The sequence below is a fragment of the Paenibacillus sp. MT124 genome (genome assembly GCF_058792755.1).
Map to the genome: position 1 here is coordinate 1,033,460 of NZ_CM179500.1, position 57,671 is coordinate 1,091,130.

Annotated in this window: 49 protein-coding genes (2 of these 49 running past the window's edge); 38 read left to right on the forward strand and 11 right to left on the reverse strand. The window is 48.2% G+C overall.

Going from position 1 to position 57,671, the window contains the following annotated elements; translation table 11 throughout:
- From AC3RCI_RS04755 to AC3RCI_RS04765, 3 genes are all read left to right on the forward strand, one after another.
- Positions 1-711: the end of an ABC transporter ATP-binding protein gene (locus AC3RCI_RS04755; RefSeq protein WP_492527712.1), read on the forward strand. Its footprint begins 1,131 nt before the window's first position; only the last 711 of its 1,842 coding nucleotides appear in the window; its start codon lies off the left edge, out of view; its stop codon occupies positions 709-711.
- Positions 712-977: 266 nt separating this feature from the next.
- Positions 978-1,292 carry a hypothetical protein gene (locus tag AC3RCI_RS04760; protein WP_492527714.1) on the forward strand — a complete coding sequence of 105 codons (315 nt, stop codon included), beginning with the start codon at positions 978-980 and terminating at the stop codon, positions 1,290-1,292.
- A gap of 53 nt (positions 1,293-1,345) precedes the next feature.
- Entirely contained in the window at positions 1,346-1,654 is a 309-nt protein-coding gene (locus AC3RCI_RS04765) for a hypothetical protein (protein WP_492527716.1), read from the forward strand.
- 208 nt (positions 1,655-1,862) lie between these two features.
- Here the strand turns inward: AC3RCI_RS04765 and AC3RCI_RS04770 are convergent, their stop codons facing one another.
- Both AC3RCI_RS04770 and AC3RCI_RS04775 read right to left on the reverse strand, forming a co-directional pair.
- Complete coding sequence (locus tag AC3RCI_RS04770; RefSeq protein ID WP_492527718.1) at positions 1,863-2,009, reverse strand: hypothetical protein; 147 nt, start codon at positions 2,007-2,009, stop codon at positions 1,863-1,865.
- 513 nt (positions 2,010-2,522) lie between these two features.
- Entirely contained in the window at positions 2,523-4,514 is a 1,992-nt protein-coding gene (locus tag AC3RCI_RS04775; protein WP_492527720.1) for a DUF4832 domain-containing protein, read from the reverse strand.
- Between the two features lie 642 nt (positions 4,515-5,156).
- Here AC3RCI_RS04775 and AC3RCI_RS04780 point away from each other — a divergent pair.
- The 5 genes from AC3RCI_RS04780 (at position 5,157) to AC3RCI_RS04800 (ending at position 10,699) form a co-directional block, all read left to right on the forward strand.
- Positions 5,157-6,257: a Gfo/Idh/MocA family protein gene (locus AC3RCI_RS04780; protein ID WP_492527722.1), complete on the forward strand. Its 1,101-nt coding sequence runs from the start codon at positions 5,157-5,159 to the stop codon at positions 6,255-6,257.
- 11 nt (positions 6,258-6,268) lie between these two features.
- Complete coding sequence (locus tag AC3RCI_RS04785; protein WP_492527724.1) at positions 6,269-7,159, forward strand: carbohydrate ABC transporter permease; 891 nt, start codon at positions 6,269-6,271, stop codon at positions 7,157-7,159.
- Between the two features lie 12 nt (positions 7,160-7,171).
- Positions 7,172-8,005 carry a carbohydrate ABC transporter permease gene (locus AC3RCI_RS04790; RefSeq protein WP_430198158.1) on the forward strand — a complete coding sequence of 278 codons (834 nt, stop codon included), beginning with the start codon at positions 7,172-7,174 and terminating at the stop codon, positions 8,003-8,005.
- A gap of 68 nt (positions 8,006-8,073) precedes the next feature.
- Positions 8,074-9,417 carry an ABC transporter substrate-binding protein gene (locus AC3RCI_RS04795; protein WP_492527726.1) on the forward strand — a complete coding sequence of 448 codons (1,344 nt, stop codon included), beginning with the start codon at positions 8,074-8,076 and terminating at the stop codon, positions 9,415-9,417.
- Positions 9,418-9,667: 250 nt separating this feature from the next.
- On the forward strand, positions 9,668-10,699 hold the full coding sequence (locus tag AC3RCI_RS04800; protein WP_492527728.1) for a LacI family DNA-binding transcriptional regulator: 1,032 nt from the start codon (positions 9,668-9,670) through the stop codon (positions 10,697-10,699).
- Between the two features lie 164 nt (positions 10,700-10,863).
- Here AC3RCI_RS04800 and AC3RCI_RS04805 read toward each other — a convergent pair whose 3' ends face one another.
- On the reverse strand, positions 10,864-11,769 hold the full coding sequence (locus tag AC3RCI_RS04805) for an AraC family transcriptional regulator (protein ID WP_492527730.1): 906 nt from the start codon (positions 11,767-11,769) through the stop codon (positions 10,864-10,866).
- A 295-nt stretch (positions 11,770-12,064) separates the two neighbouring features.
- On the opposite strand from AC3RCI_RS04805, the gene AC3RCI_RS04810 reads away from it, so the two are divergent.
- From AC3RCI_RS04810 to AC3RCI_RS04820, 3 genes are all read left to right on the forward strand, one after another.
- On the forward strand, positions 12,065-12,598 hold the full coding sequence (locus AC3RCI_RS04810) for a carbohydrate-binding family 9-like protein (RefSeq protein WP_492527732.1): 534 nt from the start codon (positions 12,065-12,067) through the stop codon (positions 12,596-12,598).
- A gap of 50 nt (positions 12,599-12,648) precedes the next feature.
- A complete protein-coding gene (locus tag AC3RCI_RS04815; RefSeq protein WP_492527734.1) occupies positions 12,649-13,494 on the forward strand; it encodes a sugar phosphate isomerase/epimerase family protein in 846 nt (281 codons plus the stop codon).
- 61 nt (positions 13,495-13,555) lie between these two features.
- Entirely contained in the window at positions 13,556-14,566 is a 1,011-nt protein-coding gene (locus AC3RCI_RS04820; RefSeq protein ID WP_492527736.1) for a Gfo/Idh/MocA family protein, read from the forward strand.
- Positions 14,567-15,030: 464 nt separating this feature from the next.
- Here the strand turns inward: AC3RCI_RS04820 and AC3RCI_RS04825 are convergent, their stop codons facing one another.
- Positions 15,031-16,635 (reverse strand): bifunctional metallophosphatase/5'-nucleotidase, encoded by a 1,605-nt coding sequence (locus AC3RCI_RS04825; RefSeq protein ID WP_492527738.1) that lies wholly within the window; start codon positions 16,633-16,635, stop codon positions 15,031-15,033.
- 251 nt (positions 16,636-16,886) lie between these two features.
- Here AC3RCI_RS04825 and AC3RCI_RS04830 point away from each other — a divergent pair, with 251 nt between their 5' ends.
- From AC3RCI_RS04830 to phnE (AC3RCI_RS04845), 4 genes are all read left to right on the forward strand, one after another.
- Complete coding sequence (locus AC3RCI_RS04830) at positions 16,887-17,873, forward strand: phosphate/phosphite/phosphonate ABC transporter substrate-binding protein (protein ID WP_183522456.1); 987 nt, start codon at positions 16,887-16,889, stop codon at positions 17,871-17,873.
- 176 nt (positions 17,874-18,049) lie between these two features.
- The gene (gene phnC, locus AC3RCI_RS04835; protein WP_492472204.1) at positions 18,050-18,847 is read left to right on the forward strand and encodes a phosphonate ABC transporter ATP-binding protein; all 798 of its coding nucleotides are present in this window, start codon (positions 18,050-18,052) and stop codon (positions 18,845-18,847) included.
- The gene (gene phnE, locus AC3RCI_RS04840; RefSeq protein ID WP_336781302.1) at positions 18,844-19,698 is read left to right on the forward strand and encodes a phosphonate ABC transporter, permease protein PhnE; all 855 of its coding nucleotides are present in this window, start codon (positions 18,844-18,846) and stop codon (positions 19,696-19,698) included. The genes phnC and phnE (AC3RCI_RS04840) overlap by 4 nt, the downstream gene beginning before the upstream one ends.
- Positions 19,695-20,501 (forward strand): phosphonate ABC transporter, permease protein PhnE, encoded by an 807-nt coding sequence (phnE, locus tag AC3RCI_RS04845; protein ID WP_127538513.1) that lies wholly within the window; start codon positions 19,695-19,697, stop codon positions 20,499-20,501. The genes phnE (AC3RCI_RS04840) and phnE (AC3RCI_RS04845) overlap by 4 nt, the downstream gene beginning before the upstream one ends.
- Positions 20,502-21,226: 725 nt before the next feature.
- Here the strand turns inward: phnE (AC3RCI_RS04845) and AC3RCI_RS04850 are convergent.
- Complete coding sequence (locus AC3RCI_RS04850; protein WP_492529798.1) at positions 21,227-23,974, reverse strand: chitinase N-terminal domain-containing protein; 2,748 nt, start codon at positions 23,972-23,974, stop codon at positions 21,227-21,229.
- 261 nt (positions 23,975-24,235) lie between these two features.
- Positions 24,236-24,712 carry an RNA polymerase sigma factor gene (locus AC3RCI_RS04855; protein ID WP_492527740.1) on the reverse strand — a complete coding sequence of 159 codons (477 nt, stop codon included), beginning with the start codon at positions 24,710-24,712 and terminating at the stop codon, positions 24,236-24,238.
- A 573-nt stretch (positions 24,713-25,285) separates the two neighbouring features.
- Here AC3RCI_RS04855 and AC3RCI_RS04860 point away from each other — a divergent pair.
- Positions 25,286-27,628, forward strand: coding sequence for a rhamnogalacturonan lyase (locus AC3RCI_RS04860; RefSeq protein ID WP_492529800.1), 2,343 nt, complete (start codon positions 25,286-25,288; stop codon positions 27,626-27,628).
- Positions 27,629-27,803: 175 nt separating this feature from the next.
- On the opposite strand, the gene AC3RCI_RS04865 is transcribed toward AC3RCI_RS04860, so the two are convergent.
- A complete protein-coding gene (locus AC3RCI_RS04865; protein WP_492527742.1) occupies positions 27,804-28,415 on the reverse strand; it encodes a histidine phosphatase family protein in 612 nt (203 codons plus the stop codon).
- Positions 28,416-28,590: 175 nt separating this feature from the next.
- Between AC3RCI_RS04865 and AC3RCI_RS04870 the strand changes: the two genes are divergently transcribed.
- A complete protein-coding gene (locus AC3RCI_RS04870) occupies positions 28,591-29,601 on the forward strand; it encodes a helix-turn-helix domain-containing protein (RefSeq protein ID WP_492527744.1) in 1,011 nt (336 codons plus the stop codon).
- Between the two features lie 189 nt (positions 29,602-29,790).
- Positions 29,791-31,296, forward strand: coding sequence for an alpha-glucosidase/alpha-galactosidase (locus tag AC3RCI_RS04875; RefSeq protein WP_492527746.1), 1,506 nt, complete (start codon positions 29,791-29,793; stop codon positions 31,294-31,296).
- Positions 31,297-31,380: 84 nt separating this feature from the next.
- Here the strand turns inward: AC3RCI_RS04875 and AC3RCI_RS04880 are convergent, their stop codons facing one another.
- On the reverse strand, positions 31,381-31,875 hold the full coding sequence (locus AC3RCI_RS04880) for a hypothetical protein (RefSeq protein WP_492527748.1): 495 nt from the start codon (positions 31,873-31,875) through the stop codon (positions 31,381-31,383).
- Positions 31,876-32,069: 194 nt separating this feature from the next.
- Between AC3RCI_RS04880 and AC3RCI_RS04885 the strand changes: the two genes are divergently transcribed.
- The 15 genes from AC3RCI_RS04885 to AC3RCI_RS04955 all read left to right on the forward strand — a co-directional run bounded on the left by AC3RCI_RS04885 (position 32,070) and on the right by AC3RCI_RS04955 (position 49,345).
- The gene (locus AC3RCI_RS04885) at positions 32,070-32,429 is read left to right on the forward strand and encodes a PadR family transcriptional regulator (protein ID WP_336781532.1); all 360 of its coding nucleotides are present in this window, start codon (positions 32,070-32,072) and stop codon (positions 32,427-32,429) included.
- Positions 32,426-33,118, forward strand: a complete 693-nt coding sequence (locus AC3RCI_RS04890) for a permease prefix domain 1-containing protein (RefSeq protein ID WP_336781295.1) — start codon at positions 32,426-32,428, stop codon at positions 33,116-33,118. The genes AC3RCI_RS04885 and AC3RCI_RS04890 overlap by 4 nt, the downstream gene beginning before the upstream one ends.
- A complete protein-coding gene (locus AC3RCI_RS04895) occupies positions 33,115-33,672 on the forward strand; it encodes a DUF4825 domain-containing protein (RefSeq protein WP_336781294.1) in 558 nt (185 codons plus the stop codon). The genes AC3RCI_RS04890 and AC3RCI_RS04895 overlap by 4 nt, the downstream gene beginning before the upstream one ends.
- 132 nt (positions 33,673-33,804) lie before the next feature.
- Positions 33,805-34,575 carry an amino acid ABC transporter substrate-binding protein gene (locus tag AC3RCI_RS04900; RefSeq protein ID WP_492472198.1) on the forward strand — a complete coding sequence of 257 codons (771 nt, stop codon included), beginning with the start codon at positions 33,805-33,807 and terminating at the stop codon, positions 34,573-34,575.
- Between the two features lie 109 nt (positions 34,576-34,684).
- Positions 34,685-35,344 carry an amino acid ABC transporter permease gene (locus tag AC3RCI_RS04905; RefSeq protein WP_095288749.1) on the forward strand — a complete coding sequence of 220 codons (660 nt, stop codon included), beginning with the start codon at positions 34,685-34,687 and terminating at the stop codon, positions 35,342-35,344.
- Positions 35,345-35,377: 33 nt separating this feature from the next.
- Positions 35,378-36,133, forward strand: a complete 756-nt coding sequence (locus AC3RCI_RS04910) for an amino acid ABC transporter ATP-binding protein (protein WP_492472197.1) — start codon at positions 35,378-35,380, stop codon at positions 36,131-36,133.
- Between the two features lie 438 nt (positions 36,134-36,571).
- Positions 36,572-38,680, forward strand: coding sequence for an RICIN domain-containing protein (locus AC3RCI_RS04915; RefSeq protein ID WP_492527750.1), 2,109 nt, complete (start codon positions 36,572-36,574; stop codon positions 38,678-38,680).
- Between the two features lie 114 nt (positions 38,681-38,794).
- A complete protein-coding gene (locus tag AC3RCI_RS04920) occupies positions 38,795-40,813 on the forward strand; it encodes a CotH kinase family protein (protein ID WP_492527752.1) in 2,019 nt (672 codons plus the stop codon).
- Between the two features lie 373 nt (positions 40,814-41,186).
- On the forward strand, positions 41,187-42,875 hold the full coding sequence (locus AC3RCI_RS04925; RefSeq protein WP_492527754.1) for a methyl-accepting chemotaxis protein: 1,689 nt from the start codon (positions 41,187-41,189) through the stop codon (positions 42,873-42,875).
- A gap of 35 nt (positions 42,876-42,910) precedes the next feature.
- Positions 42,911-43,555, forward strand: coding sequence for a Vat family streptogramin A O-acetyltransferase (locus tag AC3RCI_RS04930; protein ID WP_492527756.1), 645 nt, complete (start codon positions 42,911-42,913; stop codon positions 43,553-43,555).
- A 214-nt stretch (positions 43,556-43,769) separates the two neighbouring features.
- Complete coding sequence (locus tag AC3RCI_RS04935) at positions 43,770-45,581, forward strand: ABC transporter substrate-binding protein (protein WP_492527758.1); 1,812 nt, start codon at positions 43,770-43,772, stop codon at positions 45,579-45,581.
- Positions 45,582-45,652: 71 nt separating this feature from the next.
- Entirely contained in the window at positions 45,653-46,663 is a 1,011-nt protein-coding gene (locus tag AC3RCI_RS04940) for an ABC transporter permease (RefSeq protein WP_095288759.1), read from the forward strand.
- A gap of 1 nt (position 46,664) precedes the next feature.
- Positions 46,665-47,501: an ABC transporter permease gene (locus tag AC3RCI_RS04945; protein ID WP_095288760.1), complete on the forward strand. Its 837-nt coding sequence runs from the start codon at positions 46,665-46,667 to the stop codon at positions 47,499-47,501.
- A gap of 4 nt (positions 47,502-47,505) precedes the next feature.
- Positions 47,506-48,522 carry an ABC transporter ATP-binding protein gene (locus AC3RCI_RS04950; RefSeq protein ID WP_095288761.1) on the forward strand — a complete coding sequence of 339 codons (1,017 nt, stop codon included), beginning with the start codon at positions 47,506-47,508 and terminating at the stop codon, positions 48,520-48,522.
- Positions 48,523-48,544: 22 nt separating this feature from the next.
- Positions 48,545-49,345 carry an ABC transporter ATP-binding protein gene (locus AC3RCI_RS04955; protein ID WP_336781284.1) on the forward strand — a complete coding sequence of 267 codons (801 nt, stop codon included), beginning with the start codon at positions 48,545-48,547 and terminating at the stop codon, positions 49,343-49,345.
- Positions 49,346-49,619: 274 nt separating this feature from the next.
- On the opposite strand, the gene AC3RCI_RS04960 is transcribed toward AC3RCI_RS04955, so the two are convergent.
- Together AC3RCI_RS04960 and AC3RCI_RS04965 are read right to left on the reverse strand one after the other, a co-directional pair.
- Positions 49,620-49,892 (reverse strand): HU family DNA-binding protein, encoded by a 273-nt coding sequence (locus AC3RCI_RS04960; protein WP_127538529.1) that lies wholly within the window; start codon positions 49,890-49,892, stop codon positions 49,620-49,622.
- A gap of 108 nt (positions 49,893-50,000) precedes the next feature.
- The gene (locus AC3RCI_RS04965; protein ID WP_095288763.1) at positions 50,001-50,201 is read right to left on the reverse strand and encodes a cold-shock protein; all 201 of its coding nucleotides are present in this window, start codon (positions 50,199-50,201) and stop codon (positions 50,001-50,003) included.
- Between the two features lie 169 nt (positions 50,202-50,370).
- Between AC3RCI_RS04965 and AC3RCI_RS04970 the strand changes: the two genes are divergently transcribed.
- Complete coding sequence (locus AC3RCI_RS04970; RefSeq protein ID WP_492527760.1) at positions 50,371-51,288, forward strand: tyrosine-type recombinase/integrase; 918 nt, start codon at positions 50,371-50,373, stop codon at positions 51,286-51,288.
- A gap of 95 nt (positions 51,289-51,383) precedes the next feature.
- Here AC3RCI_RS04970 and AC3RCI_RS04975 read toward each other — a convergent pair whose 3' ends face one another.
- Positions 51,384-51,896, reverse strand: a complete 513-nt coding sequence (locus AC3RCI_RS04975) for a hypothetical protein (protein WP_492527762.1) — start codon at positions 51,894-51,896, stop codon at positions 51,384-51,386.
- Positions 51,897-52,118: 222 nt separating this feature from the next.
- Here AC3RCI_RS04975 and AC3RCI_RS04980 point away from each other — a divergent pair, with 222 nt between their 5' ends.
- The 4 genes from AC3RCI_RS04980 to AC3RCI_RS04995 form a co-directional block, all read left to right on the forward strand.
- Entirely contained in the window at positions 52,119-53,843 is a 1,725-nt protein-coding gene (locus tag AC3RCI_RS04980; protein ID WP_492527764.1) for a response regulator transcription factor, read from the forward strand.
- Entirely contained in the window at positions 53,840-55,657 is a 1,818-nt protein-coding gene (locus tag AC3RCI_RS04985; protein ID WP_492527766.1) for a cache domain-containing sensor histidine kinase, read from the forward strand. The genes AC3RCI_RS04980 and AC3RCI_RS04985 overlap by 4 nt, the downstream gene beginning before the upstream one ends.
- Positions 55,644-56,801 (forward strand): sugar ABC transporter substrate-binding protein, encoded by a 1,158-nt coding sequence (locus tag AC3RCI_RS04990; RefSeq protein WP_492527768.1) that lies wholly within the window; start codon positions 55,644-55,646, stop codon positions 56,799-56,801. Before AC3RCI_RS04985 ends, AC3RCI_RS04990 begins: the two co-directional genes overlap by 14 nt.
- A gap of 134 nt (positions 56,802-56,935) precedes the next feature.
- Positions 56,936-57,671, forward strand: the 5' portion of a protein-coding gene (locus tag AC3RCI_RS04995) for a galactose ABC transporter substrate-binding protein (RefSeq protein ID WP_183522481.1). It continues 326 nt past the right edge of the window; the window shows 736 of its 1,062 coding nt (coding positions 1-736); the start codon lies at positions 56,936-56,938; its stop codon lies beyond the right edge, outside the window.

Consider the following 57,671-nt stretch of genomic DNA (forward strand, 5'->3'; position numbering starts at 1 on the left):
TCCTTCGGATATGATGAGGGACGCAACATTTTGCATGAAATCAGCTTTGAGGCGAAGCCGGGTGAGATGATTGCCCTCGTGGGGCCGACGGGAGCCGGGAAAACAACCTTGATTCAGCTGTTGTCCCGCTTCTATGATCCGACAGCGGGAATGTTGACGGTTGATGGACGGGACATTACGACCATTCGGCGTGAAAACTTGCGCTCCCACATGGCTTTTGTTCTTCAGGATTCATTTCTGTTCCAAGGGACCATACGGGAGAATATCCGTTTTGGCCGTCTGGATGCTACAGATGAAGAAGTGGAAGAAGCTTCAAGACTGGCCAATGCTCACTCATTCATTATGCGCATGAAGGATGGGTATGACAAAGTGCTTCAGGCAGATGGGAGCGGCATTAGTCAGGGGCAGAAGCAGCTGCTTGCCATTGCCCGGGCAATTCTGGCTGACCCGTCCATCCTGGTATTGGATGAGGCGACCAGCAGCATTGATACCGTTACAGAGATCAAAATTCAGGAAGGTCTACAGAGGCTGATGCAGGGACGTACCAGCTTCGTCATTGCTCACAGGCTGAACACCATACGGCAGGCAGACCGCATTCTGGTGCTGAAGGATGGGCAGCTGCTGGAACAAGGTTCACATGATGTGCTGCTGGAGCAGGGCGGCTTCTACAGTGAACTGTATTACAGCCAGCTGCGCAAGAAAGCGCAATAGTAGTCTGAGTCAGAGCAGGGGATCCATTCATATTAGAATTTTATTATTACAGCAAAGGAGCAAGGATGAGGGCAGGAAGCCCTTGATTCCCTGCTCTTTGCCGATTTGTCGAAGGTGTGGAAAAGCGTGGCGCCGAGCCTGGCTAAGGCAGAAGATAGGAAATATAGACAGAAGATCGTATTGAATTTTCTGGAAAATACAACCGTGACGATATGTCAACTTCAGGATATACTGGAACGAGATATTTTTCAGGAGGTACTTGTTGGATGAAGAATGCAAAAGTTGCTTACTCGCTCTTCTTTTTCAATGCGGTCTATCTGATCACTTTGCTTGGATACCCTGTGGTGCTCATGCTTTGTGTGTTTATGTTTGATGCGCCGACTTCACATGACTATGTATCCAACTATATAACCGTCTATATTATGGGCTCATATCCTGTTGCTGTTCTCTTGTCACTCAGCTGTTGGATTTTTTATCATGTACGCAAATTCAAATGGGCCCTGGTTATCGGTAATTTATTGTTGTTCTGGGTTGCGGCAATCATATTAGTCGGCATTGCCTCCAGTATTGTTTCGTTTTAGGTCATAGCTAGAATCCAATGAAATGAGATTGTGTTTCCGGGAGGTCGCTAATTGTGAAAAATCGTACCGTAGCATACTGGCTTTTATCCATCAACGCAATCAATTTGATTACTCTCGTAGCCTATCCTTATATGTTAATTATCAGTTTCTATATGTTCGCCAGCAGCAATACAGATGATTACATACTGGAGTACATTGCCGCAGGGGTGCTGGCTACGTATCCGGTTCCCGTCCTTGCATCATTCACTTGCTGGGCATTCTATAAGAATTATAAGTTCAAAGCTGCATTAATAATGGCGAATTTGATACTGGTTTGGGTGGCGGTCCTGCTGCTGGCTGCGCTTGCTTCCACCCTGATATAGGTTAAAAGCAAATTGCAAAGGCAGAACCTTCATACGCGAAGGGGGCATAGCCCCGTCAAGTAGACAATAAAAAAATAGAAATCTCATAGCGGCATACCTTTTTGTGATTCACCACGAGACATTCCTTACCACTGCAACTACTAAAATGCTTCTTTGTCCAACGTCCACGGTAATCCTCAAAGCTCTCTCCGTTTTGGCTTTTACGAACCTATGTGATAATCTGACTCTCGCTCTTAATCCCAAACTTCTCTATGATCTGACTGTATTTCCAGCCTTCTTCCGTTCGAAGACAAATAGCCTGTTTCTTCGTCTCTTCGCTATATCGATTAAAGGTTTGACCTTTCTTTGCTGGCATAACAAAAATCCCCTCCGGTATCCAGTGTTTGAGTTCATTGTAACATGTCCTCTTTTTTCACTGTCTACCATGAGGGGATAATACCAACCCCGGACGGGGCCCAATCCTTTTTTTATATGTGCGATATGAAGTGGAGATCGTTCGCGGATGTCATATAGACAACTTGCCCGATGTTATTGCAATGAAGGCAAAGCAAGGGGAAAGCATATTGTAACGAACATGATGGACGCTATTTGCCGAAATACATAGGTTATGAGATTCTAACGAACCCCAGAGATGTTATTGACCCTGAATGAGTGTATTTTAAGTTGACTCTGTCCTGGAAATTTGAATATAAGGCTTCTGAAGTTCGTTAAATTTTGAGATTATGCCAAAACCCTCGAATAACGTGCCTGATGTTCGTTAGCGTTCGAGCAGGAATGAGGGCATGGGAAGTTATGCCTTCTTTCCTGCTCTTGTAATTTACACGTACAATAATGAGTGTATTACATCATACAACGGAACATCTGACATTTACTTCGTTACACTGCTCAGTTTGAACGATCCGTCGGTCAGCTTGTTTGTGTTGGCAAAGTCTACGCCAGGTTTATTTGTTTCCGGGTCGATGATCGCAATCGCGATATCATAGGTTCCGGCAGCAAGACCGGAGACCGGAATGGAATCAGTCAGGGTATAGGTACCTGTTTTCCACGTGGTCAGATTAACAGTTGTTGTTTTCTTGGCGACCACGGTATTGCCGCTGCGCAGTTGAATTTCAACTGGCCAGGCAAACGGGAAGTGCTGTACGCCTTTATTCTCCACTTTAATCGTTGTTGTAAACGTGCTTCCGTTAATGGTGGATGGATGCGAAATTTCCTTCACGACAAAGTGGTAACCCATTCGTTTCTTAAGTGCATCCATATTGGCCTGTAATGCATGATTCAGAGGAAGCGAGGCAGGGGAATTTGGCCCCAACCAGCTGGGTTTGCTTAGCTCCGTCTGACGCAATGTTTCCGTAAATCCACTACCGGTGGTTAATGCTGCAAGCATGCCGGAAGCGCCCCCATAAAATTCACCCCCGGAGATTCGCGTCTCCCAGAAGTTCGGATGTCCTGGCTGCTGCTGACCGATGTCATCCCAATAGCCATTCTGGGTGCCTGTGTACCAGCCCCAATCCGCATCAAAGCTGTCTTTATGTCCAAACACATCGTTAAACATGCCCATGACCATGCCTTTGTTATTGGTTTTGGCGAGGGCGATACTGCGCCGGATCAGAACCTGCATTTTATCTTCTTTGCCGGCAAAGGCATCAATATAATGCTGAACATACTTGTTCGAGATGTCATTGGTCGGGAAAGCACCTGTGTAATTGGTTTCACCATTAGGTCCGACATAAGGCCACGTATGGAACTCGCCCCAGTGTCCGATAGAACCGATCTGGACAAAGGCGACCGGACGATCATTCGTGTTGTATCTTGCTGCAATGGCTTCGATGGCTAATTTGTGCCGTTCTTGCAGATAGGTGGAGTTGTAATTGGGAGAGAAGCCCATGTTGTTGCCCGTACCCATGCCTCCGGTTGTATCGTTGTATACGGTTCCTGGCGATTCTCCGCGGGCAACCATGTCATTGTAGAGCCAGTCGGGAATATCCCGGTGAGCCTGTCCTGTCGGGCTGTCGAGAATGAAGCGAAACACCACTTTGACGCCTTTGCTTTTCCAATAGGCAAAATTGTTGGCGGCTTCAATTGCACTAAAATCATATGTGCCTTTGGTAGATTCAAGCTCCTTCCAGGTCACTCCGGCATATACGAGCCTGTGTGGCTGTGGATATGTCGTGCTCTTGGCCGAAGGCGCCCAGCCTTTGAATGGATTGTTGAGTGGGCTGTCCAGTTCTACGGGATTCACCACTGTATTGTTGCCCGTACCACCACCCGATCCAGCTGAGGTCAGAAGGTAAGCGGGCAATGATTGTCCAGCCGCAGGCAATCTCGACGTATCCGAGCTGTTGTCGATATAGCCGACTCGCACTGTGCTGCCTGCACTGATCTGCAGTGTGGAGAGAGGAATAGCGACCTCAATGACGGTGGAGCTGCGGTAGAATTGGGAGCTGGTCAACGTGCTGTTGAAATTCCAGCTCCAATCGGTTCCGCTGCCGCCGTAGCGATATAACCCCGTATTTTCAAGCAGCCACTCCACACCTGTAGCTCCCCAGCCGGCAGCCTGGTAACCAGTTGAAGTATTGTTATCCGTATTGATCCAGAAGTTGCCCATCGTTGTACTCAGACCAGAGCCTTGAATAAGCAGATAGAGGTTGGTTCCATCATGGGTTACTTTGAGCGTCTGGGCAGTGCCGCTATTGGTGCTGAGAGAGCTAACGCTGCTCCAGTCGCTGACATTGCCATCAATGGTGATGGTTGCAGCAGAGGCTTTGGGTAAGGCTCCCACAGGCAATAGCAGGGTAATCATGAGGATAAAAGCCAAAAACAGTCCAAAGCTCCGCTTGCTTTGATCAAATAATCTTGTCATGGTATACCTCCTGAATAATGGATTTGAATGATAATTCGTTCGGCCCACCTCGTGTTTCTTTGTGAGGGGGAGTTAGGAGAGTTCAACTCCTTTCTGATCCACATAAAGTGGAGGAATAGTGACGTTTTATGTGAGAATCATGGTAGTTAGAAGGAGATAAACAAGTGGAAAGGTGGAATTTTGGTTTGCGGCAAATATAAAATGTGTTTTCAGCTCTTATATTCTATGTCTAAACTGCATTATAGGGGATGAATACAGGAGATTCAACAAGTATTTTTCTGAAATTTATTGTGATTTCCTATTGGAAATAAGAGTGTTTCATTGAATTTTGAATATAATTATTCATAAATTAATCATAGTATTTGCCGCAAATAAAAATGAATACAAATTAAAGTATATGATAATACAGTAAAAATGTAAACGCTTAATTTACGATAAATAAAGAGATATATAGTTTAGAGGTATGTGAAATAAACAGCGAATATGTTGCCGCAAAATATTTTAAAATTTAGCCAAAATCAATTGACAAGGGATTAAAACTATTTTACTATCGATACATAGTCACAGTCCTGTTAGATTTCTTGACATTGAACTAGCTTTAAGGCATTTGCCGCAAATTAACGAGCAACGGAGAGTGTAAGCATGGAGAAGATAAAAATGGCTTTTATTGGTGTAGGAGACATGGGGTCACATCATTGCATTGGTTTTGATTTGCTCGAGGATAGTGAGGTTCGTTACATCTGTGATATGAATGAAGCCAATGTGGCACGTACGCTGGGTGAACTCAAGAATAGCAGCCCCACCATCGTTAGCGATTATCGTGAGCTGCTTGCCAAGGAAGATTTGGATGCGGTGGTCATCAGTGTACCGAACTATTTGCATCGCGAAGTGGCAGTCGCCTTTCTGGAAGCGGGCAAGCATGTATTTCTAGAGAAACCGGTCGCTCATACCATTGAGGACTGTGATGCCATTATAGAAGCGGCGGAAGCCTCTGGACGGGTATTGCAGATCGGATTGGTTTATCGGTATTCGAATCTGTATCGCCGAATGGAGAAGGAATTGGAGAACGGACGTCTGGGCGATGTGAAATTGATGTGGTGTAAGGAATTCCGTGACCCGTTCCCGCCTGCAGATTGGTTCTATGACAAGACCAAATCGGGGGGAGCCATTGTAGAGAAGGATTGTCATCACTTCGATATTTTCAACTGGATGATCCAGGCGAAGCCTGTCCGTGTATTTGCCTCTGGAGGCCAGCATGTCATGAGGCAAGGAGAGCCTAATCAGATTCAGAATTCATACAGTCACTATCCAACGAAAGAAATTTCAGATACCTCCATCGTCGACCATGCTTTTATCACCATTGATTATGATAATGGCAGCAAGGCCAATCTGGGTCTGTGCATGTATTTGAAACCACGCAATCTGATGGGAGAAGGGCTTGAGATTGGCCTGATCGGAGAGAACGGCGGCCAGATGGTGGCTCGTAATGACAAGACGATTGATATCGTTGGAGGGCAGGACTGGACGAAGGACCATTTGGAGATTGATGTGGTATCGGATTCCATCATGGGTGGACATACCGGGGGACAGACCCAGCGCATTGATTTTCTGAAATGTGTACAGGAAGGCAGACAGCCTTTCGCGAGCGCACAAGTTGGTCGCAACGCGCTGCTTATTGCCCTGGCGGCAGAGAAATCCATTTTGGAAGAACGGTACGTCTATTTAGAAGAAATTTCAGGCTGAGGGGTGTCATCATGAACAGGTTGAGAAAGTATGACACACTGCTGTTTTTTCTCTTCATTTTGCCTTGGATTATCGGATTTACTACCTTTTTTCTGTTCCCTTTCGGGACTTCGGTCTTCTACGCCTTTACGGATGCGAGACTTCCGGGAGCGACCAATTTCAACTTTGTCGGCATTGATAATTTTACGCACATGATGGATGATCCCATCTTCTTGAAAAGCTTGATGAACACGATGTTCTTCGTTGTATTCGGTGTTCCGATCGTTACGGCGGGCATGCTCGGTCTGGCGATGCTGCTTAATTTTAATGTCAAAGGCATTGCCTTGTTCCGCACTTTCTTCTATTTACCGACCCTGGTGCCCATTGTGGCAACGGTCATTATCTGGCGACTGGTTTTCAATTCCGAATTTGGCATCCTGAACGCCGGACTTGGCGCACTGGGTATAGGTAAAGTGGACTGGATTGGCGGGGAGCATACGATTAAGCCGGTCATCATCATGCTTCAGGTCTGGATCTCCGGCAGTGGCGTGTTAATCTTCCTGGCTGCACTGAAAAATGTACCCAGACATCTGTACGAAGCTGCTGCCATTGACGGGGCAAGCGGGATTCGCCGATTTTTCCAGATTACACTGCCGATGATCAGTCCTTCCATCCTGTTTGTCATCATTATTCAGACGATGTATAACTTTCAGATGTTTACGGAAGCACTGCTGCTATCTAAGGGTGGTCCAAACTACTCTGCTTATACGTTTGTCTACAATATTTACAAGTCGGCCTTTACCGATCTGAAATTCAGCATGGCGATGACGCAGTCCATTTTCCTGTTCGCCGTGATCGCGCTTGTCACCCTGATCCTGATGAAAGTATCGAACCGCTTTGTGTATTACGAGGGAGAACGATAGGAGGAGAGTTACATGAACAGCCGAAAAATAGCGGTAAAAACGTCCCAATATACCATGCTGATCGTAGCTTTAATGCTGTTCGCAGGGCCTCTGGTATGGATGCTCTCGACCATGCTGAAAACCAAAGCGGAAACCTACAAGGTGCCTCCAACCATCCTGCCAGATACATTCAGTCTGGAAGCCTTTGAACGATTGTTTGCTGTGCAGCCGATGATGTGGCAGTGGATTCAGAACTCCTTTATCATTTCCTTTTTTGTTGCAGCGGGAGCAGTGGTGTCCAGCTCGCTTGTCGCTTACGGTTTTTCCCGTTTTGCAAACAGGTACCGAAATATTCTGTTCCCGGTTGTGCTTGTTACCTTAATGATTCCTCCATCCATTATGATGATTCCCTCGTATGTTCTTTTTTCCAAGCTGAACTGGATTGATACCTGGTTGCCACTCATTGTGCCAGCCTGGCTCGGAGGCGCCTATTATATCTTCCTGTTCCGACAGTTTTTCATGACCATTCCCCAGGAGCTGGACGAGGCTACATATCTCGACGGCGGCAATCGCTGGACGGTATATGCACGGGTCATTATGCCGCTGTCCAAACCCATTATTATGACAACCATTATTTTTGCTTTTGTGAACTCCTGGCTCGATTTTCTGGGGCCGTTCCTGTATATCAAAAATGCAGAAATGTTCACGCTTAGCGTAGGCTTGCAGCTGCTGATTGGTCAAACCAGCCAAGATCTGCCGGCACTTGCTGCGGGTGCATTCATCAGTATTGTTCCGATCGGTCTGCTGTATCTCTTTGCACAACGTTATATCGTTGAGGGGGTGGTGCTTACGGGCACCAAAGGATAAGTGGTGACTGCTTTCCGGTTTTCAGGTGAACAGGATTTATTGAAATGACTTAAAGGGGAGCTGTGTATATGAGAGCGAAGAGTAGACGGCTATTCAATGTATGGGCAATTGTACTTGCGACAATGGTGGTTATCAGTGGATGTGGAAGTAGGGGATCATCCGAAAACGCCGACTCTTCCGGTTCCGGCAGCAGCCAGAGCGAACCTGTAACGATCACATACTCCCAGTGGGGGACGGCAGAAGAGCTTCAACGTACCCAGGAACTGCTGGATCAGTTCATGAAGGCCAATACCGATATTAAGGTCAAACTCGAAGGCAAGGATTGGGGCAGTTATTGGGACGGACTAACAGCGAATGCAGCTGGGGGCACACTTCCGGACGTGTTCAAAACGAGTTATGCATACGTGGAGAAATACGCCGAGCTCGGCATTTTCAAGGAATTGGACGGCTTGCTGGCAGAAAATCAGTTTGATCTGAACAATGTAGACAAAAGTCTGCTGGGACTTCACCAGTATCAGGGCAAACAAGTATCCTTGCCGATCGATGCCAATGTCATCGTATGGTATTACAACAAAGCACTCTTTGAGAATGAAGCGACCAATCCTCATAAAGCTCCCGTTCCATCGCTTGAGCCAACGTGGGATGAAATTACAGATATTGCAACCAAGCTGACACTGGATAAGAACGGGAAAAGTGCAGATGAAGCGGGTTTTGATGCCGGTAACATTGTACAGTGGGGCTTGTCCATTTCACCAGGGTCAACGATGGATTGGTTCCTGGAGCCGGAGCTGTGGTCCAATGGTGCGAAGCTGGTGAATGACGATGGTTCCCTTGCGCTTGAAACGCCTGAAGCGATGGAAGTGCTGAACTACTTTATCGACTTGACCAAAACTAAAAAGATTAACACCACCCCTGCACAGATTGAAGGTATGGGTGGTCAGGTGAACCTTGCGATTACGACATCCAAAGTAGCCATGAATCCGGGCGGCAGCTGGAATACAACCAACTACAAGGAGGCTGGTGTGGATTACGGCATTTCCTATTTGCCAAAATTCAAAACCAACCAAACCGTTGTTCAGCCAGCAGGTCTTGCAATCAGCTCCAATACCAAGCATGAAGAGGCGGCTTATAAGCTGCTCGCTTGGCTGGCCGGTCCGGAAGGACAGACAGAACTGGCGAAACAGGGATACTCGATTCCGGCTAACAAGGCTGCAGGGGATGCTTATATTGCCACTGTAGGTGAAGATAATAAAATCTTCCTGGATGCGCAGCAGTATGGCATTGTATCTCCCTTTACAACCAAGAAAACCGATCTGGTCTGGACGTATGGTGAGCAATCACTCAAACTTCCACTTGCCGGAGATGGTGATCTGAACGCAGCGCTTAAGGATTTGGCCTCCAAGATGCAATAAGCAGGTAAAGAGGTGTAAAGGCTTCATACGTGTTCCTAAAAGAATTAAAATTGCGGCAGTTATGGGGGACAGCAAGCTCCCTGACTGCCGCTATTCTTTTATAGAAGACTGTGCCCACGCACCATTTCATTGACTTCTGGCCAGTAGAAATATAGAATTATATTTGCCGCAAATTTGTGTTGATAGTGATAAAATTGCCCCAATACGAATGGGGTTTAAATACATAGTTAGGGAGAGGTGGGGACTTCACATGGCAAAATTGAAGGATATTGCAGACCGCGTTGGTGTATCGATCTCTACCGTTTCACGTGTGATGAAGAACGATGTCAATCGATCGGTCAGCGATGAAACCCGCAAAAAAATATGGGACACCGCTGAGGAGCTGGGCTACCGTTCACAGCGCCCGGCCAAGAAGAAAAAGGTTCAGCCGAAAACCGCATATGCAATCGGCTGTGTGGTTGCCATCCCCCAAAATAAATACAATAGTCCTTATTTTTCAGTCATTATGGAAGGCATTGAGAAGCAGCTTGCTGAAGCAGGCATGCGTCTGGAATTTGTGTACAGCATCGAAAACGATGGGGATATTGTGCAGCTGCAGTCTCTGGTAAAGGAACATCAGATTGATGGCATGATTGTGGTGGAACGAATTGATCCGGAAGCCTATCGGTGGCTCAAGGCCAATGTGCGAACTGTTGTGGGTGTGGATATTACGGACCCGGACATTCCGGTCGTTGGTTATGATCGAGAAGAAGCTGCCAGAGAGGCAACGAATCATCTGATTGACCAAGGGCATCGGATCATTGCCTACATTGGTGGAGCTGAGTTCAAGAATGATTTTCTGGAGGAAAAACGGTTTCTTGGTTATCGGCGTGCCATGACTGATGCGGGATTATCTATTGATCGTGATTGGGTGATCGATGTGAAATGGGATGTTTCGCTGAGTTATGAATTGACCAAGCGGGCATTTACCAACAATGCGAACAGACCTACTGCCATTTTTGCGGCCAGTGATATGATGGCGATTGCTGCCATGCGTGCTGCAACTGAGCAGGGACTCCGCATTCCGGAGGATATCGCCTTCTTTGGGGTAGATAATATTGAAATCTCCGAATTCACTTCTCCGCCGTTGTCGACCATTCATGTGCCCAAGCTGGAGATGGGCATGTTCGCGGTTAAACAGCTGCTCGATTATCTGGATCATTCATATGAAGTGGCTGTCAAAATGATCGTACCGTACCGCTGTATACTCCGCCAGTCTTCCAATGGTAGGCGAGAAGTCTGATCACTGTGCCTGAGCGAGCGAAACAGACCATTATTCTGTACATGTAACAGGCTAATCCTGTGCTTGAATACATCGTTCTCAAGAAAGAGTTCCCTTGTCCTGGTTTGGAAGGAGGGAACTCTTTTTTTGCTGAGACGGCAGCATACGGCCGAATAGAAAGATTTTCAAAGCATTCTGGACAACTTCCGATATTCCCGGGGTGAAATGCCCTCATATTTGCTGAACATGCGGCTGAAATAATGAATGTCAGGGTAACCGCTTTGTACACCCACAGCCTCGATGGAATAATCCGTTTCCCGCAGCAGTTTGCGTGCCTCGCTTAGGCGGATGGATTGAATATATTCGTTGGGCGGCATGCCTGCCATCTGTTTGAACAATTTGGCCATGTGATCCACACTCAGGTTCAATTGTTTGGCGATGCTCGAATTGGTCCACGGGTCGGATGGAGCGACCTCTATACGTTTCATGAGTTCAAGCAGTTTATCTCCGTGTACCGAATCATGACGCGGCGAACTTCGCCTGGATGAGCGCAGCAGATGGGTCAATAGTTGCAGCATTAAGGCTTTGCATACCAGTTCATATCCCGATTGGCGCATCGTAAATTCATGAACCAATTGCTCCATAAGCTGCACGGCAGCTGGAGAGGGGGTATATACCGGATTGGAAGATAGCGGCTTCATGCCCTCTGCGCAAGCTTCCACACCGAATTTATGATGCTGAACCGTCTCCTCGTTCACAACCATGTCTGCCTCGGTCAGAATGGTCAATTCGTTGAAAAAATCAAAGTGAATGCCAATGAAACGTGCTTCTGGGCTCGAAACCACCTCATTTTGATGATAAACCCCGGCAGGTAGCATGATGAGCTGACCAGCCTTCAATATATGGTGTCTATCGTTCATATAAGTTGCAGCTTCACCTTGAGAGACGTACAGAAGTTCAAAATCATACAGACGCCGCTTGACCAGTTTGCCAGGAGGAAGACTCTGGAACTGAGCGTAATGTACGCTCGGGGACCATTCTTTGTAATTTGTGGTTCGTTGCAGAGGATATACCGCCCGTTGGAGAGACATAAATTCCATCTCCTTTTTTGATGAGATTTGCCTAAATAGATTTATTTAAAACTAAACGGAATTGTGCAAATAATATCTTGATCACCTAAATAAATAATCGTGTAATTTATTTATAATATATGTATTATTACATGTTCTTACGAATGAAACAACATCACGGATTAAGCTAAAAAAGGAGAGAATTACGATGCACTCTCTCCCGGTCGAACGGAGCACGAGTTATTGCTGCGAACCCCTCAGGTCAGTTTCACAGTGTGGCTTCCCCTCGGCTTCGGATTGGGAACGATGTGTTCCAGTGGAATTGGTGGATACAGTAACCGGCAGACCGCCTCATCAATCCACAGAAGTCCGTTTTGGCTGGAGTCCCGAATACTTGCATATTCGCTTTGTATGCCAGGATGATCATGTCGTATCTGATTTCACGGAAAGGGATCAGCCATTGTATGAGCAGGATGTGGTTGAACTGTTCATTGATGAACAGGGCGATGGCAGGAATTACATCGAACTGGAGGTCAGCCCGCACAACGTAATATTTGATGCACTCATCCACAATAACGGCGAAGGTTCGGAATTGAAAACCGATGTAACCTGGCAGCTGGAGGGTTTGCAAACGGCTGTAGAAGTGGAACGTCAGGGCCATCGGGTGTATGTGATCCATATTCCAGCGAGTAACTTCAAGTTGCCCCTGACTAAAGGCTTATGCTGGAGGGTCAACGTTTACCGTATTGATGAGAATGTGCAGGGAGATCGGGAGTATCAGGCATGGCAGCCCACAGGGGCTGTAAACTTTCATATACCTGCCCGGTTTGGTCATTTTCAATTGGGATAGTCATGCGATGCTGAAGAACAGGTTTTTATATTTTGAAGGAGGGTATTCGGATGAAAAAAGGGATTAACATCTGGTCGTTTCCAGGAGATGCCTCTATTGCGGATTGTATTCAGACGGCGAAGCAGGCTGGCTTTGAGGGGATTGAACTATCTCTTAATGGAGAAGGAGAGTTGAGCTTGTCTGCCACGGATCAGGAGGTTCGTGATATTCAGGGACGTCTGGAAGAAGCTGGACTCGAAATCGCGGGACTTGCAACCGGGTTGTACTGGGATTACCCGATGACGAGCGCCCGTCCGGAGATTCGCAGGAAAGCACTGGATGTGTGTAAAAAACAGTTGGAGCTTGCCGCAGCATTTGGTGTGGATACCATTCTGGTCATTCCGGGTGCCGTTGGTGTGGATTTCATTCCAGACAGCGAAGTGACCGATTATGAAGTCGCCTACGAGCGGGCGCAGGAAGCGATTGCGCACCTGCTGCCTTATGCGGAAAGTACCGGCGTATCCATTGGTATTGAGAATGTATGGAACAAATTCCTGGTGTCACCGCTAGAACTGCGTACCTTTGTTGATTCTTTTGGCTCAGAATATATAGGTTCGTATTTCGATGTGGGCAATGTCGTGCAGAATGGTTACCCGGAGCAGTGGGTTCGCATTCTGGCTCATCGGATCAAGAAGGTGCACTTCAAGGATTACCGCCGTCAAGCGGGAGGACTTCATGGATTTGTGGATCTGCTGGCAGGTGATGTGAATTATCCAGCGGTGATGCAAGCACTACAGGCCATTGGTTACGACAACTATGTGACAGCCGAGATGATTCCGCCTTACACTCATCATTCGGAGCAGATCATATTCAATACATCCAAAGCGATGGATGCCATTCTTGGACGTTCTCAGTAATAAATTCGGATAACAACGTTTATTAGAATGTTAATTCTATTTTGATATGGGAGGTAGAAATATGTTAAAAGTGGGATTGATCGGTTTTGGGTTTATGGGACGTATGCATTTTGACAACTATGTACGCCTCACCTCAGAAGGGGAACCCGTGGAATTGGTAGCCATCTGCGATCTGAGAATAGAGGAACTGAAGCACAGTAAAGCAGCTGGAAATATGGCAACAGAGCAAGAGGTATATGATCTCACACCGTATCGTTTGTACGACAATATCGACGCGATGCTGGAGCAAGAGGAACTGGATATCATTGATATTACGCTGCCTACACCACTGCATGCTGAACTAACGTGTTCCTTGCTAGAGAGAGGCTATCATGTGCTGTGTGAGAAACCGGTTGCGCGTCATTCGGCGGAAGGCTGGAAGATGGCACAGACGGCCAAGGAGACAGGAAAAACACTGATGATTGGTCAATGTTTACGCTTCTGGCCAGCCTATGCTTATCTGAAATCTGTTGTGGAAGACGGCCGCTATGGAGCGGTAAACGCAGGTTACTTCTTCCGGGGTTCAGGTCTGCCACAAGAGTGGTTCCTGGATGGCGAGAAAAGCGGTGGCTGCATATTAGATATGCACATTCATGATGCGGATATTATTCACTGGGTGTTTGGCAAACCAGATCAAGTATCCACGCTGGCTCGCAACGTTATTCCGGGAAGCGGCTATGATACGGTCTCCACCAACTATGTATACGCTGATGGAAAAGTGCTGAATGCCCAAGCCGACTGGACGCTGGGGGGAGACTACGGTTTCTCCATGACGTATCGCGTTAATTTGGAGCAGGGCAATCTGGTCTTTGAGAATGGTGAGCTAAAAGTGAATCCGAATAATGCTCCCGGTTACGTCGCTGAGCTGTCACCCGACTCGGGATATTATCACCAACTGAAATATTTTATCCAGTCTGTTCAAGCTGGTACGCCTGTATCTGTATGTACACCGGAAAGTGCAACAGGCACGCTTGAGTTAATTGAAGCCGAGATGCGCTCGGCGGATGAGCGTGGGGCATTGGTTACATTATAATAGGAGCAGGTTTGACGAATGTAACAACTTAACCGTACAGGCGAATATGGATTGAATAATGAAGAGGGGCTGTCTCGTGGTCATGAATATGACGGGACGTCCCTTTTGAGCATCCATGTCATGGCTCATCCCACCCGCTTACGATTACGGTTTTGAGCAGAGGGTTGAGCTCTAACGAATCGAAGACACGTTATACAGGAGTTTAAAGCAATTACGGTAATCTAAGGAACCTGAGACACGCTACTATAAGATGTTGAACCGTATATCGCGTTAATCGTCACATTTTTAGGAAATAGCGTGTCTGGTGTTCCTTACAATTATAAAAGAGGGTCGGGGGGACAAATAAGACGTCCTAGGTTCCTAAGAACAAGAAACAAGCATACAACCAAGCATGCATGCTCGCTTGTATGCTAAAGCCTCCTAAATCCCTGCCCGAGTCCACCGACATAAGCAGTAATTCCCCCTTACGACCCAACAACCCGCCAGTTATTCGCCTGCTCCACGGTTAGTGGTTGATGTCTGCGAATATAATCCTCAACCAGTGCCGCCATATCTGTGGCACCTTCATGCAATACCTTTTTGCCAGGATACATGGCGTAATCTCCACCACCTGCCGCACGGTAACTGTTCATCACGACAGAGTACGTCCCCTCCATATTAAGCGGTTTACCTTCACGTTCCAGTCCAACCACTCGGCTCCCCACAGGCTTTGATATATCCAGCTCATATTCGATGCCTGCCCACATATCGTAGTTGTAATGCTGTGGTTTCGGGGTCATATAGGCTGGGTTGACCACCACTTCACCGGAAGCGTTTAATTCAAAATAGCGTGCTGTTTGCTCCAGCGCATCCCGAATGTCCTGACCGCTTAACTCCAATACCGTCAATGTATTGGGGTATATAAAGTTGGATAACACATCCCTCACCGTAATGCGACGTCCGAAGCCGCGGGCTTCTTCACTGAGCAGTGCCGTATTGGAAATTTCGGCCCCGGTTGCTTCCATCTGTACCTGATGTACGAAGGCAATAAAGGGATGGGACGAGAGACGCAGAGCAGTGACATCGTTGATGGACAAGTCCTCGGCTACTTCGCCAATCGGCTGGTCGAGCCATGCCTGAGCTGCGGCTTCCAAGTCTTCCGTGAGCTCCATGACAACAGCATCCGGCTGTACATGGCTGTTCTCATCCAGAAGCAGCAAACGAGCTTCTTTTCCCGTAATCTTCCACGTACCATCTGAATGCTGTGCTAACTGAACGGATACCTGTCCTGCACCGCTGCCGCTGAAACCCGGCTGAATGACGGTCACGCCATGAATCTCGGCGGTAAGCTGACGATGCTGATGCCCTGTAAGAAGTACATCAATGCCTTCGATGTCACGGCAGATGGCATAACCCTGGTTTTCTCCGGTTAACCGCTCAGCAGGCTCACCCGTCTCCAGATCACACTCAAACCCGCCATGATAGCTGACGACCATTACGTCCGGCCGTTCATGCTCGCGAATGTAGGCAACCCATTTCTGAATGGTCTCCAATGCGTCAAGGAACTGCAAGCCTTCGATATTCTTAGGATGCTCCCAGTTCGGGATATAGTGAGTGGTTGCACCAAGCAGAGCTACTTTCACACCCGAAGATAATGTCTTGATGAGATAAGGAGGACCATACGCGGGTACATCCGGCTGTTCGCTGCTTACAATATTGGCGGATAACCATGGGAATTTGGAGGCTTCAACGGCTCCGCGCAGCAACTCCTGACCATAGTTAAATTCATGATTGCCCATCACGGCAGCATCATAGCCCAGTTCATTCAGAACCGTGATGAAGGGATGAGACTGGCTATCCGCATCCAAGGAAGCCGCATAGGAGGCCAAGGGAGAGCCTTGAAGCAAATCCCCGTTATCCACCAGCATGAGTTCGGGTGATCGTTCACGCTCCTTGCGAATCAGCGAAGCGAGCAGGGCCAGTCCTGCCGGGCGATAGGCATTGGTATTGTAATGAATGGGACGGATGGCCCCGTGAAGGTCACTGGTGAACAGGATGTCGAAACTGGACGTATGTGATATGGATGTCATTTTACAATCTCCTCTAATATATAAATATGGATATATGGAATCACAGGCTGTTTTGCCAATGATAACGAGTGAAGATCAGCCTCTGTACCTATATCTTCAACCATAATGAGCCTATTCTAACAGATGAAAGTTCGTCTGACAGCCTGACAGGAAACTTTACAAAACTCCAAATTTCGTTTCACATCGCGCAAATATTTGCCAATTATAGTAGACAAGTATTGAAAAATAGAAACTCTTTGGAGGGTGTTCGCTTGAAGAAGTCCGCTTTATTTTTACCATTGTTGATTTTGGTTCTGTTTCTAAGTGCTTGTGGGTCTAGCAGTACAACGGGTTCGGCTAACGAGACGAATTCGAGTTCCAATGCTTCCGGTGCATCTACCGAAACGGCAGAAACAGACAAAGAAGCCGAAGGGTATGTACCAACCGAGTTGACTGTACAGTTCGTTCCATCCCAGAATGCAGACACGCTTGAAGCCAAAGCAAAACCGCTTGAGAAATTGCTGGGCGACAAACTGGGCATTCCGGTAAAAGTCAGCGTATCCACTGACTACAACACAATCATCGAAGCGATGGCCTCCAATAAAGTAGACGTGGGCTTCCTGCCACCAACGGCTTATGTACTGGCAAAAGAAAAAGGTGCAGCACAGGTCATTCTCCAGGCACAACGTTTTGGCGTAAATGATGAGACAGGTGCTCCAACGGAAGAACTGGCTGATTCCTATAAATCCATGTTTATCGTGAAAAAAGATTCGCCGATTCAATCCATTGAAGAGCTGAAAGGCAAAAAGATCGCTTACCAAAACGTAACTTCTTCCGCAGGTTATGTATGGCCTGCAGGTTTGCTGCTCGATAGAGGCATTGACCCATTGAAAGATGTAACTCCTGTAACGGTAAAAGGTCATGACCAAGGTGTTATTGCTGTACTGAACGGTGACGTTGATGCAGCTGCCATTTTCCAAGATGCACGTAACACGGTTTCCAAAGACTACCCAACGGTATTCGAAGATACACGTGTACTGGCGTTCACAGAGCCGATTCCTAACGATACGATCGCTGTACGTACAGACATGAATGCGGATTGGACAAGCAAAATTAAACAGGCGTTCATTGACATCGGTACAGATCCGGAAGGTCATGAAATCATCAAGGAAATCTATACGCATGAAGGTTATGTAGAGTCTGATGACAGCAAGTTTGAAATCGTTCGTCAATACGGCGAAAAAGTAAAAACCGAGTAGTCTTTGACACAAGTAGACATTTGAAATATGTAGATAGTGTCATTCGTTTCTAATGGATGTTACAGATGTATTCGCAGTGCGGACAGGCCAGTTCAGCGTGATATACGCTGCGCTGGCTTGTCCCGTTACTGCATGCAACGAAATAGAACTCTATTAATGAAAGAAGGATTAATGTCATGATTGAGCTTCGCAACGTAACCAAAACGTACGCCAACGGCACCAAAGGCCTGAATAATATCAATCTTACCTTTAAGCAGGGTGAATTCATTGCGGTTGTAGGCTTGTCCGGTGCGGGTAAATCCACGCTGCTGCGTTCCATCAATCGTCTCCATGATATCAGTGAAGGAGAGATTTTGATTAACGGCAGTTCTATCACGAAGGCACAGGGCAAGAGATTGCGCATGATTCGCCGGGATATCGGGATGATCTTCCAGAGCTTTAACCTGGTTAAACGCTCGAGTGTCCTTCGTAACGTTCTGGCGGGCCGCGTCGGTTATCATTCCACGATGCGTACCATTATAGGGCGTTTTCCCAAAGAAGATACGGAACTTGCATTCGAAGCGCTCGAACGCGTGAACATTGCAGAGAAGGCTTATTCCCGTGCAGATCAGCTGTCCGGCGGACAGCAGCAGCGGGTGGCCATTGCCCGCGTACTCGCACAGGAAGCGAAAATCATTTTGGCAGATGAACCGGTTGCCTCACTAGACCCGCTCACCACGAAGCAAGTGATGGATGACTTGAAACGCATTAATCAGGATCTCGGCATTACGACCATCGTTAACCTTCACTTTATTGATTTGGCAAGGGAGTATGCGACACGTATTGTCGGTTTGCGTGCAGGTGAAGTGGTGTTTGACGGTCCTGTGGAAGAGGCGACAGATGAGCGTTTTGCGGAGATCTATGGCAGACCGATTCTCGCAGATGAATTGTTGGACAAACAGGCTGTACCCGAGCAGGGAGAAGTACTGGTATGAAGGGGCAGTCTGGCGCTTCACTTCATACACCACTAACGGGAGCGGGGAAGGAGCCCGGTTCTGGGCCTGGACAGGTCGTCAATCGTCCCAAACCACCCGGCCGCACCAAACATCTGCTTACGCTAGTTATCATCTTGCTGCTGCTGTGGGCCAGTGCCAAACAGACTGATGCGAGCTTCAGCGAGCTGATCGAAGGATTCCCTAACATGTGGGATCTGCTGAAGGACATGTTTCCACCGAGATGGACCTATTTCGATAACATTGTTCAGGGCATGCTGGAGACCATTCGTATGGCTCTGATTGGCACCACCATCGGCGCAATTATTGCCATTCCGGTTTCAATAATTTGTGCAGGCAACCTGATGCCAAGCCGCTGGATCTACTATCCAGCCCGGTTTGTACTGAACCTGATTCGTACCGTGCCCGATCTGCTGCTCGCTGCACTGTTTGTTGCTGTATTCGGTCTCGGCCCAATCCCGGGTATTCTGGCACTTGCCGTATTTTCTGTCGGGCTGATTGCCAAGCTGACCTATGAAACGCTGGAAACGATTGACCAGGGGCCGCTGGAAGCGATGACCGCTGTCGGCATGAACCGGATTCAGCTGATCGTTTATGGCGTGGTGCCACAGCTGGCTGCTCAGTTTACTTCCTATGTCCTGTATGCCTTTGAGATCAATGTGCGCGCGGCTGCCATACTTGGATTGGTCGGTGCGGGAGGTATCGGGCTTTATTATGAAGCAACACTTGGATTCCTGGAGTATGACAAAACGAGCGTGATCATTCTCTTTACCCTTGCGATCGTCCTGATCATCGATTATGTAAGTACTAAGCTGCGGGAGAAATTGTTATGATGAAAAATGAAACGAGCGTCATCCGGCGCAAACCTCGAAAGAACCCGCTTCGCTGGGTCATTGTGTTGCTGCTCATCCTTGTATATGCCTGGGCACTGGCAGGCGTACCGTTTACCGGCTTCAAGGAAACAGCCGGACAGATTATGAAGGCGATCATCGCCGGGATTTTCTCGCCTGACTGGGACTTTGTCTATTTGCCGGAAGGGGAAGATTTGCTGCGAGGATTGCTGGACACGCTGGCGATCTCGATCCTGGGAACTGTTATTTCAGCTGTGCTGTGTATTCCGTTTGCTTTCTGGTCTGCCAGAAACATGAGCCGTTTCCGCGGCATATCGGGTGCAGGGAAAATGGTGCTGAGCTTCATCCGTACCTTTCCCGAGATCATTATGGCTTTGCTGTTTATCAAGGCTGTAGGGCCGGGTTCCTTTGCGGGTGTACTTGCACTTGGACTGCATTCCATCGGGATGCTGGGTAAACTATTTGCTGATGAAGTGGAAAATATCGATTATGGCCCTTCAGAAGCATTGCTCGCTTCGGGAGCGACTCGTATGCAGCAGCTGTGGTTTGCCGTGCTGCCGCAAGTATTGCCTGGATTCCTCAACTACACGTTGTATCGCTTCGAGATTAACGTACGTTCTGCAACCATTCTGGGTGTTATTGGGGCAGGGGGAATTGGTACACCACTGATCTTTGCACTCAGCACGCGGAACTGGCCGCGAGTAGGGATTATTCTGCTGGGGATCATCGTGATGATCACGATCATTGACCTGATCTCGGGGTATATCCGGAAGAAGCTGGTGTAAAGGGGCTAGAATAGGAATAAGAAGAAGATAAAGCATATTAAATAGAATAGAGACTGAATATAGGATTGGATAAAAGAATGAAGCAATATGGAAAAGGGCTATCTTGTGCCGGATGTAGTGGCAAGAGGTAGTCTTTTTCTGTTGGTTTTAAATTCACTGGCCCTAAATGAGAAGAAAAGAAATAAAGCCATTTATTAGTACTCTATAAAGGCCGCGAACCTGAGAAGCCTTACTTTGCCTCATAAGGAATCCATGGAATTCTAACGAATCGTGGTGACGCTATTTATTCAATTTAGTCTGTTTTAACTCTCGTACAATCGAAATCCAGCTAGATAGCGACGTTGAGGTTCGTTAGATTTTGTAATTAGGCAAAAAGGGCCGAATAAGGTCTGTCAGGTTCATTAGCGTCGAGAGAATAAAGTAATTTGCGGGTGCGCAGTATCATTAGTCTCATAAGTATCTAAGTACGTAAGCGTCAAAAGTATTAAAGCGTCATGTGTACATACTTACCGTAACTGTCAGAGTATCATAGGTGCATAACTGTTTAATGCATACGTTTATGTTCTTGGTGCACTAGGGTAGCGGGCGTATTTACTTTGGATTAAAGTCTTATGTTTCGCCGGAGTCTAATTTACTTTCCAAAGTCCAACTTGGCTCATCAAAAAAACCGAAACCATGTTGCCCGGCATTGAGGCAGCGGTTGGTTTCGGTTTTTTTGTAATCTCTTAGCTAGCCAAAGGCAGTGCTTTGGTAACTTGAACCGTAATCGTTTCGGTGCTTGTCACACCGGCTGCATTCACCAGCTCAGCACGGTACGTGTACGTTCCGTTGGCACGACCGGACAGGTCTGTTGCCGCACTTTGAGCAGATGGTGTTGCAGCTTTCAAGGCTTGAGTATCAATCAATACATCATTCTCATAGAGGCGATACTCGGTTGCATTTGTACCCCACCAGAGGTTCATCGTTACTTTGTAGCTGCCATCTCCATCCCAGTTGTCCTGGGAGAGGACTGCTTTGCCTGGAGCAGCATTGGCAACTTGAACCATCAGCACTTCACTGCGAGTGGAACCGCTGGAGTTCGTCAACTCAGCCACATACGTATAGGTACCGTTGGCTTTGCCTGTAATTGTCGTTTTGGCCGATTGTGCTTGCGGAGAAGCACTGGTCAGCGTTTGCGAATCGATCAACACACCGTCTTCGTACAATTTGTAGCTTGTTGCGTTTTCACCCCACCAGAGGTTCATGCTAACAGTATAGGATCCTTCAAGAAGACCATTGGTATGGCCATTATTGGAGGAAAGCACGGGTTTACCCGGTACACCCGCCGAAGGAATCGAAGGCTCTTCACCGCCGCCTTCTTCCTCGGCAGCAGCAAAATCATTCAGGTTTCTCGGTTTCAATTGATATACATCCTTGAAGATGGCAGCTACACCGGTAACATTGATTTTGTCGCCTGCTGCGTAAGGGAAGCTCGATTCAGTTACCCCTGTGCGTGTATCGACACGTACATGAGTGCTTGTCCCGTCGGCTGCAACTGCGTCGAATTCAAACGATCCAACAGGTGTTGCGCTGACCATGTTTTCAACCGTTACGTCTTTCAGTTGGATCAATTGTCCCTGATTGTTATCCGTTACTGTCGATGCTTCAACAGGAGCAGGGATATCAGCTGTTCCTGTTTTCTCGATGGCAACAATATCAGTCAGTTCGAATTCGGAGTTATACAGCGCCGTAGCTGCAGTAACCTTAACCTTGTCTCCGGCATGGAAACCACTTGTGCTCTGGAAGACATACAGTCCACCCGTTTCATCCTGCAAGTAGAAGGATTGTCCGCCAAATGCGCCTGGTTCGGTAGTTACAATGCCTTCAACAGTTACGGTTGTTCCAGCTGTTTTGGCACGTGCTTCAGCAATGGTAATGGCTGCAGGAATCGGGCCTTCCTCTTCAGGAAGCTGCTCGGCTGGAACGTTGCCGATGGTCACGGCATTGGTGATCAGGTTGCTGCCGTTCAGGCGAAGACGCAAGTTCGCGGCACCGGATGTTCCTGGCTTGATGCGAACGTTCAGATCCTTGATTGCCCGGCCTTTGCTGTCGGAAGTTACGCTGAATGTGGAGCTGTAGCCATAGGAAGTCGGCCAAGTGCCGCTCTCATTCTGAATCATCGCTACTTGAGTTCCGCCAGTCAGATAAATTCCTGCACTGTATCCGGATACCGTTGTGTTGGCAGGCATGTTTTCCACGACAACGCGAATCTGGAAGTCCTCTGCGTTAGGCAGTGTATCCTGTTTCACGAAGCTGTAGGAGGCATTAGCGCTGGAAGCAGGTCCGCCATAGGAACCTGGTTTGAAGGTGGAGCTGTCATACCATTTGTAACCTGCAGCTGGTGCAGCCCAAGGTTCAGCCTGTGGCTCGGTGGAAGCTGCTGGTTCTTCGAATGCCAGCAATGCAGTTGGATTATCCAGTTCCAATCCGTTTACCTGGGTAAAATCGGTATAGTTTTCTTGCGTAGTGAGCCAGTTCACTGTGTTAACGAGCAGCGCAGCATCGTCAGCTTCTTTGAAACCATCATAGGTTGTTTTGCGCGCGCCCGTTTCTTCACGCAAATATTTAGGTGATGCATCTTCTACTGGGGAGGAGTCTCCGATGAAGGCTGCTTTACCTGCACCCAGCTTGGATACGGCTACGTATGGACCTTCTTCGATCCCGCCGCCGTTGTAAACGCCTTGATCCACCGCGTTATTCCATTTTGCATTGGTTTTTGGCAGGTAGACGATACCTTTTGCTTTTTCCGGATCAGTAATAGCGAGAGTAGAACCGGCATGCATGGCTACAGCCGATACTCCTTCCGTGATCCCGAAGGCTTGATCTGCCGGGACAATGATGTTTGCGTCGATATCGCCAAGTGCGTTATAGCGGAATCGTACGCCAAAATTATCGGACAACCAGTCTGTACTGGCTACATTTTGCATGGCTTCAGAGTTACGCTCATCAGTGCTCATGCCCTTGGCCGGATCTTCAAATGCACCGCGGCGATAGCCGTTGAACGCTTCCGAACCGTCCCAACGGTTTTTGTTACGGTCGGCATTGTAGTGATCTCCTATGAAGAAGATGCTGCCGCCATTTTCCACATATTCTTTCATCGCTGCCTGCTCTGACGTTTTGAATGGAACGTTAGGTTCAGCGATAACAAATACGTTATACTCCTTGAGATCGTCGTAGGTAAAAGGGGTGGTCTTGCGCAGTTCTTTTACATAATACCCGTCATTTGCAAGTGCATTACCGAAGTCCGAGAAGCCGCCATCGATAACCCAGTCTGCCGCACCAGCCGTCTGTGCATGCGTATTGTCGAACAATACCTTTTTGCCGGCATTTTCATTCACCACTTTTGCCTGGATGAACGGTGCCGGATCGGTCGGTCCTTCTGCGTGAACAGCAGCATTCCCATGCCATAATCCGACCTGAAGCGGTAAAGCCATGGACAATGCAAGGAGTGATTTCAACCATACTCCGCGCACGCTAGTCAATTTACCCAACCAAATCCCTCCCAAATATTAGTTGATTCATAAGTTCGTCCATATTTTATCACACCAAAATCTCACATAGTCATAACAATTTGTAAAAAATACCTCGAGTTTTGTAAAATTGAGCCATTAGTCATACGTCAAAAAGTGAATATTCGATAAAAGCTTACATCCTCTGTATATTGTTGCTCTTGCATATTCTGAAAAAGCCATCTCTTAGGAGATGACTTTGGCACGTATGCGATTTACAGCATGGAATACCGAAGACTTGATCATGCCTTCGCTGCGGTTAACGAGCTGAGCGGTTTCCCTAATGCTGTATCCATGAATGACGCGCAGCTCCAGGATTTTGCGATGTTCCGGATTACTGACGACAGAGAAGAAATCGTTGACACTCTCGGTGATCTCCAGTTCGGATATGTCATAGTGGTACGTTGGCACGTCAAGCCTGCTATCCCGCTTCATGGTTCGCGTTCGTTTGCGGAAGGTGTCCAGAGCGAGGTTGTATGCAATCTTTTTGAGGTAGTAGAGCAGTCGATCTTCAGGGATGTCTGCGTGAACGTTCATGAGCCGAATGAAGCATTCCTGCGTCAGATCTTCCGCATCTTGAGGCTGCTTGACGATATGGGATAAATACCGTGTGATATCCGATTTGTAGTTAACATATGCGTTGTTAATTGTTGCGCTGTTCATGTGATGGGGGTCTCCTTTGGTTACCGTCTGCATATCCGTTCCGGTTGGTGCTATTCGAATGTCAGTATAGCGAGATGATGTTTCCAAATTCGCCAAACTTGTATCTAAGTTGTAACAATCGGAGCCTAGCGGCTTTTACTACCCGTATCAAGATTGAGGCTACCAATCTTAAATGAGACTTCGATGGACATGTGAAAGGTAGTGGAGGAGACGAAGTCGATTCTGGACTTTTTTGAAATGAGTCTCAATAAAACACTGAATATTGATCGTTTTGAACGGATATTTGCCTATGTCGCAGCGGAAAGGATGTCTATAATAGTACCCGTTGGGAGGGAATGCTTGCTCCGAATTCAATGAGGAATGGAAGGAGGACAGTACTCTGAAAATCCGTTAAGTGGTGGATCGACGCTAATTATGTAAGCGCAATCATTATGAGATGGCGGCCTGTTCAAAAAAAGATAAGCATCACCTATTCTGTCTCAAGGAGAGTGAAGGTTGATGAATTCCAAAACAACAGTAAAGGTACATAAGGAAGAGTTTCCCCGTGTACAGACTAATCGCCGAAAGGTGCGTATGCCGCTTGCAGCCAAGGTGTTATCCTCGGCACTCAGCGTAGCCTTGCTTATTGCGGGAACCGCGGGGACAAGCGGCGCAGCGGCTTCCAATGGCAGCAGTGCAGCAGAGGCTGGCCTTCAATCACACAAGGGGGGCGGTTCGTTGAAAGAGATGCAGCTCGAATATTTGGATCGGGGGTTAGTAGCCGCATCCACGTCCGAAGGTGTTTTTCTAAGCTGGAGGTTACTTGGGGATGAGGCAACGGGATACAGTGACAAAGGGCTGACAGGCACGAACTTCAACGTATACCGCGACGGCAAGAAGATTGCCACTATCACGGACAGTACGAACTATATTGATCCCACAGGAAAATCGTCTTCTCGTTATGAAGTGGCGGCTGTAAACAGTAAGGGAAAGGAAAGCAAGCGCAGCAGTTCAGTCAAACCGTGGGCAAATGGCTACATGGATATTCGGCTTCAAAAACCTGCCGATGGGGTTACACCTGCTGGCGAAGCCTATACGTACTCCGCGAATGACATGAGCGTAGGTGATGTGGACGGAGACGGCCAATATGAGTTTTTCGTCAAATGGGACCCTTCCAACGCCAAGGATGTATCTCAAAAAGGCTACACCGGTAAAACGTACGTCGATTGCTACACCTTGGATGGCCAGTTGTTGTACCGGATTGATCTCGGGGTCAACATCCGTGCGGGTGCTCACTATACACAGATGCTGGTTTATGATTTTGATGGAGATGGCAAGGCCGAATTGATGTTCAAGACCGCTCCGGGAACCAAGATTATCAAATATAACAAAAAAGGAAAAGTGACGTCTGAGAAGTATATAACGCTGCCGAAAGAAGACCGCAAAGCAGGGTACTCCAACGAAGATGACTATCGTTTAAGTGCTGACGGTTACTATGATCATGTGGTCGACATGTTCAAAAACTGGCACAAACACGAGGAAGTTGTGAAGGGGAACTGGCCTGCTACGCTGGAGGAGGCTTTTGGCATAGAGAAGAAGTATGCCTATCCATTGTCCCAGCAGGATGCCGAGAGTCTGGCTGATTACTTCATCGATGTCTATGCGCCAAGCCGCAGTGACAAAAACGAGCTGCGCAAATTCGAAGGTTTTATCGTAGATGGACCTGAGTATGTGACCGTGTTTGAAGGAGAATCCGGCAAAGAGCTCGAGACCATTCCTTACGAGCCGGAGCGCCATGATGATGGTCTGATGTGGGGCGACTATGCCATGGCACGGATCGAGCCGGGTAACCGGGTGGATCGTTTCCTGGCAGGAGTGGCGTATCTGGATGGCAAGAAGCCATCTGCTGTCTTTGCACGTGGGTACTATACACGCTCGACGATGGTTGCTTATAACTGGGACGGCAAAAAGCTCAAACGCGAATGGAAAGTGGATAGTGGCTGGACGCCGATGAAAAATCCGTTCAACGATGGACCACACGGTGTAGATGGCACAGATCCGGAGTACGGCTCCATTACAACTCAAGGTGCTCATTATTTCAGTGTGGCTGATGTGGATGGAGATGGTAAGCAGGAGATTATCTACGGTTCAGCTACGATTGATCATGACGGCAGTGTGCTGTACAGCTCAACGGATCTGATGCCTGCCGAAAGTGCTGCACCGGGAACGATAGCCCGCCTGGGTCATGGGGATGCACTGCACGTGGCAGATATTGATCCGGACCGTCCGGGACTTGAAATTTTCATGGTACATGAAGGCGGTCCGTGGGCTCCATATGGCTATTCCTTGCGGGATGCCAAAACGGGAGAAGTCATCTATGGCGGCTATACAGGGAAAGATACCGGGCGCGGGATGGTCGGGGATGTAGATCCAACTCGCCGGGGCTTGGAGACATGGGCTGTAGGATTGTGGACAGCCAGCGGTGAGAAAATAAGTGATAAGGCGCCTGGCACCAATATGAATATTCGCTGGGCAGCAGATATGACGACTCAGATTGTAGACGGCGCGATTGATGTTACTCCAACCATCAAGGATTGGAATCGCGGCACGCTGCTGACCGCCACAGGTACATTAACCAACAATCACACCAAAGGCACGCCTTCTCTGGTGGCCGATATCTTCGGGGATTGGCGGGAAGAGATGCTGGTGAGAACCGCGGACAGCTCGGCCATCCGTATCTATCTGAGTACGGAGAAGACAGACCGGAAGCTGTACACGCTGATGCATGACGCCATGTACCGCGTGGGTATTGCCGGACAGAACAGTGGCTATAACCAACCTTCCTATCCGTCCTTCTACATGGCATCGGATATAGACTGGTCGAAGGTAACACTGCCCGAATTCTCCACTCCCCAATCAGGTAAGGGTGGAAAATGAATAGGCTTAGGATGATGAAAAAAGGTTTCTAATATTGAACCAAGCTCTGGAATATCCCGGTGTGTCTCGGCACATGAGGGGTTCCAGAGCTTTTTCACGTAGGAACGGAAGAAGAATGAGAACTGGATCAAAAACTCATCCAATCGAGGGCACTATCAGAGCTATATCCTTATCTTCATGTCAAATGTTCTATGGACGCGAATGCTTCAATTGTGCGGTTTCCTTTATCATAAATTAGCTTGGTTATGGAACATTCGGGAATAAGACGGTTTTGTATGGATTTAAAATCAGGATGCCAGACGTCAAGCTCCCGCTCGTTGAACGTCTGAACTAGGAAATCAGTAATAAGTCCGCCATGTGTGACCACGATGATGTTACGGTTTGCGGGCTCTTCATTGTGCAATTCGGCCAGTAGGGAGCCCAGACGCTGACCCGCTTTTTTGGCCGAATCGCCCACAGGCGGGATGTAATCCGGATCAGACGTGCATTGATCCCACATCGCGATAAATTGCTCAAAGGTCTGATGAGGGCAATCCCCCCAATTGGCACGCTCTCGTAAGCGGGAATCTTCGGCTACAGGACAACGAGTGTACAAGGCAATCCTTTCGGCAGTTTCTTTTGCTCTTCGAAGGGGACTGGTAACGATTTTGGTGATGGGGAAAGCAGTCTGGGCCAAATGCCTTGCTGTTGACTCCGCTTGTAGGGTCCCTTCAGGAGTAAGGGAGACATCACCGATGCGCCTTTCTTTTAAACCGTGTCTCACGAGATGGAAGATGGTACTCATCATACTCGACCTCCTTATAGCATAGAAAATAGGTACGGAACGAATTAGATGTTTAGCTAATTATATAATCATCTAATAAAAATAAGCAATCTATTTGTAGCAATGGAGTTTAAAACCACTTAGCAGAATTGCTACAATGGAGAAAAGTGAGGATCGCTGCATCAATGGAGGTATGGACATGAGCACGAAACGTTTTACGGGAAGCCTGTTTCAGGAGGAACTGCGAACGGAGGATTACGGGCCGCGCTTCTACGCGTACTATTATAAGCAATGGGACAATTACAGTATGGCTTACCACCATCATGATTCGACTGAAATCATGTATATCATTTCGGGGATGTGCAGGGTGGATGTGCAGATGCCGGGTGGGGGTTCGGAGCAGGCTGTGTTGAAAAAGGGTCAGTTCATTCTGCTGGATGCAGGTGTTCCGCACCGTTTGCTGGTTGAGGATGGTGTTCCTTGCCGGATGTTAAATGTGGAGTTTGGCTTTGCTGGCTCGGCGCCTGGACAACCCTCTATTCGGCAGCTCGCTCAGGAAGAGGAGGAAGTCGGTACCTTCTTAACGTACGCTTCCCCTTACATGGTACTGCCTGATCCGGAAGAGGTATATCACATTATGAAAAGCCTCGTCCTGGAGCTGGATCAACGCGGTCTTATGAATCACAGCGGGTCTGCGATCCCGATGCGAATCATTCCTTCTGATGAACGATTACACCATCGCGAAGCCAGGAATCTCAAGTCACCGGAACAGGGTACGCTGGTGCGTACACTGTTTATCCAGCTGCTGGTCCGGGTTGCGCGGCTGCGTGGGGAGATGAGCCGGAGTGCACCGGATCAGTCGGAGCTATATGTTAAACGAACCATTGAGTTCATGCATCATAATATGGATTGCAGCATTCAGATGAAGGATATCGCGGCAGCGGTCAATCTGCATCCCGGCTATCTGCATCGCATCTTTCGTCAGCACACCCGGCGGACCCCAACGGATTATCTTACCATGCTTCGAATGGAGAAGGCCAAGATGCTGCTGCAGCAGACCAATATTCCGATCTCGGAAATTTCGGAGTATGTGGGCGTGGGCAGTCGTCAGTACTTCCACATGTTATTCAAAAAATATACAAGCCGGACTCCGGTTGAATATCGATCCATGATGGAGAGACATGTCAGCCAGTATCCACCAGAGGAATGAGAGGAGTATGCTATTTTTAGCCAAGTGAAATGTATTTCATTTGATAATAGAAGTTAGGATTTTTGACAACCTAATCTGGAACAGGTCATGATTTTGATAACGCTTCCTCATTTTCCGTTGATACAATGATCTCATGAAGTGAGGTCATTAACCGAAACGAATCATTTCGGATTACGGGAGGACATGCGAATGTCGTTTAAAGTGGCATTTATCGGGGCAGGAAGTATCGGTTTTACAAGGGGTTTGCTGCGGGATTTGTTGACGGTACCGGAGTTTAACAACATAGAGATTGCGTTCTGCGATATTAATCAGCACAATCTGGACATGGTGACAGAGCTATGCCAGCGGGATATTCGCGAGAATGGACTAAATATTCAGATTCAGCCTACCACGGATCGAAAAGAGGCGCTTAAGGACGCGAAGTATGTACTGTGTACAATTCGTGTTGGAGGGCTGGAGGCTTTCGCAACCGATGTGGACATTCCACTCAAATATGGGGTGGATCAATGTGTCGGCGATACGTTGTGTGCTGGAGGCATTATGTATGGGCAGCGCGGAATTGCCGAAATGCTGGACATCTGCAAAGATATTCGTGAGCAGAGTGCACCGGACGTGCTGCTCCTGAATTACTCCAATCCGATGGCCATGCTAACGTGGGCTTGCAATAAATATGGCGGCGTACGTACCATCGGATTGTGTCACGGTGTGCAGCATGGACACCATCAGATTGCGGAAGCATTCGGATTGAAGATGAATGAAGTGGATATTGTGTGCGCAGGTATCAACCATCAGACCTGGTACATCAAGGCTTCTCACGAAGGCAAAGACCTTACAGGTGATTTGCTTGAAGCTTTTGAGAAACATCCGGAGTACAGCCGTACCGAGAAAGTCCGGATCGATATGCTGCGCCGCTTCGGCTACTACAGCACGGAATCGAACGGACACCTGAGCGAATATGTGCCATGGTACCGCAAACGTCCAGAAGAGATTCAGGACTGGATTGATCTGGGCAACTGGATTAATGGAGAGACGGGCGGGTATTTACGCGTGTGTACAGAGGGCAGAAATTGGTTCGAGACTGATTTTCCCAATTGGATGAAGGATGAACCGATGCAATTTGTTCCGGAAAAACGTGGCGGAGAACATGGTTCGTACATTATAGAAAGTCTGGAAACGGGACGTGTATATCGCGGACACTTTAATACAGTGAATAACGGCGTGATCTCCAACCTGCCGAATGATGCAATTATTGAAGCACCAGGATATGTGGATCGAAACGGGATCTCGATGCCGCATGTCGGTGATCTGCCACTGGGTCCGGCTGCGGTATGTAATGTGAGCATTTCGGTCCAAAGGCTTGCGGTTGAAGCAGCTGTACACGGAGACGACAAGCTGCTTCGTCAAGCATTCATGATGGATCCGCTTGTTGGTGCCGTATGTAATCCAAAAGAAATTTGGCAAATGGTTGACGAAATGCTGGTTGCTCAGGCGCAGTGGCTGCCGCAATATGGTGAAGCCATTGCAGCCGCAGAAGCCAGACTTGCTGCCGGTAATCTTATTCCTACGAAGGAATATGAAGGGGCAGCACGTCTCAAGGTAAAAACGATTGAAGAGATGCAGCAGGATCGTGATGCAGCGAACAAAAATGCGGGTGAGTCCGATAAGGGGAAAGACCGCGAGAAAGTGCAGCAATAATCGTAAGATTCATCTGATCAGAAGATAAGGTGAACGTGAACCATGACAAGGCCCACTCCAATCTGTTGGAGGGGCCTTGTTTTTTTATTTTTTCTCCACGAGATGAACGGCAAAAGCAAATGAAGTATCCCCCAAGGAAACATTCGAATCTGTGGGAGAGGACCAGCGGGCAAACGCTCCATAATAGTGAATGCCGGTTTCCTGTGCCAGCTGGAATGATCCCGCTGTCAATGAGACGCGATGAGCTTTTCCATCCACATATTCGACTAGATTAAATTCATCCGGGGCAACGTCAGTCCCCATATCAATGGATACATCCTCTCCCACAAGTAGAGTAACAGGTGTTATTCCTTCCAGCAGCTCCAAGATTCCTGCGTAGTCGACACACAAGCCCTCCCAGCAATAACTCCCCTGTACGGTCGGGATGGGGCTGCCGCTCACGGATTGGATGATGGGTTTAGGAAGTTCCGTTGGCAAGTTATTGTGCTGGCTCGTTCCTGAAGGAGGATTTTCCACGTTGTTCATGTTGTATTGGTTGGTATTGCATCCGGACAATAGGAACACAGATCCAAGCAGCATAAGGGTAGTCCAAACTCTCACTGAATGTATGAAGTTAATCTCAAACACCTCCCTAATATATTCCAGACGAAAAGCAGGGGAGGAATGTTGCTCAGAAGAATGAGTGTTTACATCACAACACATATTACCTTTACACACATAGTAATATGTCTTATAGTATACAAAGGAAAGAAGAAAGTCGGTGAGTGGGGCAGATGGATGAGCAAGTCATTAACAGTGATTTAATTCGGGGTAACATTGATCCCATTATTCTAAGTGTACTTATACCGGAGGATAACTATGGATACAGCATTATCAAGGAGATCTATCGGAAGAGTGGAGAGCGGTTTGAACTCAAGGAACCTACGCTGTATTCCAGTCTGAAACGTCTAGAAAAGGGTGGTTATGTTGAATCCTATTGGGGGGGAGAGACACAGGGAGGACGGCGTAAATATTATCGGATTACCCTGGATGGACGTGAAGTTTATAAGCAGCAGGTCCAAGCTTGGCAAGCAGCCAAATCGCTTATCGACTGCATGATTATTTCCGCTCAAGAAGGAGATGAAGGAATATGACAATGGAAGCTCGTATTACGCGCCATGTGAATCGTCTTTTTGAACAAGCACAGGACACCCAGGCCAATCGCGAATTAAAAGAAGAGATTCAGAGTAATCTTACGGCTAGAATTGAAGATTATGTGGAACAGGGAATGAATGAGGACCAGGCGTTTCAGAACGCAATTCAACATGTAGCCGGCTTAGATGATATCTTTACCGGTAACCACCGGGTGCAGCGGGTTCCTTATTGGACGGCTGTTTTACAGTCGGCTTTGATCTACAGTCTGATCGCCTGGATTATTACGATTCCAATGAGAGTACTTGTGGAAGGGAATGTATTAAACAACTTGCTCATGATCCTCAGCCTATTTGTTGGTGGAACGTATGTATTTTACATGTTGAAGAACAAAAACAATCATCAGGACAGGGAAGACACCACGGTTATTCGCACGCCACTCTTATTGCAGTGGGCAAGAGGATTGTGGTGGATATGGGCTGGCTTCATCTTGGTGTTATGGGGCACACAGGCTGCAGTACGCTTTGGCAGTAACCTATGGTATAGCAGACCGATTCATGTAGAAGGACCGTACCAGTTTGCCGTAATTGCAATTGCATTCGCCATTCCCTTATTAAGTATTATTATTCCTCTAGTCGTGCACAGAGCATATCGGATCGTTAGCAAGTATGAGGTGGGTGATGTGGTATGACGATAAAGAATAAATGGATTATATCTCTCGTTGCAATTGGTATCATTGGCTTCATTATTGTAGAAGGTGTGGTTAATCCGAAATTGGAAGCCGAACAAGCGGGGTACGAAGCGGAGCAGCAGCATCCAATGACTCATGACTTTGCCGCATTGAAGAAATTTCACAGTCCATACATGGGGGATTTCTCCAATCTCAGTCATTTGAATCAGGCATTGCCTTTACATGATCAATTGAACGGGTACCAACTGTACCCGGAAACATTCACGGCTCAAGTCAACTATAGCCTGAATACGAGTGAGATGGACACGGAAGATCTTGAGCAAATACTCGTATATAATGCGACTGCCAATTTTGTGCTAATTGATAATCTGGAGCAGGTTGTATATCAGTTCGAGGATACCAGCCTTGCATTAAGCCGTGAAGCAGCTCAACAATGGGCAGGCGCGGAATTAAATACACTTCAGGACCCTGTCCAATGGGATTCCGTGGTACGTTCGAAGCTGGAGAAACCAGCAAACGTCCAAGAGGCATTTTCACAAATTGTTGACAATTGAGCTGCATGAAATCGTAGGAAATAGGCAAGACACTCGACTCTTCTCCCATGCTATGTTATTATAAGGCTCTGATAACGTGGTAACGAACTAAAGCGTTTGGGTTTTGGTTACAGACATGGAGGGGTTCTAGAGATGAGAAAAAAAGCGATATTCCTATTATTCATCAGCATATGCATGATCGTTGTAGCAGGTTGTTCCAGCTCGGGAAGCAAGGAAGACAACTCCATTATTGTGGGGATTGATGACAAGTTCGCTCCAATGGGATTCCGGGATGAACAAAATGAAATTGTCGGCTTCGATATTGATTATGCCAGAGCTGCAGCGGAGAAAATGGGTAAAGAAGTTACCTTTCAGCCGATCGACTGGTCTTCCAAAGAATCAGAGCTGAACAGCGGTCGTATTGACATGATTTGGAACGGGTACACGATTACGGACGAGCGCAAGGAGAAAGTGCTGTTCACGAAGCCGTATTTGGAAAACAGTCAGGTTGCGATTACACTGGCCGATTCCCCAATTACGAAGCTGGATGAGCTGGATGGCAAAAATGTGGGATTGCAGGCTCTGTCTTCAGCAGCAGATGCACTCGCAGCCAGTCCCCTGAAGGACAAAGTGAAGGCTTCCGAATTCAAGGATAACGTTCTTGCACTGACGGATCTGAAGACGAAACGTCTGGATGCCGTTATCATTGATGAAGTGGTGGCAAGATACTACATGTCGAAGGAAGAGGGTACGTTCAAATTGCTGGATGAATCCCTTGCACCGGAGCAATATGGTATTGGTATCAAAAAAGGCAACGAGGAACTGCTCAATCAGCTGCAAAAAGCACTGGATGAACTGAATGCAGACGGAACGGCTGCCGAGATCTCAACCAAGTGGTTGGGTGAAGACAAGGTGTTGAAATAGACAGGTTAGCGCCTGACATACGATCAGAAACCAATATGACCCCGTATTCCTCTTGGAGCATCGACTCCATTGGAGTGCGGGGTTAACAGATTAGAGGAGACAAAAAATCATGAGTTGGGATTATATATCTACTATTTTGAAGCCTATGCTTGAGGGAGCCCAGACAACGATCTTTATGTTCTTGCTCGCCATCGTGCTGTCCATACCGCTTGGATTCGTGGTCACCCTGGCGATGAGAAGCCAAATTAAACCACTGGCATGGATTGCACATACGTACGTCTATGTCATGCGGGGAACACCACTGCTTCTGCAGGTATTATTCTTCTGCTTCGGTCTTCCGCTGCTTCCTGTCATTGGCGATTACCTGGTGTTTGATCGTTTTGTTGCTGCGGCAATTGCATTTATTCTGAACTATGCGGCGTACTTTGCCGAAATTTTCAGAGGCGGGTTGCTCTCCATCGACAAAGGGCAGCATGAAGCTGCACAGGTTCTCGGTTTAACCAAGTGGCAGACGATGACCAAAGTCATCATTCCACAGATGATTCGGGTGGTACTGCCTGCAACGGCGAATGAGTCCATTACGCTGATTAAGGATACGGCTCTGCTCTATGCGGTTGCGGTTCCTGAATTGCTGTATTACGCCCAAGCCGCGGTCAACCGGGATCTGCAGCTCATCCCATTTTTCGTTGCAGCGATCATGTATCTGCTGATGACATTGGTGCTCACACTGCTGTTTAAAGCGCTGGAGAAGCGGTTTTCATTTGAATAAATTAAATCTGATTAAATAAAGGACTGTCTGCATATGACACATATTATAGAAGTGAATCAGTTAAGAAAATCATTCGGCACACTTGATGTACTGAAGCAGGTAACCTTCAATGTGACACCGGGTGAAGTCATTGCCGTGATTGGCCCTTCGGGCTCGGGCAAGAGTACGATGCTGCGCAGCCTGATTCATCTGGAGGATATCTCTGGTGGAACGATTCGTATTCAGGATCAGACACTGGTTGATAACGGCCGTTATGCGGGGACTGCCGAGATCCGCAAAATCACGGATCGGATGGGGATGGTATTTCAGCACTTTAATCTGTTCCCGCATCTGACTGTACAAGCCAATCTGGAACTGGCACCGAAGACGTTGAAAAAGGAAGGTAATGCAATTATCCGCCAGCGAAGCCTGGAACTGCTCGGTAAAGTAGGACTGTCCGATAAGGCGGACGCCTACCCGGCCAATCTGTCCGGTGGACAGAAACAGCGCGTAGCGATTGCTCGTGCATTGATGATGCAGCCGGACATTCTGCTGTTTGATGAGCCGACGTCAGCACTCGATCCCGAGTTGACTGGAGAAGTGCTGCGAGTCATTAAAGACCTCGCACAGGAGAATATGACGATGATGATCGTTACCCATGAGATGAGCTTCGCTCGCGATGTTGCGGACCGGGTTTTCTTCATGGACAATGGCGAAATTGCTGAAGAAGGCCCGCCGGAGCAAATCTTCGGCAACCCCAAGCTGAATCGCACCCGCACCTTTCTTCAGCGGGTGGAAATAGATTCTTAAATCGAATTAAAAGTGGTGCTCCAGTAAACATGGAGCACCACTTTTTTTAAGTTCATTTTATGAAATGTACCCGTCGAACAACCACTCCCGCCAGGGGGAGAGGGTATAACAAGATTGCATAATTACAAATTTATTAATATATATATTTATTTTCCATAACGACATGAATCCCCTTACTTCGACAAGGAAATGCATTTATTATGAGGTGGAGTATAGTGTTCGAATCCGGAATTGCTATACAGCTTATCATTATGAGGGGAGGTTAATATATCCATTCATAAAGTAACAAAAGTATGTTCCACTTAAAAATGGATTGCAAAGAGAGAGAAATTATTTTTCATCATAAATATGAAAGCGCTTTACTTATTGAGTATGCAGAGAAACATATTGTTAACTCGCAATATAAGCAGCCTACTATGAAGGGAGATCAATCCAATCATGCAACGTGTATACAAGTTATGGAACAAGCTTAGCACGATGATGCTCGTATTTGTGCTATTGGCTGTCAGCATGGGCAGTGGAAATGCACTGGGGGCAGCAAGTTCATCAACAACCTCGAATACAACCCGGGTGTCTGTACATGACCCTTCCATTTATTATGATTCGTCCACAAACAAATACTACATTTACGGATCTCATCTGGCTCAAGCCAGCAGCACGGATCTCCGAAACTGGTCTTACGAGGGAACGCAGGGGTATGCCAACAATACCTTGTATGCACCCTCAACCTTCGAAGGGTATTATTACATCAAAAATAAAAACAGCAACCTCTACCTGGATGTTACCGATGGCTCATCTGCCGATGGGACAGGCATTCGGCAGTGGTCCTATAATGGTTCCGACGCACAGAAGTTCAGAATTATGCATTACGGCAACGGGGATTACTATCTCCTTACAGCCAACTCGGCCTATAAAAGTGCCATCGACGTGAATAGCGGTTCGGCTGCCGATGGAGCTCTCATTGAGCAGTGGACCTATTGGGGCGGTACGATGCAGTTGTTCCGGATTCAGCAAAATGCGGATGGTTCCGTTGCTTTCTTAACCAAGGCATCCGGATATGCTAGTGCACTGGATGTGGCGGGCGGCAGCACGACTGTTGGAGCCAATATACAGCAGTGGAATTACTGGGGTGGAGAGATGCAGAAATGGGAGCTGGTCAAGGCAGGCGGCACCGGTAATGCCTCCCGCAGCTCGGGAGCTGCCTTGACATCCGCCTTGGCTGTTTCTTATGCATGGGCTGGATATAATGACCAAGACAGCTCTGGTGGTCATGCGGTATGGGCGCCGGCATCGCCAATTTACAATGCTTCATACACATGGGCGGACGGTTCCAAGGGAGCCTACATGCTGTATTACTCCACTTCTTCCACCTATATCCGCTCAGCTATCGGATTCGGTGTATCCAAATCCGTGAAGGGGCCGTACGAATACATCGATACGATTATCTATTCTGGATTCACAAATGGGAGCAATCCAATTACGACCACGTCCTCACTTGGAACCAAAACCGTAAACACATGGTATCAGCATACCAACATTCCTGAGCTGATCGACAAAGGCAGTCTGTCCGGCACGCGGAGCGGCTGGTTCTTGAGCAATGGCGGCTTTAACAACACCCTGTTTCCGAATGCCATCGACCCTACCTTGACATACGACAGTTCCGGAAAGTTGTGGATGAGCTACGGGTCATGGTCAGGAGGAATTTATATTTTGCAAATTAATCCGGATACCGGACAGCCCATCTATCCGGGATCGGATAACGGCAATACCGACCGTTATTTTGGCAAGCGCATAGCCGGAGGTTACGGTAAAACAGGAGAAGCTCCCTATATCGTTTATGACAAGGATGCAGGATATTACTACCTCTATGTAACCTACGGTGGACTGGCTAATGAAGGTGGTTACCATATCCGCTTGTATCGTTCTAACACAATTGACGGAACGTATACCGACGCTGCGGGCAATCAGGCCGTATATGCCTCTGCTTCAGTCGATCAGTCGACTCGTGGCATAAAGCTGTTTGGTAACTATGCCTTCTCAGGCATACCGCTCGGTTACAAATCAGGCGGGCATAACTCCGCTTTTCTAGATACGGATGGTGCAAGGTATCTGATCTACCACACCCGGTTTAATAATGGAACCGAGTATCATGAGGTTCGTGCACATCAGCAATTCCTGAACGCTGACAAATGGCCGGTGACGGCCGTATACGAATTTTTGGGAAGCAGTATCTCGTCCACAGGTTATAGCGCAAGCGATATGACGGGAACGTATCAGTTCGTCAACATGGGATTGGATGCTTCCATCAGCGGTGTGGGCATGCTGCCTACCCAAAGCGTGACGCTGAATTCCAATGGTACGATCACCGGTGCAGTAACCGGTACGTGGTCCAATACCGCTGGTACGTATTACTGCACGATGGTGATTAACGGGGTGACTTACAAGGGCATATTCTTCAAACAGAAAAATGAGTCGACCAGTCATAATGAAGTCATGACCTTCTCGTTGATCGGTTCCAACAATCAATCGATCTGGGGGTCCAAATAGGATCACCACCCCATTAGACGATATAACATCGGACACATTTAAGATTCATTAAAGGTTTGTCCTCTACCATGGTTCCTATAAGCCTCAGGTGCTTAACAGAAACCAAGAAGGAGGATGTATCATTTGAATAACTTACTACAAAAATTTGCAGTAACGGCACTGTCTGTGACAATGGTAACGTCATCATTTGGCCTGATCGTTAGCCCTAACGCTGCGTATGCGGCAGAGGATACGGCGGCTACAACGACCAGCACAGACGTTACGCAAGCATACGAATCATTATTCCAGACAGATAATGTCATTGATATCAACGTTACGATTGATGATGCGGATTGGGAGAGCATGCTTGAAAGTCCGCTCGATAAGGATTATAAGAAGGTCAGTGTGGAAGTGGATGGCAACAAGCTGGATAATGTCGGTTTTTCTACCAAAGGCAATCTGACACTGAAGTCCGTGGCATCCATGGAAGATTCGGACCGCTACAGCTTCAGACTGAAGTTTGATAAATACGATAAAACGCAAACCCTGCTTGGCCTCGATAAAATGGTATTGAACAACAACTACGCGGATCCATCGTACATGCGTGAAGTTCTTCACTATGAAGCGCTGCGCAGTATTGGTATGGATGTACCGATGACGAACTACGTCAACCTGTATGTTAACGGCGAATTGGTTGGTTTCTATACGGGTGTTGAAGCGGTGGATGACAGCTACCTGGAGCGGAACTACGGTGAAGATTACGAAGACGGTGTTCTCTATGATACTGACGAGAGAAGTTATCTTCAATATGAAGAGGGCAGCGAATATAGCACACTCACTGAAGATTTGGGTACGGACGAGAATAAAACCAAACTCAAAAACTTTATCAAAACGCTGAATGACATGCCTGAAGGAGAAAAAGGCGATATCGAGAGCGTACTCGACGTTGATTCCGCACTTCAGTATATCGCGGGGAACATGGTCTTCGGCAACTATGACAGCTATAACGGCGACAAAGGGCATAACTACATGCTCTACAGCGATGCCGATGGCAAGTTCACGGTTGTACCGTGGGACTTCAACATGTCCTTCAATGGGTATTCGGGTGGAGGCGGACGTGGAACAACGACAACCGGATCAACTACGACCAACACCAATGCAACGAACGTATCCGTGGACGAGCCTGTACTTGGCATAAGCATGGAAAATGTACCGATGATTAACAACCTGCTTGCCGTGCCGGAGTATAAGGAAAAATACTTGAGCTACGTCAACGAGCTGACGGATTACCTGGAAGGTATCCAGGGCCGTATTACAGAACTTGCTGATGTCATCCGTCCTTATGTAGAAGCAGATCCAACCAAATTCTACACAACCGAACAGTTCGAATCCAATATCGCTTACTCTGCTAACTCAGATGCAGCAGGCAGTATGGGTGGAACACCACCGGAAGGATTCGAAGGCATGACTCCGCCAGAGGGCATGGAGGGAATGACACCTCCGGAAGGTTTTGAAGGAATGACACCTCCAGATGGAACGACATCACCTTCGCAGCCGGATGGCACCAGCGGAACAGAACCAACAGATGCAGCAGGGGGGACAGGAAATACACAGACACGTCCCGGCGGTAACTTCGGCGGTGGCAGAGGCATGGGCTCCATGGCAGCAGGATCGCTGACGACGTTTGCCCTGAACCGACTTGCGAACTTGCAAGAGCAGCTCGGACGCGAAGTGACACCGCTGCCTGAGACTACGGAAGATGCAGGCTCGGAAACTTCTTCTGAAACGGGAACAACAGACCCAACCATTTCCGTTACTTTGGATGGCCAAGCGATTTCGTTCCCGGATCAGGATCCGCTGGAGCAGAGTGGCCGGGTAATGGTACCTGTTAATGCCATTCTTGAAGCGCTGGGTGCAGAAGTGACTTGGGACAAAACGGCGAAGACGGTAACTGCTGTTCTGAACGACCAGACACTTGTACTCCGGATTGGAAGCAGCACGGCAACGGTTAATGGGGAGACGCTTGATATCGATGCACCAGCCATTATCCTAAACAACCGTACACTGGTGCCTGTACGCTTTATCTCTGAAGGATTGGGACTAACTGTCGATTGGGACCAAACGGCAGCACAAGTAAGTCTTACATCCCAATAATCTAGAATGGAAAAAGGGACTCGATGCGCACATCGGGTCTCTTTTTTGTTCCTTTTTTCCATGTGTTATGTTCAGTAATCCCTATATTAAAACCGTCCTTGTATTCTTCTAGTGAGTATGAATATATGAATCCAGACATATTGATTTGATCTATTCATGACATCAGAATTTCCAACCGGAAGGACATTCGCACATGATTACGGAAAACACGGAAATGTTTTGGTTTTTTCATTGAATAATTGTGATAAATATCACTGAAAACTTATAAATAATGTGAATGTACCTACCGATAACTCTATATGTGATTATCGAAATCGATTCGAAATTCGCTTCGGTATCACCTAATTACAAAGGGAAATGGGTGGCTCAACACATGCGAAGCATGAGCATCGGTACCAAAATCAGTTTGATTGTTATCAGCATATTTATCGTATTTTCCTCAGCCGTGGCGGTAAGTGTAATTCTGGAAATGAGACAGGGGATTACGACATTTGCAACGGAAAAGGCGAAGCGGGATTTGGAGATGGCGGATCGAATTATTACATACAAACACCCCGGCGACTGGGCCATCAAGGATGGCGAGCTTTACAAAGGTGATACCGCAATGGAGGGCAACTTCGAACTTGTGGATGAAATTGGGGAGGCATCTGGAGACACAGTTACCATTTTCCGTGGCGAAGAGCGCGTGGCAACAAACGTAATGATGGATGGCGAGCGCGCTGTCGGGACGAAAGTATCGGAACAGGTCGCCCAGGCTGTTTTGCAGCAGGGGGAGAAATTCTACGGTGAGGCCGTTGTCGTTGGACAGAATGTACAGACGGCATATCAACCGATCAAGGATGCAACCGGGGAAATCATCGGAATTCTCTATGTAGGGGCATCTCAATCGCTGATTGATGTCATTATTTCTTCATTTCTGAAGACCTTTCTGATCGTATTCCTGCTCGCGATGGGGGTAGCCATTACAGCCATTATTCTGTACGTCCGCAGAGTGAAATTAAGAATCGAACGGGTGTCTATGGCCATCAAGCGTGCAGGCACGGGGGACTTCACTGAGCCGGTTGTCGATCACGTCCAGGACGAGATTGGCATGCTGGGTACCGGGTACAACGAGATGAGAAGCAGCTTACAACTGATTATTCAGGGTGGCCTTCAAGCGGGGGAGAAAGCTAAGCATTCGACCGGAATTCTCTTGACCATTGCGGAACGGACGGCACGGGAATCGGAACAGATTGCTTCGTCGGTGGAACAGGTCGCGAGAGGGGCAGAGAGCCAGACCATCAGTAGCGAAGAGAACCTGCAGGCCATGGAAGAGGTGGCCATTGGAGTGCAGCGGATGGCAGACAAGGCCTCCAGCATCTCGGAATCTGCCCTGTACTCCCGCAGGCAGGCGGAAACCGGAGGAGAAGCAGTGCAGCTGACGGTTCAGCAGATGTCGACGATCGAATCCTCCGTTACAACAACGGATGAAGTCATTCGTACGCTGGAAGAGAAGTCTGCCCAGATAAGCCAGATGGTTACCACCATTCATGAGATTGCGAATCAAACCAATCTTCTCGCTCTTAATGCATCCATTGAAGCTGCCAGAGCAGGGGAGCATGGCAGAGGCTTTGCCGTCGTGTCTACCGAGGTTCGCAAATTGGCTGAACAGGCCGGGGACTCTTCGAGCCGCATTGAGGAACTGGTCAAAGCCATGGAGCAGGACATGCTGCTGTCACTAACAGCCATGTCACGAGTGAAAGATGAGGTGCAGGAAGGAATGCGCTTGACCCGTGTAACGGAACAAAACTTCAGCCTGATCCGGGACACAAACTTAAGGATCGCAACGGAAATTGAGGACATGGCAGCGACGAGTGAGGAGATGTCCGCCGGCGTGGAACAGATCGTTGCTTCCGTGCACGAGATTGCACGCCATGCGCAGACGGCCAGTGTCAATTCGCAGCAGGCTGCCGCTTCGGTTCATGAACAGCTCAAGTCGGTGGAACAGATTAAGGCGTCCGCAGCGGTGCTGTCCGATGTTTCCTCGGAGCTTCAGGCATCGCTCAGCCCGTTTAAGATCTAATATCTGTTACAATGGTGGAAAAAGGAGGAATAAGTATGGCTCCCGATAAATCAAAACTTTTCCCCAACGAGAATATTCGCACCGTTTGTTATATTCAAAATTTGCCGCCTCGCCCCAATGTGGACATCGGTGACTATACCTACTATAGCGACAATAGTAATCCGCCTGAACATTTCTATGACCGAATCCTGCATCATTATGATTTTCTTGGGGATCGCCTGGTGATCGGCAAGTTTTGTGCGATTGCAGAAGGTGTGACCTTCATTATGAATGGTGCAAACCACCGGATGGAGGGCATGACGACCTATCCTTTCAATATTTTCGGTGGAGGATGGGAGAGAGTGACGCCCACTCTGGATCAGCTGCCATTTAAGGGCGATACCGTACTGGGTAACGACGTATGGCTTGGGCAAAATGTAACGATTATGCCAGGCGTCACGATCGGCGACGGAGCCATCGTTGCGTCCAATTCGACGGTAACACGGAACATCGAGCCGTATGTCATTGTGGGTGGCAACCCAGCCAAGCTGATCAAAAAGCGCTTTGACGACGAAACGATTGAGCTGCTGCTGGAACTGAAATGGTGGGATCAGGATGAAGAGTGGCTGGATACCCATTTGGAACAATTGGTTTCCACATATGACTTGCAGACATTGAAGGAACTTTTAAATAGCAGATAGGATTGGTTTTCAAAAAAACAAGGCAACAGCTGGTTCCTGACGGAGCCGGCTGTTTTTATTTGGACACCATATGCCTACACCCTTTGGCCTAGCCGCAAAAAAATAATGTCTCGACATTGAGGAAAGAGGTGGAATGTTTCATGTGATATATCTCATAGAATATCGTTAAGTAAGCGCTTCCAAATACCAATATGAATTCACGGAGGGGTTCAGGATGCGAGTCAAGAGTGCTGCAAAACCGCTCATCGCCCTGTTATTGTCGGCTGCTCTATTGGCCGGATGCCAAAGTGTTCAGCCACCGTCGGTAAGTGAACCGCAAGGAACGGTAGATCCACCAGCTGCAACGACCCAAAATGAACCGGCCCCACAAACCAATAAGGAGACTCCGCGCAACGAGACGCTGTATGTCAATGGATTGCAGTGGGGCCCCCCCACCAATTTCAATCTGCTCAGCGGCAATCCCGCCTTCCCTGTGAATTACGGAAACTCCAGGGAGCTCCTGTATGAGACCTTATTTATGGTGAACCAGCTGGATGGAGCACTTGAGCCGCTGCTCGGCAAGTCATACGAATGGACGGATGACACTACGCTGCGGATCGAGCTGAACGCGGATGCCAAGTGGAGTGACGGGAAGCCTTTTACCGCAGATGATGTGGTGTACACCTATGAACTGGGCAAGAAATACGACATTAACTGGAGCAGTTTCTGGACCTATATTCAGGAAGTGAAAGCTGATGGAACCCAGTCCGTGGAAATCAAGCTGAACCCGGATAATCCCAACAAACTGACCGTACTGGATAGCATTGAGTTGATCCCTATGCTGCCGAAGCATATCTGGGAAGAGATTGAGAAGAAAAATAATAATGATCTGACAGCGATCCGCAAAGAAATCAACGATAACCCGGTGGGCACCGGAGCTTACAAGCTGCACTTCTACAATGATCAGAAAATTACCATTATTCGCGACGATAACTACTGGGGACAAAAGCTGTTCGGCAAGCTGCCGGCACCGAAGTATATCACCCATGTGATCTACAAGGATAATGCGGCAGGGGATCTGGCGTTCAAGAGTGGGCAAGTGGACGTCTCCCAACAGTTTATCCCGCAGGTGTGGAAAATGTGGGAAGGCGGCGCTCCGGTCAAAACCTATTTGAAAGATGCTCCTTACTATCTCCCGGGTTCCATGCCGAGCATCTTCTTCAATCTATCCAAAGCCGGACTGGATAACGCAGATGTCCGCCGGGCCATTGCCATGAGCATCAACTATGACAAGATCTCCGAACTGGCAATGAGCGGTTATTCTGCACCGATGCAGCCTTCGCTGACCTTGAACTCGGATGCCGAGTCCAAATATATTGATCAGAATGCAATCAAGTCTCTGCAGTGGACCACCGATGTGGAAGGGGCCAATGCGCTGCTTGATTCGATTGGGGCTGTCAAAGGCAAAGATGGCATTCGTGTACTGAACGGTACCCGTCTCGGGCCGTTTGAAATTGAATGTCCGTATGGCTGGTCAGACTGGAATGCTGCCCTGGAGATCGTTGCGCAGAGTGCCAAGGCGATTGGCATTGAGATTCGAACCAAATTCCCGGAATCTCCGGTGTGGACCAATGACCTGCAAACCGGCAAATTCGATATTATTATGAACACCCCTGCGGGCGGCGTGAGTCCGAGCCAGCCGTGGAACCGTGCCATGACCATCATGTATTCAAAAGGCGTCGCACCACTCGGGGAGATGGCATTCTGGAACTGGGGCCGTTACCAGAATGACCGTGCAGACGCAATCATTGAAGAGATTCCTTCCGTATCCGATGAGGCAAAACTGAAAGCACTGTACACAGAGCTTAATACGATCTGGCTGAAAGACATCCCGTCCATTCCTCTGATGTATAGACCGTGGGTTTTTGATACCGTAAATGAGTCCGTCTGGAAAGGCTTCCCTTCCGAAGGGGACGGTACCAATATTCCACCGCAGATTTCCATGGATGGCGCAGGTATCAAGGCACTTTACCAAATTCATAATTAGGAGATACAAGAGCGTTCTCACCTTAGTACAAATATGGCCTTATCCGTAAAATTCGGGGGGTGCTGGATCCAATGAATGCCTACGCCAGATATGTAGCGAAAAAAGTGTTCTGGTATGGCCTGACCCTGATCATTGCCGTCGGATTGAATTTTATTCTGCCAAGACTGATTGAAGGCAACCCGGTGAGCATGATCGCGTCCAAAATGACCGCAGGCATGACCGACTCGGATTCCATCAAGCGGGTGTATGAGACATTTACCGTTGAATTTGGTATTGATCAGCCCCTGTGGACCCAGTTTGGCATTTACCTGAAAAATCTCTTCACAGGCAATCTCGGCACGTCCTTCGGATTGTATCCGAAGCCTGTAACGGACATTCTGGCCTCCGCCGTCCCTTGGACGGTGGGGCTTCAGCTCCCAGCTATCCTGGTGGGCTGGTTAATCGGCAATTTGCTCGGTGCCATCGCGGCGTACCGGAAAGGTGTTTTTGATAAAGTGCTGTTTCCTGTAGCGCTGTTTATTAATTCCATTCCTTTTTTCACTCTGGCTATTATTATGCTGTATGTCTTTGCTTTAACACTGAAATGGTTTCCGCTGTCCGGTGGATACGACTTCCAGATGGTACCTCAGCTAAGCTTCGACTTTATCATGTCGGTCATACGCCACCATACCTTGCCGTTCCTGTCCATTGTGCTCGTAACCATTGGCGGTCAGGCGATAGGCATGCGAGAGATGTCGATCTACGAGCTGAATTCGGACTATGTGCTGTACAGCAAACTCCTTGGTATCCGGGACGGCCGCATTGCCCGCTATGTGTTCCGCAATGCCATGCTGCCGCAGATCACGGGACTGGCGCTCTCCATTGGCACCATGGTTGGTGGATCGCTAATCTGTGAAATTGTGTTCAGTTATCCGGGCATTGGCACCTGGCTGTTCACAGCTATACGTCAGCTCGATTATCCGCTCATTTCAGGATGTACACTGCTGATTGCCGTTGCCGTGCTGCTGGCCAATTTCACGATTGATGTAATCTATGGCTTCATTGATCCGCGCATCAAGGCTGCTCAAATGGAGGAACAATGACATGAAGCATTCGATCTCTATTTTGCTGAAGTCGCCCAAGTTTATGATCGGTGCGGTGACTTTTGTAGGCATGCTGCTGCTTGTTACCATCTATCCGCTCATCAATCGCAGTGATCCGCTGGAAATGATTGCGATGGCGTTCCAGCCTCCGGGGGATGGATTGCTGCTGGGATCAGACAACTTTGGGCGCGATATCTTTCTGGAATTGATGTATGGCATCCAGACATCCATACGGGTGGGGCTGATCGCGGGCGTTTTTGCAACGGTCATAGGTCTGATTATGGGCTTGGTATCCGGATATATCGGGGGCATGCTGGACAATTTCCTGACAGCAGTTACGAATATTTTCATCGTGATTCCTTCTTTTATCATTTTGATTCTCATCTCGGTCAGTATCGATTCCCGCAGTTCGCTCGTAACGGCCATTATTATTGGCATCACGAGCTGGCCCTGGACAGCCAGGGCGGTACGTGCACAGACAACATCCCTGCGGAGCCGGGATCATGTGCATATTGCGAAAATTTCAGGACATAGCACTCCGCGTATTATTATCCATGAGATTCTGCCGTATATTGCGTCTTATGTTGTCATGGCCTTTGTGCTCCAGACCGCCTCGGGCATTCTGTCCGAAGCCTCCATTTCGATGCTGGGGCTCGGTCCGTATAACACGATATCACTCGGTATTTTGATGAACTGGGCACTGGTATTTGAAGCTCCGGTAGCAGGAGCATGGTGGGCATTCATTCCCGCGGCAATGGCCATTGCCGTCATTACGTTCTCACTCTATCTGATGAATACGGGCATGGACGAAATCTTTAATCCGAAAATAAGGAGCTAAGACCATGGACCAACCTATACTTCAGGTCAGCGGCCTCAAAACCTATTACCGTACCCGGCTTAAAGAGAATGTTTATGCGGTTGACGGGGTAGAGTTTGGACTGAAAGAAGGGCAGACGCTGGGCATTGCGGGGGAGTCCGGCTGCGGCAAGTCAACACTGGCACTCAGCCTGATGGGCTTTTATTTCCCGCCCCTGCATTATGGCAGTGGTTCGATCCGGATCAATGGCACGGACATTATGCAGCTGAACAAGGAGCAGCTGCGCTCCCGCATTCTCGGAAAGGAAATTGCCTATATTCCGCAGGCTGCGATGAATGCACTTAATCCAACGCTGCGCATTATCCGTTTCATCGAGGATATTATGAAGGAGCATCGTCCAGAGATGAAGCGTCAGGAAGTGCGGAGGATGGCAGCCGAGCGTTTCCAATCGCTGAATCTGTCACCGGATGTGCTGGATATGTATCCAAATGAATTGTCCGGTGGCATGAAGCAGAGAACAGTCATTGCCATCTCAACCATTTTGAATCCCAAAGTGCTCATTGCGGATGAACCGACATCCGCTCTGGATGTAACTTCACAGAAGGCGGTTATCCGTCTACTGAAGGATTTGCTGAAACGCGAAGTGATCAAGTCCCTGGTGTTTATCACCCATGAGCTGCCGCTTCTGTATCACGTCACGGATGAGATTATGGTCATGTATGCCGGCGAAATTGTGGAACGGGGAACGGCGGACCAGATGATCTTCAATCCACTGCACCCCTATACCCGTAAACTGATGGGGTCCATCATTGTACCGGAAGAGGGGATGAAGGAACATAAGCTTGCAGCGATACCTGGCGCTCCGCCGAATCTGAAGCATGTGCCTGAAGGCTGTAGATTCGCTGAGCGCTGCACGCTGGTTACAGATGAATGTCGTCAGGGCAAGATTGAGAATATCCAAGTGCAAGAACGGATCTATCGCTGCCTGCTGACACCGGAGATCCTGGAGCAGATCAGGAAAGAGGAGCAGCTTGATTCATGACTCCCGGAAGGAGTGAACCCGCATGGCGATGGGAAAGGTGCTGATCAGCGGCCGTCATTTGACGAAGGTATACGGTACAGGCAACCGTAAAAAGGCGGCAGTAGACGATGTCAGCTTTGATTTTCACGAAGGCGAGATTATTTCGATTGTTGGAGAGAGCGGCAGTGGCAAGACCACACTTGCGAAGATGATTATGGGCCTGCTTAAGGAAACGAGTGGCGCCATCGAATATAACGGAAAACCGAGGCAGCTTGGACGATATCGTGAACGCAAAGCCTATTGGAAGGATATCCAGGCCATTTTCCAGGATCCGTTTTCCTCGTTCAATGTTTTTCACCGGGTAGAGAAGCTGCTCGTGGATTGCATTAAATTGCAAGGGTTGAAGCTCAGCCAGGATGAGGCGTACATCAAAATGAAGGAAGCTTGTTCCTTCGTGAATCTGAAGTTTGAGGAGTTGTATAACAAATATCCGTTTGAGCTGTCCGGTGGACAGATGCAGCGGTTAATGATTGCAAGAATTTTCATGCTGCACCCGAAAGTGCTGATCGCCGATGAGCCCACTTCCATGGTAGATGCCTGTTCGCGCTCCACCATTTTGGATATGCTGCTCAAGCTGCGTGATGAGAACCGGATGACCATTGTGTTTATCACCCATGACGTGGGTCTCGCTTATTATGTGAGCGACACGATCTGCATTATGGAAAACGGGCGGATGGTGGAGACTGGAAAAGCGGAGGAAGTCATTCACCAAGCGGAGCATCCCTATACAAGGCAGTTGATTAATGATGTCCCCAAGATACACTCCCCCTGGGTGTTGGAGTAAACATAAATCAAGCCCTGGACCGTTTATAAGCGGAGCAGGGCTTTTTGTTGTCCAATATGAAAGGGTCTGTTAGCGAGTGGGTGATGATGAAGTGTGTTCAGACTCTGCTGAAGGGGCTGTTGAATGGGTGTGATCCTTTGCGTTATCCTGGTTGGTCTTCTTGTCGGAATAATAGTTAAGAATGTCATCAACCGTAGAAAATGTTGCATGTGCATTATAATTATTGTTGTTCGTTTGAATAAAAACCTTCTTTCCGATACTGTGGTGTGCTGCCTTAATTCAAAGCTTCTTTCATCATCAATCCTGCCGTGAATACAGGGACTTTCCCTGCCGGAAGCTGAATTTCCTTGCCGGTTCTTCGGCTTTTGCCCATACGTGCCTCACGCTCACGCACTTCGAATTTTCCAAACCCGACAAGCTGAACTTCTTGACCTTCCTTTAAAGCTTCCAAAATCGAATCAAGTACGACGGTGACAGCCTTTTCAGCGTTCTTTTTGGAGAATCCGCCAGACTTGGCTACTTCTGCAATCAATTGTTCCTTATCCATGTGTAATCCCTCACTTTGGTTTGATGGAGTATTCGGTTGGTCGAAAGATCTGATAGGACAGGAATCGAATAAAAATAAAAAGCTGCCTGTTAAGGCAGCTTGAATATATTAGATGACTGTAACGTTCTCAGCTTGTGGTCCACGGTTACCTTGGGTTACTTCGAATTGAACGCGTTGTCCTTCATCCAATGTTTTGAACCCGTCACTTTGGATAGCGCTGAAATGAACAAAAACGTCATTTCCTTCTTCAATTTCGATAAAACCGAAACCTTTGTCCGCGTTGAACCATTTCACTGTACCTGTTTGCATGTAATTCCTCCAGAAAATAAGTTTTTAAACGACCATTTTGATTAGGGTTAATAAGAAATTAACACTGATCAGGTATATTCAAACCACAGACTTGATGTCCGCTAATGTATCGATTAATATGATAATACCATGTCCGCTAATATAAGTCAAGATTTGGAGGTTTTTTCTAATGGATAAGGTATCTGGTATGTCGGTACATGGGGAAATGGTTGTTCAGGAATTCATACATATGCTTACCATTCAGGCTAAATTAACTCCCAAAACATTAAAGGAATATGCGAGTGATCTGAAGCATTTTCTTGAATGGTGCAAAGGAAGTACAGCATTTGGAGAAAAGGATATCAGTATTGAAAACATGGATACATCCACGTTAATGAGCTACCGTGATTATTCACACAACGTTTTGCAGCTGAAGCCAGCTACGATTAACCGCAGACTGATTACACTGAAGCGCTTATTCAAATGGGCTGCAGCAGAGTCCAAAATTAGCATTGATCCTTCCAAAACTTTAAAGTTCATTCCGGAAGACAAGGTGAGTCCTCGCCGCATGACACCAGGAGAAGAACAAGCTTTTCTCTCTGCGATCGAACAGGGGAATTCCCTGCGTGATCAGACCATCTTGATCTTGATGTTTCATACGGGGCTGCGGACGATGGAGATATGCAATCTGGAGCCAGTCGATATTGAACTGGGCAAGCGAAGCGGGCAGCTTACGGTGCGGGCCGATAAACGAAACGGACAACGGAGAATTCCGTTGAATACGGTGTGTGTTACGATGTTGAGAAAGTATATGGAAGGTCTGAGTCCAGGTAGCCCTTACCTGTTCCCTTCGGAGAAGACTAATGATCGTTTGACCGAGAGGGCGCTTCGCCATTTGATTAAAAAAGTAATGACCGCAGCCGGATTGGAAGGATTAAGTTCACATGATCTGCGTCATCGGTTTGGCTATGCCATGGCTGAGCGTGTTCCACTGCATCGTCTGGCTGAAATGATGGGACATACGAATCCAGACCGAACGATGATATATGTAAAAGAGTTAAATGCCAATCCCGTAGAGCAGGAGAAGGAATCTCACCATTTGGATTAGATAAAAAGATATAAAGAGTTCTATGCAACCGTAATTAGTATTGCGTTGATCTTAGACTTCATACGAATGATAGCCCTGATCTGCTGTTGAGCGGATCAGGGCTTATTGATGATCTGTGCACCACTTTCAAGCCATTTGTGCGTTCCATCCTCATCTAAACGCTTCTCCATTGTTATGATTGCATACGTTCCATCATGCTTTTCCCAGAACTGAATGGCTTTAGAATGATCAGGATCCAGGAGCAGCGCAGGCATGAAATCTCCATTTTCAAGCAAGGATCTTCGGGCATCCCCGTAATAGACCTGAATGAAAGAGGAGTGCTCTTTGCGGGGAATCTGGTGTTTGGCATGCTCCAAATCATAATATAGCTTCCACTTGCTTAGGTTTTCCTTATCATTATCCTGAACCATAACCTTATGGATTGCCTCTACTCCACCGCTCCACGAACGTGTTAATTTATTCCTTAGATCCTGAGAATAATCTTCCCACATCAATGTTTCCGTAGGCGAATGAAGCTGATCAGATCGAATGGTTTCGGTGATGGCTCCGCTACAAAGCAATACGGTGCCGATCCCTGTGGTTAACAATCCGGCTTGTAATCTGTTCATTTGTAATAACATGTTCCTTTCTCGCAATTTCTCGGACCTTCTTTACTATAATTTACCATATTTTCAGAAGAGTGTGATATAAATTTAATCCTTGCCCCTTCAAAAAGAAAGCGATTACACAAATGAAATAATATTGTATAGTATGATGGCAACCTTGGATCAAAACGACATATACATGAGGCATCTTGCATTATTCCAATGAGCTGGGGGAGGAATTCGGACGTGTACCGGGTATTGCTGGTGGATGATGAAGAAGACGTACGCGAAGGATTAGTTATAGAGGTGGATTGGGAGGCCCTGGACCTGCGAATCGTTGGTTTGGCAGAGAATGGCCGTGAAGCGCTGGAGATGGCCGAGAGGGTTGAGCCCGATATTGTAGTAACCGACATCAGCATGCCGTTTATGGATGGACTGGAACTTGCGCGAAGGCTGCGGGAACGCAACCCACTCGTGAAGGTTGTCATTTTGACAGGGTATGATGAATTCGATTATGCCAGGCAGGCCGTCTCACTGAGTGTAGATGAATATTTGCTGAAGCCGTTCTCAGCCGGGCATCTGACCGAACTGCTTACACGTCTGCGAGCGCAGATGGCATCTGAAGTAGCAGAACGTGAAGATGTCCGGCAGCTGCGGGATCATTATTATACAAGCTTGCCGCTGGTGCAGGCCGATCTGATGGCTACACTGCTGCATCGGCAGAAATCGCCGGCGTACATTCATGACAAAGCCAAACAGTGCGGTCTGGACCTATACGGTGAACGGTATGGGGTATCCGTTCTGACGCTGCACATGGAGGGTGACGGGAAGAAGAATGGCCATCAAGTTGGAGTGAATACTCAGGAATCGGTCAGGGCAGACAACGTATCGGAGAAACAGGGTAACCACGGTTCCGGGGGATCACTGCGTCACTCCGAGGATGCGGAACTGAAGCAGTTCGCTGCGCTTAACATTGCCGAAGAAGTATGGAAGGAACACGGGGCGGGACATGCTTTTATGCACCAGGAAGCCATTGTTCTGCTTTTTATTGATCGCTGGGGTCAGGGTGAAGGGGAGAAACGTCAGCAGTATGCCCTTGAAAATGTCATCCGCAGCATTAATCACTACTTGCGTATCCCGGCCACGGTGGGATCTGGGTCCATGGTCGATACCCTCTCGGATGTAAAACATGCCTATGAGGATGCATTATTGGCGCTCGACTACAGACTGGTACCGGGGACGGATTCGCTTATCTATATTGCAGACGTGGAGCGGCAGACTGCAGGCAAGCTGCGTTTTGACGAGCTGAAGCAGCAGACGCTGACCCGTACGCTCAAGGCAGGAACCAGAACAGAGCTTGAAGATGCACTGGATATCATTTTCCGGGAAATTACGGTGGAGCATGGTCGAGGGGACATCCAGCTGTACCTGATTGAAGTGTTGACGACGGTATGGAAGGCAGCGCAGGCATCTGGTGAGGATATGGAGGATATCTTCGGTTCCGGTTTCCAATTGTATGCGGATATGTTCCGATTGCCGGGACTGTCTGAGGCACAAGACAAAGTGAGGGAAGTCTGCGTGCTCGTACAGCACCGGATTGCCAGCGGGCGCCAGCATGTATACAAGGATATTGTGGAGCAGGCGCTGCGGTTTACGAAGGAACATTATGCCGATCCCGATCTGTCCATACAGAAGGTATGCGGATATCTGCATATCAGTTCAGGTTATTTTTGTGGCATTTTCAAAAAAGAAGTACAGCTTACCTTCCTGCAATATTTGATGCAGATCCGTATGGAGGCGGCCAAGGAACTGCTTCGCTCTACGGAGCTGAAGTCGTTTGAGATTGCGGAACGGGTAGGCTTCGCCGAACCGAATTATTTCAGCTTTTGCTTCAAGAAACATATCGGCGTCTCGCCCAAAGAATATCGCAAGCAGTCCGGGATGATAACGGGTGAAGGTGCAGAACGATGAGAACGATAGCCGGATGGATGGGACAGTTATGGCTCCGGCTGCGTTTCCGTCTTCGATCCTCGAAGGTCAGCAGTATTCGGTCTATTATCACGTGGTCCTTTTCCATCTTCATTGTACTTGTGCTCACCATCATGGCCCTGCTTCTGCATGACAAATTCACCCAGGCTGCCGAACGAAGCGCCGAACTGACAACGAGGCAGATTGTCGATCAGGTCAGCTACAATTTGGAGGACTATGTCCGGAGCATGTCGCATCTCTACAGAGCCATCGAGGAGCATATGCTGCGGGACGGAACCTGGGAAGGGGAACAGGTGGACAAACAGCTGGATACACTGCTCAGCAGCAGGGAGGACATTATCTCCATTACACTGCTCGACTCCAAGGGCGAACTGCTCAAGAACAGACCTTCCGCCGAGTTGAAATCAAGCGCCCATGTGACACAGCAAGGGTGGTTTCAATCTGCGCTCCGAGTGCCGGACCACCTTAGCTTTTCACTGCCTCATATTCAGAACATGTACTCAGGCCCCTATAGATGGGTCGTATCGATGAGCAAAGGCATTACTGTACGGCAAAATGGTCAGGATCGACAGGTCATTCTGCTGGTGGATATCAATTTCAAACAGATGGATGAACTGAGCCGCCGGGTCAGTCTGGGGCAGCGGGGTTATGTCTACATCATCGACGAGAGCGCAGGCAACATTGTTTATCATCCGCAGCAGCAGCTGATGTATATGGGACTCAAAAGCGAAAATATCGAACAGGCCCTGGTGGCCACAGGCAGTTATGAAGATGAAGCGGATGGACAGAAAAGACTGAATACCGTGAAGTCTGTAGCCAATATCGGATGGAAAATTGTCGGTGTGGCCTACCTGGATGAAATCATGACAACCCGGCAGGAGGTCAATGGCTATCTTGTCCGGGTACTGCTGGTTGTGTTAATACTGGTCATTCTCGTGTCCATGCTGCTCTCTTCCAGTCTGACACGTCCGATTCGGCGGATGGAGCGGAAGATGAAAGCCGTGGAGAGAGGGGACTTCAATGTTGAGCTGCCCGTTCAGGGACCGCTTGAAGTGGAGCGGCTATCCCGTCGGTTTAACCTGATGGTGTACAAGATTCGTACCCTGATGAATGAGATCATCCATGAGCAGGAACAGAAACGGCGTCTCGAGCTGGAAGCATTGCAGGCCCAGATTAATCCTCATTTTCTCTACAACACATTGAACTCTGTCGTACGCATGGTGGGCATGAGTCGTAATGAAGAGGTGATCACCATGATCACATCACTTTCACGCCTATTTCGCATAAGTCTAAGCCAAGGGAAAACCATTATCACCGTCCGCGATGAGCTGGAGCATGCGCACCATTACCTGACCATTCAGCAGATGCGGTTCAAACGCAAATTCCGGTTCAGCCTGGATGCGGATGAGGATACATTGGACTGTCTGACACTGAAGCTGGTCCTTCAGCCGTTAATTGAAAATGCCATCGTGCATGGGATTGAGTATCACACGGATGAAGGCTGCATTGAGATCCGCGTCTATCGGGAGAGCGACCAGCTGGTATTCCGCATCACGGATAATGGCGTCGGCATGACGGAGGAGCAGGTGGCAGGACTACTTGAGGGCAGCCCCATCGTGAAGAGTAGTGCTGGGTCAGGGGTAGCCGTGCGCAATGTGCATGACCGGATTCAGCTCTATTACGGGGAAGGGTGCGGTCTTGAATTTGAGAGTGAGCTGGAGGAAGGAACGACGGTCTGGATTCGGATACCGATTCAATGCGAACGGGAGGATGGCGATTTTTATGATAAAAGGTAATGAAGATAAAGCAATCATCCGCAGGATCTTTCGTCCAGACTCCATCAAGAAGTTCAGTCAGCCCCTCCTTCGTGTACGCAGATGGATGGGGATCGCTGCGGCAGGCTGCTGTTTATTTCTGAGTACGGCATGTGGCATTTCCAATGCTGATTCGGTACTGCCGCCACCTCGTGTCGCTCTGATTACCCCTGCTGGGACAGGTGAACTTGCTGAAGCGATAAGGCTCGGGGCAGAAGCAGCAGCTAAGGAACATGGGGCTGAACTGCTGACGGTGGAGGCATTTCCATCCGAGGCAGCAACGTATGCACCATCCAATCCGGATTCGACGATCCACCGAGCCAGAGATCCGCAGGAGTTGTCCGGGCGGAATGTCTCGGCGTACAGTCAGCGTGAACAGGCACAGATCCGAGCAGTGACGCAGGCATTGGAACAGGGCGCTTTCGCTCTGCTTGTTGATCCACTGAGTGAGAAGGTACTTGGAGATATTATTCAGAAGGCCGAAACGATGAATAAGAGCGGCATGAGTGTTCCGGTGGTTGTTCTCAACGATGAGTTCCCTGTAGAAGGCATTACGAGTGTCATTTCCATGGATAATGTGGAGGCTGGGCGGCAGGCAGGTGAAGCGATGGCCGAACTTCTGGGAGGCAGAGGCAGTGTAGCCTTGCTGGGGCCCGATCCTGTGAATCCAGGGCTGATCCACCGGGAGCAGGGGGTCATGGAAGCGCTGGTACAGTATCCGGGTATCCAGGTTGAACCCAAGTCCGTATGCAGCACCCGCGAAGTCTGCTGGCAGGCAGCAAAGCAGCTGCTGGACGAGCAGCAGGTAGACGGCTTCATTGCCCTGCAGGAGCCTGCGTCTCTGGGAGCGGCGGATGAACTGCATCGCCGCAAGTTGGAGCATCAGGTCAACATTGTAGGCTTCGGGAGTGAGCAGCAGCAGCTGGAGCAGCTGCAGGAAGGGGTATTCCAGTATCTTATTGTGCAAAATGGCTTCAGCGCAGGGTACCTTGGTTTGAATCAGGCCGTGGCACGGCTGAATAATCAGGAGGTGCAAGCCAGAGTGACGCTGGAAACGAAGCTGGTCAGTACGGACAATATGTTCTGGATGGATAACCAGAAGCTGCTGTTTCCGTTTGTTCAATGAAGATAGAAGACATGAACCGAAGAGAGGAAGATTTCGATAAAACAGATGAAGATATTGTATTCGAAAATGGTGTAAACCCTTTCATAATAAAGACATCGGTGAAGCCGAATGAACTTGGGGGAGGTCATTAGGATATGAAGAAAACGTGGATTACACTGCTGCTTACTGCATTCATGGTTGCGGCTGCGGGCTGCAGTAGCGGTGGAGACAGTGCGGGTGGAAGTACGGGAAGCGGTACGGAAGAGCAGGCAGCAGGCGGAACGGAGACGCCGAAAATTGGTGTTGCGATCTACAAATTTGATGATACGTTCATGACGGGCGTACGGAATGCGATGACGGCAGCAGCAGAGGGCAAAGCCACACTCGATATCGTGGATAGCCAGAACGCACAGCCGACCCAGAATGAGAAAGTGGATCTCTTCGTATCCAAGAAATACAGTGCCATGGCCGTAAATCCGGTAGACCGTACTGCAGCGGGTGTAATCATCGACAAGGCCAAGGCTGCGAGCATTCCTGTTGTTTTCCTTAACCGTGAGCCGGTTGCCGAAGACATGAATAAATGGGATAAGGTGTACTACGTCGGTGCCAAGGCGGAAGAGTCGGGTACGATCTCCGGCCAGCTGATTGTAGATTACTGGAAAGCCCATCCCGAAGCGGACAAAAACGGGGACGGCAAACTGCAGTACGTCATGCTGAAAGGGGAGCCGGGGCACCAGGATGCAGAGCTGCGGACCAAATATTCCGTACAGGCGATCCAGGATGCAGGTATTGAAGTAGAGGCACTGGCGGAAGACACGGCGATGTGGGATCGGGTCAAAGGCCAGGAGAAAATGCAGGCATTCCTCGCTTCCCACGGCGACAAGATTGAAG

Coding starts and splice junctions, on each gene's coding strand:
- AC3RCI_RS04925 (WP_492527754.1), top strand. CDS start 41,187: ATGCGAAGCATGAGCATCGGTACCAAAATCAGTTTGATTGTTATCAGC.
- AC3RCI_RS04785 (WP_492527724.1), top strand. CDS start 6,269: ATGAACAGGTTGAGAAAGTATGACACACTGCTGTTTTTTCTCTTCATT.
- AC3RCI_RS04870 (WP_492527744.1), top strand. CDS start 28,591: ATGAGCACGAAACGTTTTACGGGAAGCCTGTTTCAGGAGGAACTGCGA.
- AC3RCI_RS04920 (WP_492527752.1), top strand. CDS start 38,795: ATGTATCATTTGAATAACTTACTACAAAAATTTGCAGTAACGGCACTG.
- AC3RCI_RS04965 (WP_095288763.1), bottom strand. CDS start 50,201: ATGCAAACAGGTACAGTGAAATGGTTCAACGCGGACAAAGGTTTCGGT.
- AC3RCI_RS04880 (WP_492527748.1), bottom strand. CDS start 31,875: ATGCTGCTTGGATCTGTGTTCCTATTGTCCGGATGCAATACCAACCAA.
- AC3RCI_RS04860 (WP_492529800.1), top strand. CDS start 25,286: ATGCCGCTTGCAGCCAAGGTGTTATCCTCGGCACTCAGCGTAGCCTTG.
- AC3RCI_RS04795 (WP_492527726.1), top strand. CDS start 8,074: ATGAGAGCGAAGAGTAGACGGCTATTCAATGTATGGGCAATTGTACTT.
- AC3RCI_RS04955 (WP_336781284.1), top strand. CDS start 48,545: ATGGCGATGGGAAAGGTGCTGATCAGCGGCCGTCATTTGACGAAGGTA.
- AC3RCI_RS04850 (WP_492529798.1), bottom strand. CDS start 23,974: ATGGCTTTACCGCTTCAGGTCGGATTATGGCATGGGAATGCTGCTGTT.
- AC3RCI_RS04985 (WP_492527766.1), top strand. CDS start 53,840: ATGAGAACGATAGCCGGATGGATGGGACAGTTATGGCTCCGGCTGCGT.
- AC3RCI_RS04855 (WP_492527740.1), bottom strand. CDS start 24,712: ATGAACAGCGCAACAATTAACAACGCATATGTTAACTACAAATCGGAT.
- AC3RCI_RS04775 (WP_492527720.1), bottom strand. CDS start 4,514: ATGACAAGATTATTTGATCAAAGCAAGCGGAGCTTTGGACTGTTTTTG.
- AC3RCI_RS04940 (WP_095288759.1), top strand. CDS start 45,653: ATGAATGCCTACGCCAGATATGTAGCGAAAAAAGTGTTCTGGTATGGC.
- AC3RCI_RS04885 (WP_336781532.1), top strand. CDS start 32,070: ATGGATGAGCAAGTCATTAACAGTGATTTAATTCGGGGTAACATTGAT.
- AC3RCI_RS04780 (WP_492527722.1), top strand. CDS start 5,157: ATGGAGAAGATAAAAATGGCTTTTATTGGTGTAGGAGACATGGGGTCA.
- phnE (WP_127538513.1), top strand. CDS start 19,695: ATGATGAAAAATGAAACGAGCGTCATCCGGCGCAAACCTCGAAAGAAC.
- AC3RCI_RS04815 (WP_492527734.1), top strand. CDS start 12,649: ATGAAAAAAGGGATTAACATCTGGTCGTTTCCAGGAGATGCCTCTATT.
- AC3RCI_RS04975 (WP_492527762.1), bottom strand. CDS start 51,896: ATGAACAGATTACAAGCCGGATTGTTAACCACAGGGATCGGCACCGTA.
- AC3RCI_RS04890 (WP_336781295.1), top strand. CDS start 32,426: ATGACAATGGAAGCTCGTATTACGCGCCATGTGAATCGTCTTTTTGAA.
- AC3RCI_RS04935 (WP_492527758.1), top strand. CDS start 43,770: ATGCGAGTCAAGAGTGCTGCAAAACCGCTCATCGCCCTGTTATTGTCG.
- AC3RCI_RS04950 (WP_095288761.1), top strand. CDS start 47,506: ATGGACCAACCTATACTTCAGGTCAGCGGCCTCAAAACCTATTACCGT.
- AC3RCI_RS04865 (WP_492527742.1), bottom strand. CDS start 28,415: ATGATGAGTACCATCTTCCATCTCGTGAGACACGGTTTAAAAGAAAGG.
- AC3RCI_RS04760 (WP_492527714.1), top strand. CDS start 978: ATGAAGAATGCAAAAGTTGCTTACTCGCTCTTCTTTTTCAATGCGGTC.
- phnC (WP_492472204.1), top strand. CDS start 18,050: ATGATTGAGCTTCGCAACGTAACCAAAACGTACGCCAACGGCACCAAA.
- AC3RCI_RS04915 (WP_492527750.1), top strand. CDS start 36,572: ATGCAACGTGTATACAAGTTATGGAACAAGCTTAGCACGATGATGCTC.
- AC3RCI_RS04990 (WP_492527768.1), top strand. CDS start 55,644: ATGATAAAAGGTAATGAAGATAAAGCAATCATCCGCAGGATCTTTCGT.
- AC3RCI_RS04805 (WP_492527730.1), bottom strand. CDS start 11,769: ATGTCTCTCCAACGGGCGGTATATCCTCTGCAACGAACCACAAATTAC.
- AC3RCI_RS04895 (WP_336781294.1), top strand. CDS start 33,115: ATGACGATAAAGAATAAATGGATTATATCTCTCGTTGCAATTGGTATC.
- AC3RCI_RS04945 (WP_095288760.1), top strand. CDS start 46,665: ATGAAGCATTCGATCTCTATTTTGCTGAAGTCGCCCAAGTTTATGATC.
- AC3RCI_RS04910 (WP_492472197.1), top strand. CDS start 35,378: ATGACACATATTATAGAAGTGAATCAGTTAAGAAAATCATTCGGCACA.
- AC3RCI_RS04825 (WP_492527738.1), bottom strand. CDS start 16,635: ATGACATCCATATCACATACGTCCAGTTTCGACATCCTGTTCACCAGT.
- AC3RCI_RS04800 (WP_492527728.1), top strand. CDS start 9,668: ATGGCAAAATTGAAGGATATTGCAGACCGCGTTGGTGTATCGATCTCT.
- AC3RCI_RS04970 (WP_492527760.1), top strand. CDS start 50,371: ATGGATAAGGTATCTGGTATGTCGGTACATGGGGAAATGGTTGTTCAG.
- phnE (WP_336781302.1), top strand. CDS start 18,844: ATGAAGGGGCAGTCTGGCGCTTCACTTCATACACCACTAACGGGAGCG.
- AC3RCI_RS04900 (WP_492472198.1), top strand. CDS start 33,805: ATGAGAAAAAAAGCGATATTCCTATTATTCATCAGCATATGCATGATC.
- AC3RCI_RS04790 (WP_430198158.1), top strand. CDS start 7,172: ATGAACAGCCGAAAAATAGCGGTAAAAACGTCCCAATATACCATGCTG.
- AC3RCI_RS04820 (WP_492527736.1), top strand. CDS start 13,556: ATGTTAAAAGTGGGATTGATCGGTTTTGGGTTTATGGGACGTATGCAT.
- AC3RCI_RS04875 (WP_492527746.1), top strand. CDS start 29,791: ATGTCGTTTAAAGTGGCATTTATCGGGGCAGGAAGTATCGGTTTTACA.
- AC3RCI_RS04770 (WP_492527718.1), bottom strand. CDS start 2,009: ATGCCAGCAAAGAAAGGTCAAACCTTTAATCGATATAGCGAAGAGACG.
- AC3RCI_RS04905 (WP_095288749.1), top strand. CDS start 34,685: ATGAGTTGGGATTATATATCTACTATTTTGAAGCCTATGCTTGAGGGA.
- AC3RCI_RS04960 (WP_127538529.1), bottom strand. CDS start 49,892: ATGGATAAGGAACAATTGATTGCAGAAGTAGCCAAGTCTGGCGGATTC.
- AC3RCI_RS04930 (WP_492527756.1), top strand. CDS start 42,911: ATGGCTCCCGATAAATCAAAACTTTTCCCCAACGAGAATATTCGCACC.